Here is a 56,754-nt window from a genome sequence, read left to right as displayed (position 1 = left end):
CGCGATCGACGACGGCAATCGTCGGGCCGGAGATCGCGGGAATCGTCACGCCGGCCGGACGCTGATCGTTCGTCGCGAATACCACGGCATTGCCCGACAACGGCGCGTTGTCCAGTTGCGCCGGAAACAGCGCGCCGCGATAGCCGGCGAGCGCGCCGAACCAGGACGCGACGATCCCGCCCGCTTCGAGCGTGGTGGCACTCGGCTTCTGCGGGAACACGAACGGCAGTTCGAGGCGCCGCACGTCGCGGCGGTCGAAGAACGGTTGCGGCAGTGCGGCGAGGTCCGGCTTGCTCGCGAGCGACGCGTAGGTCAGATCCAGCGAACTCGCATTGCTGACGGTCGCCCACAGCGACGAATTCGCCGGGTCTTCGCAACTCGTCGTGTAATGGCCGATCAACTGCACGTTCAGATGGTTGAACTCGGTGATGAAGCGCGGATCGATCGACACGTCGCGCGCCACCAGCATGCCGGCCTGCTCGTGCGGCACGGGCAGCGTGGCGGCGACTTCGCCGTTCACCAGCACCTTGAGTTGCGACAGATTGCCGAGCAACGCAGGCGAGTAGCTGTAGATCAGATGCAGTACCGCACCCGTCACCACTTCGTCGCCGCGCACGGAAAACGCGACGCCGTTCTGGCCGTCGGTGCCGCGCAGTTGCAGCGGATCGAGCGCGCCGAGGTCGGCGAAGGTGAGCGTCTGACGGCGGCCGCCCGGCACCAGCGTGCCCGGTTCGGCGGTGGTCGGCGTCCGGATGCCCAGTGCTTTCACCGACGAAGCGGCGAGCGCGGGCGTCGGCGTCGCGAGCGGCGCCTGCTGGATTGCGTTCGGATCGAGCAGCACAGCGGGGCTCGGCGCGGGCACACTGCCTACGCCAGTCGCTACGCCGGTCGTCGCGCGGGTTGCGGCATCGGTTGCCGTGCTTGCCCGCGCGCCTGCCGCCGGGCTTGCGCCGCTCGCAGCCGCCACGGCTTCAGCGGCCGACGCGAGCGGCGCCGCCAATGCGGTCTGTAGCGCGAGCCAGCAGGCGAGGCCGCGCATCAGCCTGCGTGAAGCGGGACCCCGCGAGCGGCGCGCGTTCGACCCCGTCTCCGTGCGCTCGTGATTCGAGCGTTCGATATATCCCTTCGCCATCCTGTTGCCCTTAGATCAGTCTTTGGTTTTTAGCTTCTTGACGTCCACCGGACGGCTTTTCATCGAGCTGCGAAGGTCGGCATAAAGATGCTCGAACAGACCCACGATGCCGCGCGCGCCGACCGTCAACACGTGCGACAGGCCCCGCAGCGGCGTGTCCTGCTGACGCCCTTCGGCCCAGCCGGTCCACGCGTCGGCTCGCGCGAACGTGGTCTTGACGAACTCGTATTCCTGCTCGCGCGTGAGCGCCGAGAAGCGCAGGCCCACGCGGCCCGGTGCGGTGAAGCCGACGGTCGCGGGGAACGCGTATTCCTCGTCGCCGCGAAACAGCGACACGGTCACGTTCTCGTGCATCGGCACTTCGATCTTGCCGGGCAGCGCCACGCCGACGCCGCCTTCCGAGTAGTCGATGGTCTCGCACGCGAGCGTGCGGCCGGTCGAGAACTTCAGCATCACGGGCATCTGCATCGCCACGCGGTGCACCGCGCGAATCTGCCGGCGCTCGCTTGCGGCGGCCACGCTCGCACCGAGGATCAGCATGTTGTAGACGGTCCAGCCGAGGTTCAGGATCGTCGTGTTCACCACGCTGCGGATGTGCCAGTTCAGATAGATGTGCACGATCCCCACCACGAAGCCGATCAGGTTCAGCAACAGCAGGAACAGATACGGCCGCGAGATCGCCCAGTCGAAATAGTTCTTCTCGATCTGGCCGCCCTTGGCCGTCACGTTGAACTTGCCGAGCTTCGGGTTGATCAGCGCGAGCAGCGTCGGCGCGGTGATGTACGACGCCAGCACCGACTCGTACACTTCGGCCCAGAACGAATGGCGGAACGAGCGCTGCATCCGCGAGTTGGTGATGCTCGCGTGCATCATGTGCGGCAATGCGTAGATCGCGATCGTGCTGGCGGCGGCTTCGATCACGTGCGCGTTGAAGAACAGATACGACAGCGGCGCGGTAAGAAACACGAGACGCGGGATGCCGTAGAAGAAGTGCATCATCGCGTTCAGATAGCAGAGCCGCTGGCCGAGCTTCAGCCCCTTGCCGGCGAGCGGATTGTCGATCCGGAAAATCTGCGTCATCCCGCGCGCCCAGCGAATCCGCTGGCCGATGTGGCCGGACAGGCTTTCGGTCGCGAGCCCGGCGGCCTGCGGGATCGCCAGATACGCGGTGGTGTAGCCGAGCCGGTGCAGCTTCAGCGCGGTATGCGCGTCTTCGGTCACGGTCTCCACTGCAATGCCGCCGATCTCCTCGACCATGGTCCGGCGCAAGATCGCGCACGAGCCGCAGAAGAAGGTCGCGTTCCACAGATCGTTGCCGTCCTGCACGAGGCCGTAGAACAGTTCGCCTTCGTTCGGCACCTTGCGGAAGGTGCCGAGGTTGCGCTCGAACGGATCGGCGGAGAAGAAGTGGTGCGGCGTTTGCAGCATCGACAGCAGCTTGTCGCGCAGGAACCAGCCGAGGCCGATCTGCAGGAACGAGCGGGTCGGAATGTGATCGCAGTCGAAGATCGCGAGGTACTCGCCTTGCGTGATCTTCAGCGCCTCGTTGATGTTGCCGGCCTTCGCGTGGCGGTTGTGCGTGCGGATCGTCCAGTTGACGCCGACCTCTTCGCAGAACGCCTTGAACTCGGGGCGGCGGCCGTCGTCGAGCACGTGGATCGAGATTTTCTCGGCCGGATAGTCGAGCGCGAGCGCCGCGAAAATGGTCGGCTTCACCACCGAGAGCGGTTCGTTGTACGTCGGGATGAACACGTCGACGGTCGGCCATTTGTCGCGCGAGGCCGGCAGCGGCATCGGCGTGCGCTTGAGCGGCCATGCAGTCTGGAAGTAGCCGAGCATCAGCACGATGGTCGAGTAGACCTCGGCGGATACGAGCAGCAGACCCCACGCGGCGTCGAGCGGATGCTCCCAGTAAGTGGTGGCGGTGAGCCGCCAGTACATGTAGCGCCCCGAAGTGACCACCGACAGCATGATCATCACCATCGTCGGGTAACGGCCGGGCATGCGGCGGAACCACAGTGCGACGAGGAAGCAGCAGGTCGCGAACGTCAGTTGCTCGTAGAACGCGAGCGGCACCGTGAACACGAAGTACAGCATCGACAGCGCGAACAGCGTGACGAGGACCGTGACCACGCGGCTATTCCAGAAGCGCGCGTCGACGAAGCGTTCGAGCCGCGACAGCTCCGCGCCTTCGAGACCTTGCGGTTGCGTGCTCATGCGACGTTCCTCGGCGAGACGGCGATCGCATCGACCGCCGCCATCAGCCAGTTGCCGCACGTGCGCAAATCCGCGGCGGCCTGGCTGAGTGGATCGTAGTGAATCAGCGTGGTGTCGCAGGCGAGCGCTTCGCTCACGCCTTCATCGAGATGAATCACGCCCGGGAACGCGCGGTTGCCGAGCATCTGGCGCAGAACCTTCAACACGTCTTTGGTCAACTGGCGCGACTGGTCGATCTGGTTGATCACATAGCCGACCCCGCCGAACTCGGGGCGCGGCGCCGCGTACGCGTCGATCATCCGCTCCATTTGCGGAATCGCCGCGTAAGAGGCGGCGTCGGCGAGCACCACGTTCAGCGCGAAGGTGGCCGCGCACAACGCGGTGCGCACATACGCGGACGAACCCGGCGGCGTGTCGATGATGACGATGTCGGACGCGTCGAGGCGCAGCGTCTGCAGCGAGTGGGCGAGCCACATCGGTTCCTGGTCGATATAGGCCTCGAAGCGGCGGCGGTCGTCTTCGAGCACCGCGCCGTAGGGCAGCACCGTGACACCGTCGACGCCGTCGAACATCACCGATTGCCACGCGTCGCCGGACAGCGTCGCGCGCGACAAACCGTCGATGCTGTCGAGCGGCACGCCGAAGTGCAGGCGCAGCGCGTTCTGCGGGTCGAGGTCGAGCGCGATCACGCGCCGGCCGCTGGCGGCCAGCACGGAGGCGAGATTGGCGGCGAGGGTGGTTTTACCGACCCCGCCTTTGGCGGACACCACCGCGATGACTTTCATGAGCGACGAGGGCCGTTGACCAGCCACGAATTGGAGGCGGCCGGGGCGGCGGCGCGCGGAGCGCTTGCCGGCGCGGCCGCCGTTTGAGCAGGGGTTTGACCCGGGGTTTGGCCCGCTGTGCCGCGCAGACGGTCGAAGACCGAATGCAGCGGCGCGGAGTCGCCTGAGGCTTCTGCGGCTTGCGGTGCGGGAACGGGCGCGGCAGCCGGGGCGAACAGTTTGCCGAGTATCGACGTGGGTTGCGCGAGGCTCGACGGTGCGGGAGCGGTTGCCGGTGCAGCGGACGCGGGGGCATAGGCGGCCGGGCGAGCCGGTGTTTGCGCCCATGTCGGAGCCGGCGCCGAAGCGGGCGTGCTCGCGCGCGGCGGGATGGCTGGAATGCTTGCCGCGAATGCAGAGGGGCCGGCTTGCGGCGGTATGGCTGCTGGGGCTGCGGTGGCTTGTATGGCCGACGCGCGGTGTTGAAGCGGCGGAATCGTCGGTGGAGCGTCGGCCGTTGATGTGGTCGCCGCAATAGGCGTGATCGGCGGCACTGGCTTGACCGGTGGGGCATCGGCGGCACCCGCAGCACCCGCAGCACCCGCAGCACCCGCAGCACCCGCAGCACCCGCAGCACCCGCAGCGACGAACGCGCCGAAGCGCGACGCGCCGCGCGGTGCGCCCGGCGCATTCGGCTGAGCCGGCGCGACGACCGGCGGAATGTCGCGGCGCGGCGAGCGCGTGAACAACGGCGCCTTCGCGCGCGTCACCGAAGCGGCGTCTTTGGGCGTCGTGTCCTCACGCCCGGCCGCCAACGCTGCTGCCGCGTCGCTGACCTGCGTCTCGTGCGCGGGCTCGCGACGCTCGCCGATAGCGGGAATCGTGGGCTGTGTCAGATCCAGCGTGACCAGCAACGGCCAGCGAGTGCGCGCCGTGCGCGCTTCGTTCGCCCGGCCGATCTCCTGGTAGGCGCTGGCGTCCCCGCCAAAATGATCGAATAGTTTTTCGATGTCTTTCGATGAACTCATAATGCCGCCGTCTTGTACATGGCTTGCTTTGCCCCGATTCCTCTAACCGCTCGCGGCGCTGTCACACGGGTCCTGGCACTGCACGCGCACCGGTCTGGCGCGTTCCTCTACTGCCTGATACGTGTACTTGTCCGATACGTGTCAAACGCCGTGCCGGCCCAGCCGGAATTCGATCGCGGTATCCGCGCCGAACTCGCTCGTCTGCGCGACCGACAGGCCTTGCGCGCCGAGCGCGCTCAACCACGTTTGATAGACCCCTTCGAGGAACGCCGGCGTCCATCCGAGCGCGGTGTCGCCGAATGCGCGCAGCGGCGCGCAGTAATGGGCGATGCGCAGGCTGTCGGCTTCATCGGCGAGTTCGACGTAACCCCAGTCCGACTCGTGCCAGACCAGGTTCAATGCGTGTGCAAGTTCGGCCGTGGAGCCGCAGGCCGGCAGCGGATGCGCGGCTGCAAAGCGGCTGCCGACGCGATACATCAACTGGCGCAATTCGTCGTGGCCGATCTGCGCTTCGAATTCGGTTGCCAATGCAGTGAGCATGCCTCGCCATTGTGGCGAGATCTGGCGTTCAAGCAGGTAATCGAGAGTTGGGACCATGTTTTCCAGGAAATGGTCGTTGCGTCAGCCTGCTGAGGCGGGCGCAAAACGGCCGGATGCAATAACGGTGTTACGGGAGGACGCGCATTGCACGCGCCCCGAGGTTGCTTTTACCGATGCTGTCTAGTGTCTCCGTCACACTTTGGAGGAGTCTACTTAAGAGATTAAGTTTTAGCCACTTCCGATTCGTCTGGTTTATACGTGCAAACGTTTAATCTGGATGCACCGCGCGCCCGTAATTTTTTCTGATTGAAACAGAGAGCCGGCGGGCAACCGTTGATGCGTGGCGGATAAACGTTTGCGCCGGTCGGAATAAGGCCGTGTTTTGCAAAAGCTTTTAGCGTTTTCAATTCGTCGTAAATGCAACGGTTCGAATTTCGCGGAGATGCGATTCGCATTTTGCAGCGCGCAAAGCACCGGCCAATTCTTACCGATTATTCCTGCGCGAGAAGTCGGACACCCGCCGCGCCAGTCCTGGACCCCGGCGCGCGGCCTGCGCAGGCGCTATTTGCGTGCAAGGCATCAATATTTGTCTGACGGTTGCCGTTATACATGGGCCGAGTGGCCGGAACCAGCCCGTGATAACTATCCCTATGTTTTCCACTACAACGAAGCAACAGTCCGATCCTGGTTTGCGAGATCGTTTTCACCAACGCTCGCTGGAGCACCAACGTCCGCTGTCGACGGTGACGATGGCGTTTACGGTCGTCGCGTTCCTGTGCTTCGTGGGGGCGCGCAATCTCGTCGCCGGACCGGCGGCGCCACTCGCGTACCGGCTCGCCTGCGCGCTGGTGCTCGCGCTGCTGGTGCTGGCGATTCCGCACGCGAAGTCGACGTGGACGTTCGGCGCGATCGGCGTCGCGTATTCGCTGGTGATGGTGGGCGGCCTCGCGCTGAATATTCAAGGCGTCGAGCAGCCGTTGCTGTGGGCATTACCGGCCGTCGTGGTCGTGCCGATCTGCGCGGCGCCGCTATGGCTCACGCCGACGCATTATTTCGTCGGCAGCGCGCTCTTTTATGCGGCCGCGCTCGGCTTGCTGTTCGGCGCGCCGCATCCGCACGATATCGACGTGGTCGTGTGGATGTGGATCGCGGCGATCGGGATGCCGACCTCCGCGGTATTTCACTTCGGCTTCTACGGTTTCCGGCGCAACCACTTTTTGCTCGAAAGCCAACTGGCGCAACTGGCCGCGACGGATCCGCTCACGGGTCTGCAAAACCGCCGTTCGTTCGTCAAGCAGGCCGAGCGGCGCCTCGAGACCATGACGCCCGACGCCCGGGTCAGCGCGATCTTTCTCGATATCGACAACTTCAAATCGCTGAACGACCGTTTCGGCCATGCGGTCGGCGACCGCGCGTTGTACGAGATCGCCCAGGCGTTGATGGAGGAGGCCAGTGCGGAGGACAGCGTGAGCCGCATCGGCGGCGAGGAATTCGCCGTGCTGTTGCACGACGGACTGAGCGGCGCGCTCGACCTGGCCGAGCGGTTGCGCGGCGCGATTGCCGCGATCGCGCGGCCGGACGGTTTCATGACCGCGAGTTTCGGAGTGGCCGAGCATCGCGGCGGCGAGAACATCATGGTGCTGCTCGATCGCGCCGACGAAGCGCTGCTGCGCGCCAAGCACAGCGGACGCAACCGTGTGTGCGCCGAGCGTGCGCTGCCGGCCGACGCGCTGCGCCTGCTGGCGGACGGCGTGTCCGGCGAGGCATCCGCCGAAGGGCTCGCCGAAAACGCGACCACTGCGCGGCATCGCTGGGACGACTACTACCTGACCTCGCATTTTCAGCCGCTGTATAGCCTGTCGCATCAGAAGCAGGTGGGCTTCGAGGCGCTGTTGCGCGGCGAGCAGGACGACGGCTCGCTGGTGCCGCCGATGGTGCTGTTCGCGCCGAAGCCGTCGAGCGACGAAGGCGCGCTCGACCGTGTCAGTCACGCGGTGCATCTCGGCAATGCGCGCAGACTGCTGCCCGCCGACGCGTGGCTGTTCCTCAACATTCTGCCCGCCACCTTCGTGGCCGCGGGTTACGCGGATCAACTCGCCGCGATCGTCCGCAAGGTCGGGCTCGAACCCGAACGCGTGATTCTGGAGATTCTCGAGTCGCATGGCGGCAGTGTCGACGACATGTCGCAAGCGGCGGCGCTGTACCGCGAGCACGGCTTCCTGATCGCCGTCGACGATTTCGGCGCGGGTCAGTCGAATCTCGACCGCCTGCTGCGGATCCGGCCGGACATCGTGAAGCTCGACGGCGAACTGATCCGCGCGACCAGCCCGTGCTCCGAACAGCCGATCCTGCCGAAGCTCGTCTCCTTGCTGCATCAGGCGGGGATGCTGGTGGTGGTGGAGGGTGTGGAGACCACGGAGGAACTGATCCTCGCGGTGGAATCGAATGTGGATTTCGCGCAGGGTTATCTGCTCGGCCGCCCGGCCGCGGAGATCGCACCGCCGGAGTCCGTGCAGCAGCGTATCGACGACGCATTCGACGTGATCGCGCAAGGGCGCGCGCATCAGCATGCGGTGTTCGAGTCCGAAGTGGAGCCTTACCGGGTGGGCTTGCGGCTGGCGGCGGACGCCTTGCAGCGCGGCGTGCCGCCGGCTGACGCGTTCGCTTCGCTGGCCGCGTTCGGACGGTCCATCAGTTGCTTCATTCTCGACGATTCGGGGCGACAGGTCGGTCCCGAGGTGCCCGGCCCGGCGTGGACCAAAGACGGCGCTTCGCTGCAACCCGTCGCGAATCCACGCGATGCGCGCTGGGACCATCGGCCGTATTTTCGCAATGCCGTTCTGCTGCCCGGCGTGCCGGTGACCAGCAACCCTTATCTGTCGCTCGCCAGCGGGCGGCCTTGCATCGCCGTGACGCTGGCGATCCAGCTCGGCGACGGGCGCGCGGTCGTGGGAGTGGAGCTGGATTGGTCGGTGGCCGGTTTGCCGTGGCCGGCGGGGGATTGAGCTTGCTTTTTTGCTAGCCGACCGGGAATGCCGGGTGGTTTAGTAGCCGCCTTTTGCGTTTTTTGCGGCCGTTGCCGCCGCCGCTTTGTCTTTATACGACGCCGCCAGATCCGCCGCCGCCCGGCTCAATAGTCCCGTGTCGGTGCCGACCGCGACGAAGGTCGCGCCCGCCGCGAGATACCCTTCGGCGATTTCCCGATCCGGCGCGAGCACACCCGCTGCCTTGCCTGCCGCGCGAACGGTCTGGATGCCGGCGCGGATCGCGTCGCGCACGCGCGGGTCGCCCGGCTTGCCGAGCAGACCCATCGAAGCGCTCAGGTCAGCGGGCCCGAAGAACACGCCGTCTACCCCGTCGACGGCGGCAATCGACGGCAGATTCTCCATCCCCTGCGTGGTCTCCACCTGCACCAGCACACACAGTTCTTGCGCCGCTTCGCTCAGATAGTCCGGAATCCGGTTCCAGCGGGATGCGCGCGCCAACGCGCTGCCCACGCCGCGAATCCCCTGCGGCGGGTAGCGTGTCGCGGCGACGGCTTCCTCGGCCTGGGCGGCCGTATCGATCATCGGCAGCAGCAGCGTTTGCGCGCCGATATCCAGCAACTGCTTGATCAGCGCGGTGTCGCTGCGCACCGGCCGCACCACCGGATGCGATGCGTAAGCGGCCACGGCCTGCAATTGCACGAGCGTGCTGCGCACGTCGTTCGGCGCGTGTTCGTTGTCGATCAGCAGCCAGTCGAAGCCGGCGGTTGCCAGCAACTCGGTCACATAGGCGTCGGCGAGCGCCGCCCATAAGCCGAATTGCGGCTTGCCGTCGCTCAATGCGTGCTTGAAGGTGTTGCGTGGAAGTGTCGTCACGTTGCGCTCAGATGAAGTTCAAACCGATGCCGCCCAGCGGCCCGTAGTCGACATGAAACGTATCGCCCGCGCGTGCCGCAATCGGGCTCGTGAACGAGCCGCTCAGGATCACGTCGTTTGCGTTCAGCGCTTCGTCGTACGGGGCGATCTTGTTCGCGAGCCATGCGACGCCGTTCGCCGGATGATTCAGCACCGCCGCGGCGAGACCGCTTTCTTCGACCGCGCCGTTCTTGTAGAGCAACGCGCCGACCCAGCGAAGATCGACGTCCAGCGGCCGCACCGGCCGGCCGCCCAGCACGATGCCCGCGTTCGCCGCGAAGTCGGAGATCGTGTCGTACACCTTGCGCGGCGCCTTCGTCTCGCGGTCGAACTGTTCGATGCGCGCGTCGATGATCTCCACGGCGGGCGTCACGTACGCGGTGGCGTCGAGCACGTCGAATAGCGTGACGCCTGGGCCCTTCAACGGTTTGCTCAGCACGAAGGCCAGTTCCACTTCCACACGCGGCGCGATGAAGCGGTCCGCGCGGATGTCCTGACCGTTTTCGATGAACATGCTGTCGAGCAGCGGCGCGTAGTCGGGTTCGTCGATCTGCGACGAGCGCTGCATCGCGCGCGACGTCAGGCCGATCTTGCGGCCCTTGATCACATGGCCGGCAGCGAGTTTGAGCTTCACCCACTCGCGCTGGATTGCGTAGCCGTCCTGCACGGTCATCTGCGGATACTGGGCGGAGAAGTGGCGCAGTTGCGTGCGGGTTTTCTCCGCGTTGTCGAGCTGCGCCGCGAGATCGCGGAGGGTGGGTTCGTCGAGCATTCTGGATTCTCTTTGAGCGGCTTTTGAGCGGCGTTGATCGCTGAGTCCGCGTCCGCGTGCTAGGCCTTCAGCCGCGCGTGCAGGTTGTTGTGCTTCCACGTGCCGGTTTCGCTGAACTCATTGATTTCCAGCGACAACGCGAGGCCGTGCCGTTCGAATTGTTCCGCGAAGTGCTGCTTGATCACGTCGAACAACGCGTCGCCGGTGGCTTTTTTTGCGGCGTCCGAGCGGCCCGCGGCGATCTTCAGGTTGGCGTGCAGATACGCGGCGTCGGCGCGGCCGTCGGCGATGCTGTATGCGTCGCAGCGCAATGCCCGCACGCGGATGCCGCCGGGCGGGAACACCGGTCGTTCATTTTCGCGCTGGGCGGCGAGGCAGTCCGCGAGCGATTTGCACAGCCGGCCAACGCTGTTTGCGTCGGCGAGGTTGGCGCTGTAGTCGAGTGTCAGATGCGGCACGGTGGACTCCTTATTCAATGTTCAGCCGGTATGCCGGCGGGCAGCGGCGTCACCGGGAAAATCGCGTTGATCTGCCCGGTGCCCGAGCTGCCGAAATACGGCGTGACGACTTCGACCTTGCCGTCGTAACGGTCCCAGCCGAGCGCGCCGAGCAGCATTGCGGTGTCGTGCATGCCGCCTTCGCCCCAGCACTTTTCGTTGTAGAGCGGCAGCATCGCGCAGAAGGTTTTCCAGTCGCCCGCTTCCCACAAGTCGACGACCTTGCGGTCCATCTGTTCGAGAAACGGGCTCCATACCTTGTGCATGAACTGCTCGGCGGTGCCGTTGTCCGCGAAGTGGTGGCTCAACGAACCGCTCGCGAGAATCGCGACGGTGCCGTCGTAACGCTCTTCGATCGCGCGACGCACGGCAAGGCCGAAGCGCGCGCTCGTCGCGAGGTCGTGCCACATGCACCAGCCGGCCACCGAAACGGTTTTGAAGTGCTGATCGCCATTCATATAGCGCATCGGCACCAGCGTGCCGTACTCGAGTTCGAGCGTGGTCGTGCTGTGCGCGCGGCTTTTCACGCCCATTTCATTGGCGACTTCGGCGATCAGGTCGCCGAGCCCGACATTGCCGGGATACGCGTACGGCATGTTCTTGATGAAGTGCGGCAGTTCGTTGCTCGTGTAGACACCTTCGAATTTCGGCGCGCAATTGATGTGGTATTCGCTGTTCACCAGCCAGTGCACATCGAATACGACGATCGTATCCACCCCCAATTCGCGGCAACGCCGGCCGATTTCATGGTGACCGTCGATCGCGGGCTGACGGCAGCCTTTGTGCGGACCGTCGAGTTCGGACAGATATAACGACGGGACATGAGTGACTTTTGCTGCCAATGCGAGTTTGCCCATCGCGGTCTCCTGTGGTGGCGGCTTTTTACGGCTCGTGATGGCTCAAACGCCCCAGCGCGGAATGTGATGCGAGCCGAGCGACACGCAGACATTCTTCGGTTCGAGAAACACTTCGTAGCTCCACGTGCCGCCTTCACGGCCGACGCCCGATGCCTTCGTGCCGCCGAACGGCTGCCGCAGATCGCGCACGTTCTGGCTGTTGACGAAGCACATGCCCGCTTCGACGGCGGCGGCGACACGTAGCGCGCGGCCGCTGTTCTCGGTCCAGATGTAGCTCGACAGGCCATAGGAGATGTCGTTGGCGAGCCTGATCGCTTCGGCTTCGTCGTCGAATGGGATCAGGCATGCGACCGGGCCGAAGATCTCTTCCTGCGCGATGCGCATACGGTTGTCGACGTCGACGAACACGGTGGGCTGAACGAAGTTGCCTTTGCGCATCGCGTCGGGCAGATCGGGCGTATCGAGTCCGCCGCACGCGAGCGTCGCACCTTCCTTGGGGCCGAGTTCGATATAGCTGCGTACTTTCGCCAGATGCCCCTGGCTGATCATCGGCCCGACGATCGTGCTGTCGGCCAGCGGGTCGCCCACGGTCAAACGCTTCGCGCGTTCGATGAAACGCTCGGCAAAACGCGCGTAAATCGAGCGTTGCACCAGAATGCGCGAACCGGCGGTGCAGCGTTCGCCGTTGTTCGAGAAGATCATGAACACGGCGGCGTCGAGTGCGCGTTCGAAATCGGCGTCGTCGAAAATCACGAATGGCGATTTGCCGCCGAGCTCCATCGAGAACTTCTTCAAGCCGGCGGTTTGTACGATGCGGTTGCCGGTCGCGGTGGATCCGGTGAACGACACCGCGTGCACGTCGGGATGCGCGACCAGCGGCTCGCCGGTCTCCTTGCCGTAGCCGTGGACGACGTTCAGCACGCCGGCCGGAATGCCCGCTTCGAGCGCGAGATTGCCGAGCATCGATGCGGTAAGCGGCGACAGTTCGCTCATTTTCAGCACGGCTGTATTGCCGAACGCGAGGCAGGGGGCCACTTTCCACGTCGCCGTCATGAACGGCACATTCCACGGCGAGATCAGCGCGCACACGCCGACCGGATGAAACAGCGTGTAGTTCAGGTGAGTTTCCGTCGGATACGTGTGACCGTCGACGCGCGTGCACATCTCGGCGAAGTAGCTGAAGTTGTCGGCGGCGCGCGGCACGAGTTGCTTGCGCGTTTGCGAGATCGTCTGGCCGGTGTCTTTCGTCTCGGTTTCCGAAATCTCCGGCACGTTCTTCGCGATCAGTTCGCCGAGCTTGCGGATCAGTTTCGCGCGTTCGGCGGCGGGCTTGCCGGCCCATGCCGGAAATGCCGCTTTGGCGGCGCGCACGGCCGCGTCGACTTCCTGCGCACCGCCGCGCGCGACTTCGGCGAGTATTTCCTGCGTGGCCGGATTGACCGTTTCGAAGTAGTCGTTCGCGGTGCCTGATTTTCCGTCGATCAGATGTTCGATTCGCATTGCGTTGTCCTATGCCCTATGCCCGATGAACAGCACCGTTTCACTCGCGTCCGAAGTCCGCGTCCGATGCAATCGTGTTGACCAGACGGCCCAGGCCGTCGATTTCGCAGACCACTTCGTCGCCTACATCGACATTGACGGTGCCCTCCGGCGTACCGGTCAGGATCACGTCGCCGGGCGCGAGCGTCATGAAGCTGCTCAGATATTCGATCAGCGCTGGAATGTCGGTGACCAGATCGCGTGTATTGCCTTGCTGCCGCAGCGTGCCGTTCACATAGGTGCGCAATTCGAGCTGCGTGACGTCTTCAATATCGGCTGCATCGACAAACCACGGCCCGAGCACCGTGCCGCCGTCGCGATTCTTCACGCGCAGGTTGGGGCGGTAGTAGTTTTCGAGGTAGTCGCGAATCGTGTAGTCGTTGGCGATCGTGTAGCCGGCCACATGGCGCATCGCCTGATCGCGGCTGACGTTGCGCGCGCTTTGGCCGATCACGACCGCAAGCTCGCACTCGTAGTGCATGAACGTGACGTCGGCGGGGCGGCGCGTGAAACCGCGATGGCCGATCACCGTGCCCGGGCCTTTGAGAAACACCAAAGGCTCTTGCTGTTTGTTGAACTGCAACTCCTTCGCATGCTCGGCGTAATTCAGGCCGAGCGCGAAGATCGTGCCGACTTCGAGCGGGGCGAGCCATACCACTTCGTCTTCGCGACGCACGCGGCCGTCGGCGAGTCGCACCGCGCTCGCGTCCGCTGTATCAGGACAAGCTTCGTGAATCGCTCCGGCATAGGCAACGCGGCCGCGCATCATGGCTGTTCTCCGCCGTGTTCTCCGGCCCCGACGAACGAGACTTCGAGCGGCGGCATGCTGCCGATCGTCAGCGTGGCGGTGTCGCCTCGATGCGCGACCGGCGAACCGTGAGGCACGCCTAGTGTGATCACGTCGCCGGGGCTCAGTGTCATGAAATCGGTCACATCCGCGATCAATTGCGCGACGTTGCGCACCGTGGATGCAGTCGTCGCATTGAAGACTTCGTGCCCCGCGAGTGCAACGCGAATCGGCAAGTCATCGGGCGCTGCAACATGACGCGCCGCAACGAGCGCGGGCCCGATTACGCAGAAGCCGTCGCGTGCCCGGAAGCGCACCGAAGGACGATACACGCTTGCATGCGGCACGCTCAAATCGGCGACCGGCGTGTAGCCCGCGATGTAGTCGAACGCACGGGTCACGCTCACCCGTGTTGCCGTGCGGCCGATCACGATACCGAGCGACGCGCCCACTTCGACACCCAGCGCGTCGTCCGGCACGACCACGCGAGCGCGGTGCCCGGCGAGCGCGTTGCGCGGCTTCAGATACAGGATCGGCGCTTTCGGCGGTGCCTGATAGGGCGCTGCGTTCACCGCATCGCCCAGCGCCGCCAATGCGGCGCGGTCGTTGAGCAGCGTGCCGTAGACCGCGCCCGCGATCGGCGCACGGCAAGCGACGCCCCGTGCAAGCAGCGCGGCAGCGGCGGGCGCGTCTACGTCGCGAGGCAGCGCGTCGCCTTCGGGATGAAGCAGATGATCGGCAAGTGCGAACATGATCTGGCTGTTTATCGAGGAAAACACTAACATGTTAGTAGTATTGCGCTTGATATGATCCACGGTCAATAGCCTGTCGGCTGATCGCGGGTTTTCCCTTAAGCTTCGACGGCTGCTTTTCCAACTCACCTTCCGCCATGTCTGCTTCTACCCGAGTTTTGCACCGCAACCTGCCGATGCTGCTGCTGCGCGCCAGAGAGAAAATGATGGAGCGTTTCCGTCCGCTGATCACCGCGCACGGACTGACCGAGCAGCAATGGCGCGTGATTCGCGCGCTCAACGAGCATGGTCCGATGGAGCCGCGTCACATCTCCGATATCTGCACGATTTCCAGCCCGAGCATGGCCGGCGTGCTCGCGCGGATGGAGAGCATGGAACTGGTGACGAAGGAGCGTTTTGCGGAAGACCAGCGCCGCGTGCTCGTGTCATTGACCGACACGAGCGTGGAATTGGTGCGCGTGATTTCGAAGGATCTCGAAGCGCACTACCGCGAACTGGAGCGCAAGGTGGGACCGGAGATCGTCGAGCGCGTGTATCGCGCGGTCGACGATCTGCTGGCGGGGCTGGAAGAGGAAGAAGAAGCGTGACGTCGCAATGAGCGGCTGGCTGTTCACCAGCCCTGAAAACGTCGCCACTCGACGCTCTCACCGTTCGCCGACACCGCGTGATATTCGGGAAACTGCGCGCCGGTTGCGCACGCATGATTCGGCAGGATGCGCAGCTTCATGCCGATCGGAAAGCGTTGCGCGATGTCCTGAAGCGGCGCGTTTTCGTCCGCTGATGCAAGAATGCCGTGTTCCTGATTCGCGCCGCTCACGACGAAGCCGGCAAGCGGCGTGCCATTCAACAGACACGGCTGCCCATAACCGAAATCGTGCGCTTGCTTCGACGTGCCGCGATCGCGGCTCATCGCCATCCAGCCCGCGTCGAGAATCGCCCAGCCCTTGTCCGGCTGATGGCCGATCACGGTGGTGAGCACGCTGAGCGCGATATCGTCGAGCGCACAGACGCCGACGTTGTGCATGACCAGATCGAACAACACGTAGACGCCCGCGCGAACTTCCGTCACGCCGTCGAGTTGTTCGGCGGCGAGCGCCGTAGGCGTCGAACCGACGCTGACGGCCACGCACGGAATGCCGGCGTCGCGTAGCCGTTGCGCGGCGCGCACGCAGCCGGCGCGTTCCTGCTCGGCGAGCGCGGCCAGTGCTTCCGGTGTGTGCAGTTCGTAACTGGAACCCGCATGAGTCATCACGCCGCCCACCTTGACGCCGTTCTCATGCAGAATCCGGCCGACTTCGAGCAGCGTGTGCTGTTCCGGCGTGATGCCGGAGCGGTGGCCGTCGGTGTCCACCTCGATCCAGACTTCGAAGCTGGCGTCGTGCTGGTCCGCAAATGCGGCGATCGCGGAAGCGGCGGTCGGGTTGTCCACCACCAGTTTCAGGTCGCAGCCCTGGCGCAGCAGCGCGAGCGCGCGCGGCAATTTGGACGGGACGATGCTGACGGCGTACAGAATGTCCGTCACGCCGGCCGCGAAAAAAGCCTCCGCCTCTTTCAACGTCGACACCGTGATGCCGCGCGCGCCTGCCGCGAGTTGGGCGCGGACCACGTCGATACATTTGGTGGTTTTCACATGCGGGCGGAACGCGACGCCGAGCGTGTTCATATGCCCCTGCATGCACGCGATGTTTTTCTGCATCCGCGCGATATCGATGAGCGCGGCGGGAGTATCGATGTGTTCGAGTTTCATGCTTTCACCGGGAAAGAGGCAGGCTTCGCGTCGAGCCGAAACGGCTGAGCCATGGGACGAGTGCGTCGAGCGTGGGCGCTTCGACTTCGGGCGCTTGCGCGCCCTCGACGAGCGGCAGTCCGATCCGATTGTGCCAGTAAGTGCGCAAGCCGACCGCAGCGGTGCCGAACATGTCGTAGCTGGAACCGGCCACGAACGCGGCTTCGTGCGCGGAGACGCCGAGTTGGTCCAGCGCGACGCGGTAGGGCAGCGGATCCGGCTTGTACATGCCCGCTTCTTCGGCGGTGATCACCGCGTCCCACTGGAGCGGAAAAATATTCGCCGCCTGCATGCCGAGACGCGCCGAGCAATTGGTGACGATGGCGAGCTTGCAGTGCGGCGCGAGTTCGCGCAGAACTTCGCGCGCGCCGCTCCACGGCGCGAGTTGCAGCCAGTCGGCTTCGAGTGCTAGCGCGGCGGAGGGCGGCAGCCCGACCTCGGTCGCGGCGTCGCGCACCAATTGTTCATACGGAACATAACGGCCGCAGCCGTAAGTGAGCCGCAGATACGCGGCGCGCCACGCGCGGCCTGCCGGTTCGGAGCCGGCAGCGCGGTTCCATGAAGTCCACGAGTCGAGCAGTGCGGTCAGCAGATCGAAGAGGACCGCTTGGGGATACGAGGCTGGGACGCTGGTGGATGTCATGATCTAACCCACAGTGGATGGTGACGAAATTATAGAGTTTCGTTCCTGCTGCGGAGTTAAGGCTGGTTGATTCAAAGATTCAGTTTGAGTGAATTATCTTCAGCGCGGGTTTTTGTCGCGCGCCGCGCGCCGCGTGTCGTGTGTCGCGTATCCGGTTCATCCGCGCCTTATTTCCTCCATGGTGGCGAAGGTTTGAATCGGCTCTGCAAATGTTGCATGAACTGCCGTGTGCGCGCGGGCAATCCCGTGCGACGTTGCGTGAGCGCGATCACGTCGGCGTCCGGCGTTTTCCAGCCAGGCAACAGGCGCACGAGGCGGCCTTTCGCGAGGTCGTCGGCGACGTCCCACTCGGAGCGCAGGATTACGCCGCGTCCTTCGCAGGCCCACTGGCGGATCACGTCGCCGTCGTTGCAACTCAGATGCGGCGCGACCCGCACGCCACGACGCGTGCGGCCTTTGCTGAACTGCCAGAGCGTGACGTCTTCATTGTTTTCGCGCAGCACGATGCACGGTAGCCGGCCCAGATCATCCGGCGTGTCGGGCGCGCCGACGCGTTTGATCAGCGAAGGCGCCGCGCACACGAAGCGCGCATTCGGCGCGATCGTGTAGCCGATCCGGTTCGATACCGGCAGCTCGCCGATATGCACGACGATATCGAAGCGGTCCATTGTCTCGGTCAACGGCTGGTCGGAGAGTGTGAGGGCTATGTCGACGTCGGGATTCTGCTGCTGGAACTCGGCGATCGCGGGCGCGAGATGGCGCCTGCCGAATCCGAGCGGCGCGTTGATCTTCAGCGTGCCCACGAGGCCGCCGCGGCGCACCTGCAAGTCGTCGAACAGCGAATCGAATTGGTCGATGAGTTCGGCGCCGCGCTCGCAGAGCAGCGTGCCTTCTTCGGTGAACTGCAGGCGGCGCGCAGTGCGGTTGAGCAGTTGCGCGCCCAGCTTTTTCTCGAGTTGCTGAAGCCGTTGCGTGACCGCCGACGGCGACAGGCCGAGCTTGCGCGCAGCGCCGATCAGGCTGCCGCACTCGCGGATGGTGAGCAGGAAGCGGATGTCGGCCGAGTCGTTCATGTCAGCAGTTTTTTAGGTCGGGGATCCGGCAGCTTAAAGTGTTTGGGTCGACGGTTCCAGTCGCGTGTGCTGGCGTGACCCGTGCGTTTTACGCGTCCGCGCAAGTCCGCATGAACTCGCTGTAACGCGGCCGACAGCCATACACGCTACAGTGTGCGTTTGCACGGCCGTCCGTGGCTCGTTTTGCGTTGCGCTGTGCACGGTGCAGTTTTCATCTGGAGAGAGTTCGAATGTCGTTGTCGGGTTCGTCGAGCGGTCAGTCGGTCGTTCAGTCAGGGGGCGCCTTGAAACAGGGCATATTTCTGCATACCGGCTGGCGCAGCGGCGGCACGTGGGTGTGGTCGCGTCTGCGCGCGCTCGATACCGTGACAGGCTTTTATGAACCGCTCAGCAACGTACTCGCCGAACTGAGTCTCGCCGATGTTTCCGCCTGCACGCCGACCCTGACGTCGGGGCATCCGCCGCTTGCCGCGCCGTATTTCGAAGAGTACCGGCCATTGTTGCGCGAAGGCACGCGCGGCGTTGCCGGGTACAGCAGGCGTTTCGGCACGGATCGGTTCGCAAAAGAACCGGATGCGGAATTCCCCGCATTGCAGGCCTATTTGCAGAGTCTGTGCGCTCATGCCGTCGACGCAGGCCGGGTGCCGGCGTTGAAGTTCTGCCGCTCGTCGGGGCGCCTTCCGTGGTTGAAGCACGCGTTCCCGCACATCATGCACGTGGGGGTGCTGCGTAACCCGGCGTCGCAGTTTGCGTCCGGTTGGCTGCTCAAGCAGCAGTGGAGCAATCCGTTTTTTGTGGCGGCGCCGTTTCGCGTGCTGGGTTTGAATCAATCCGAGCCACTCGTCACGCAGGTGATCGAAGCGTGCGGCGTGAGTTTGCCGCCGGTGCCTTCATCCGCGTCGCCGGCTTCGGACGACGCTTATGCGATGACCTGCGAGCACTACGCGCGCACGGCGGAGGGCAATAACGCGTATCGGGCCTTCGTCGCGTTGTGGACGCTAGGCGCGTTGCGCATGGCGGGCGATGTAGATCTGTTGATCGACATGGACCGGATCGGTCAGTCCCGCGAATACGCTGCCGGACTACGCGCTCAGTTCGAAGCGCAAAGCGGTGTGTCGCCGGATTTCGGCAGCGCGCGCGATCTGGTCGAGGAAACCAGGCGCAGCGCGCCGCGCATGACGGGTATCGACGGCCGCGCGATGCGCGCCGTGCATTCGGCGGCGCTGAAATTCATCAAGGCGCAGAGCGGTGTGAGCGCGCAATGGACGGAAACGGTCCGCGAAAAGGCGGTGCTCGCCAATGAGTTGACTGAGCATTGGCGCTGAGTGCGCTTGCAGTTTCGAGCCTGCGGGGTCTTTCGCGTCGGTCATAGTCCCGGCCCGCATCTGGTGCGTGGCGGTGTGTGTCGAGCGGGTCGGCATCATGCTGGCTCTGACGTGATAGCGGCGTGCTGAGACGCACAGGTGGCGGCGCTGCCTCACGCCGCCACGTCACGGCGCGCGGCGTCACTTCTTCGTAAGTCCCCCCACCAGACCGCCGACTGCCCCAGTCACCGGCGACAGTAAGCCGCCGACCGCACTGGTGCCGCCAGCCGTTGCCGAGATCGCCGCCGTGGCGCCATTGCCGGCGGCCACGTTCGAACCGGCGCTTGTCGCGCTTTTGCCCGGCGTCGCCGGTGCGGCGATGTTGCCGAGCGTGCCGGTAACCGTCGACACCAACCCGCCGAGCGGCGAAGACAACGCGTTGCCGCCGCCCGCCGTGCCGCTGCTCAAGGTGCCGCCGAGCGTGCTGGTCACGGCGGAGGCGAGCGTCGTGACAGGGTTCGCGGCGCCGCTGCCACCGCTGCCGCCCACGAGGCCCGCGACGTTCGACAACGGCGTCGCCAGACCGCCGCCGCCGGTCAGCAGGCCGCCGGTTGACGCCACTGTTTTACCGGTATCGGCCACGACGCTGCCGAGGCCGCTCGTGACCGGATTGCTGCCGTTCGCCGCGAGCGTGCCGCCGCCTTTTTCGAGTGTCCCGCCCACCGCAGCCAGTACGCCGTTGACGGGCGCGCCGACGCCCGTGCTGGTGCCGACAGTTTGCGTAGTCTGCACCAGCACGGATTCGATCGGTTCGATCGATGTGCTGGCTTTGCGCGTGATCTGCTGCACCGGTCCGCTCGACAAAGCGGCGGTCAGCGTGCCACTGCTGTTCGTCACGACGTTGCCGAGTTGGTCGACGGCGCCGCCCACCGGGACGGTGAATACCGCCAACGGCGCAAGCGCGCCGCTGCCGAGACTGCCGATGAGCGTGCCTGTGCCACTGACCGCGCGGCCGGCGTAACCCAGCGCACCGCCGACACTCGCCGCCGTGATGCCGACGCCGTCCGGGCCGCTGCCGAGTTGGCCGAGTCCGAGCGACACGCCGCTGCCGAGCGCGGCCACCGCGGCGCCCACGTTCTGGACGATGCCGGCCGCGGCCTGCGTCGTTTGCGGGCTGACGACGGGCAGGTTTTGCGAGCCGATTACGGTGCCGATGCCGGACACGGTGTTGCCCGTATCGGTGACGACGTTGCCGGACTGCGCGACGGTTTGGCTCAACGCATTGGGCGTGGTGGTGCCGCCATCCGCGATCCCGCCCGGCGACGAGCTGTCCGGCGAAGCGCCCGATCCGCCGGTGGCGGCGGTCGCGCCCGCAGCGCCGCCGTTCGACGTCAACGTGCCGCCGTCGCTACTGTTGCTGCCCGTGCTTCCCGTGCCGGAACTGAGCGCGCCGGATCCGCCACAGGCGCCAAGAGAAAGGACCGCGGCCGTCGTGGCCGCGATCAACGTGCTACGTAATGCAACTTCTTTGGTTCCAGTCTTCATGTCGGCCCTCAACTCTCGTGTGTCGTTATAAAAGCGCTGAATTTTTCAGCACCTGAGTTCGTCAACGGCAGGCGCGAGGAGAAATGCAGGCGGGTTTTCCCGCGTATTTTCGTGTTCGGAATTTATGACCGAACACTGTGCGTTGTTGGATGAAGAGGTGGCGATCATGGTTATTTGGCGGATTTTGTTCATTCACACGTATGAATAGTTTTGCTAACTATCTCGTGCCGGATCTCGGGATTTGGACACGTGTCGACCACCGTGCCCGACCTGAAGCCAATTGGCGCGTCGCGACGCCAAACGCCCCAGTACAGTTGCCACGCAAAAAACAGTACAGTGAGGCGCGGTTTTATTCTGCTGTATCGGGAATGTGCGCGGCAGCGTCGATACAGTTGGCGAATCTCGACGGAGCCTGCCGCCGAGCGGTCGCTGCGTGAGCGCTGCGGCTGCCTTTCCCGAATACGAGGTAACCAGATGAATGCAGTGAACGAACAAGCAAAGCTGACCGTCCAGCAATTGGGCCACTACATCGGCGGCGCGGCGGTGGCGGCACAGAGCGGCCGCTTCAAGGACGTATTCAATCCGGCCACCGGCAAGGTGAGCGGCTCGGTCGCACTCGCGTCGGTGGAGGAAGTGGACGCGGCGGTACAAGCTGCGAAAGGCGCTTTCCCGGCATGGAGCGAAACTGCGCCGATCAAGCGCGCCCGCATTCTGTTCAAGTTCAAGGAACTGCTCAACAAGCATCACGACGAACTGGCGCTGCTGATCACGCGCGAACACGGCAAGGTATTCACCGACGCGCAAGGTGAAGTAGTACGCGGTATCGAAGTCGTCGAGTTCGCGTGCGGCATTCCGAATCTGCTGAAAACCGATTTCACCGACCAGATCGGCGGCGGTATCGACAACTGGAATCTGCGCCAACCGCTCGGCGTGGTCGCGGGCATCACGCCGTTCAACTTCCCGGTGATGGTGCCGATGTGGATGTTCCCGGTGGCGCTCGCGTGCGGCAACACCTTCGTGCTGAAGCCTTCGGAGCGGGATCCGTCCGCGTCGCTGCGGCTTGCCGAATTGCTGAAGGAAGCGGGCCTGCCCGACGGCGTGTTCAACGTCGTGAACGGCGACAAGGTCGCGGTGGATGCGCTGATCGAACATCCGGATGTCGCGGCGCTGTCGTTCGTCGGCTCCACGCCGATTGCCGAATACATCTACACGGAAGCCTCGAAGCGCGGCAAGCGCGTGCAGGCGTTGGGCGGCGCGAAGAATCACCTGGTGGTGATGCCGGATGCCGATCTGGACCAGGCTGTCGACGCGCTGATCGGCGCCGCTTACGGTTCGGCCGGCGAGCGCTGCATGGCGATTTCGGTGGCCGTGGCGGTGGGCAACGTGGCCGACGAACTGATCGAGCGGCTGGTGCCGCGCGTGAAGTCGCTGATCATCAAGAACGGCGAGCATCTCGATGCCGAAATGGGACCGTTGGTTACCGCGGAACATAAGGCCAAGGTGACCGGTTATATCGATGCGGGCGTTGCGGAAGGCGCGAAGCTGATCGTCGACGGCCGCGCGCATCCGGTGGCGAGCGAAGACGGATTCTTCATCGGCGGTACGCTGTTCGATCAGGTCGTCACCGATATGAAAATCTACAAGGAAGAGATTTTCGGCCCGGTGCTGGCCGTGGTGCGCGTGCCCGATTTCGCGAGCGCGGTCGCGTTGATCAACGCGCACGAGTTCGGCAACGGCGTTTCGCTGTTCACATCGGACGGCGGCGTGGCACGCGCATTCGGCCGGCAGATTCAGGTGGGGATGGTCGGCATCAACGTGCCGATTCCGGTGCCGATGGCATGGCATTCGTTCGGCGGCTGGAAGCGCTCGCTGTTCGGCGATCATCATGCTTATGGCGAAGAGGGCGTGCGGTTCTATACGCGCTACAAGAGCATCATGCAGCGCTGGCCGGATAGCATCGCGAAGGGCGCCGAGTTTACGATGCCGGTGGCGAAGTAGGCAGAACGCCGCCAGCACTGAAAAGCGCTGACACGAAAGCCGCACCTGAGTGATTCAGGTGCGGCTTTTTTGCGTTAACGGCGACGTGTGAAGTCTGTTGTCGATTCAATATCTCATCGGATTTTAGGTTTGTTATTTTTAATTTAAATTGTTTAATTATCCTGAATATAGAGTAATTAGTCGATTGACTAGTGAGGGTTAAGAAGATCATAGTCGCCTCGAATGATCGACATTGATTAGATCAATAATCCTAAATAAAACGGAGACAAAAAGCATGGTCCATGCTTTTTCGAAAGGAGTGACAACGACAGTCGTTGTTATCTCTTTGCTGACCGCCTGCGGTGGTGGCGACGGCGGTGGCACCCCGGCGGCAGTTTCCGTGCCGCAATGCTCGGGAGCGAGCTGTGGTCCACACGGTGCTCCCGCGGCGAGCCCGCTCGGCGATCAGGCTGCGCTATGTCCGGCGGACGCGGAGATCGGAAAAAGCACGTACCTTGGTGGTGCGGGAAGCGGCGAGGTTGTGAGTGTCGGCATCGACGCGACCGCGATGACGTACAAGCTGACGTGGCTCGAATCGCCGGTGCCGCTCGTCACCGGCACTGTGACGCCGACGCGCGCCGGTACGACGATCACGGGTCAGGTCGCGCATCCGCCCACGGGTACACTCCCCACCGCCGAACAGACGCGTTGTGCTTTCGTGCTGTTGCCCGGCAGCGGCTCGAATGCGACAGCTAACGCGGCCTATTCGACGTCCGCGGATTTCAACCCGGCTAATCCGCCGATGATACTTGTCGGGTTTGGCGTTGCAGGCGGCGGTATTCCGGGCGCTACGGTGCAGTATGACGGCCGTTCGGTGTTGCGGGCTGTACAACAGAATCCCGGTGTCATGCAAATTCTGAGTGTCTTGCAGAACCTGGACGATCTGAAGAGCTTGAGCAACTTGCTTCAGAGGCTGATCTCGCCGCCGCCTGGCGATTTTATCGCCTCTATAGCGCAGGGCCTAGTTCTGGGAAGCAAACAAATCAGTCTCGCCCAATTGCAGCAGGTTCAGCAAGTCTTAACCGACCTGCAGACACCGGGTGTGCAGAAGCTAGTGGCTGGCCTCGCGGCCTTGAACCTCCCGGCGACCATGACGGAAGTGCCGATTCTGAATATCCCGCTTCAAGTCGGTTCAATAACAAACCGTCATATCGACTTCTATCCGTTCCTCGGTTTTTCGAACACAACGAACGATCTATCGAAGCTGCAGGGAACGTATAGCGGCTTGATGTACCACGTCGTTCCGTCCGGTGGCTACGCCGCGAATGGTGCAAGCACAAGCGAAACGTTCGACGCGGGCGGCTATTGCGTGGGGTCCAATCCGGCCAATTCCGGATACACACCTGGTCAATCAGGATGCCTGACGACAGGTTCTGCGTGGAAACCCAACGCAAGCGGCTATTTCGATAGCGCGATGGCGCCGCAGATCGGCACGCAATTCAGTTCGGTTCTGGATCCAGCCCTCGCGAGAGGCGCGAGCGATGCTCTGGGAAAGATCGGCCCGATGCTGAGCTTGGCAAGCTTTGGCGCTGCCTTTCTGGACCCGAATGTGCCCCCGATCATATCGAAATTGTCGGCCGGGCTCAGTGCGCTTACGCCGCTCCTTCAGGCAACATCAATCCCGAAAGCGGGCACGCTCGCATCCGCCCATATGGTTTTAGGGCAACTGAATGGCGCGACGATCCCGCTCATCGTGCGAACCGGTTTCGCGAATCCCGGCACCGCCGCATTGACCTACGCCGACGCACAGGTCGACGACGAGTCGGGCATAGCGGTACTCAGCGGGACGACCCCACTGCAGCCCGGTGGCATCGACGGCAACTATGCAGGTGCCGATTCGAATTTTAAATATACGGGCGCAATCATCCAGGGCACGAAGGGAACGTTCGTCAATCCGCCTACGCAGCAACCGGAAGACAGTCTGACGCTCGATTACAGCCAGACTATTCCCGGGTTGCTGAAAACCGCGACAAATAATGCGACGGCGGCTTCCGGATACCTGATTGCAATAGGCGGACTTTACGCGACCTTGATAACTGGTCCTGTAAACAATGGCCTGTCGGCATCCTCATCTGCACTCGGATCGATGTCGAACATTAATTCAGCGCCGGCGGCGCCGTACTTCGGGATAGGCGCTTTGGTTACGGCTCAGGCTGCCGGCGGCAAATAAAACATCGACGGTTAAATCGTCGTTACACGAAAACAGTCGAGGAGGAGCGCGTGAAAAGATATTGTCTCGTGACCATGTTGAGTAGTAGTCCTTTTATTGCAGCCTGCGGCGGCGCCGACAACAACCCGACACCGCTCGTCGAGCAAGCGCTCTGTCCATCGTCGCTCAACTACAGCAAACCATACCTTGGCGGAGGGGGCAACGGGGAACTGGTGAGCCTGCAACTCGACACGGCGAAGATGACCTGGCAGATCACCTACCTCGCGTCGCCGATTCCGGTTACGACGGGAACCGTCGCACCAACGCGCGCCGGTACGAGCCAAAGCGGCACACTGACGCGTGAAACGCTGTTGCCTACCGGGAAGCTCAACAACTGCGCGTATCGGCTGAACGGTGCGAGCCTCGACCCCGCGCGGCCGGCGCGAGTCTTTATCGGCGATGGTGTTGCGGGCGGCACGATTCCCGGTGCGAGAATTCAGTACGGAGGGTTGCTCGGTCAGGGCGCGGTGCCCGACACGACGTTTCCATATTATCCGTTCATCGGATTCACGACCCTCGAAACCAACATAGCGTCGCTCGCCGGCACATACAACCAGATCGGCTACGGCCAGGTGCCGTCGCAGAGCTTTGCGCCGACAACAATCGACGCGTCCGTCACGATTGCGGCGGACGGCACGTGGTCCCGCTGCGATACAACGGGCCTCTACGCGGGCACCTGTCGTCAGCCCGGCACTAACTTCGCGCAATCCGTGAACGGCAGCGGCGCATTCGAGACCGACCACTATCAAGGGCAGGTCAAGCCGACATTCGCGACCGTTGCTCAAGCGAAGGGCTACCTCATTGTCGGCAAGGTGCGCAATCAGCTCGTACCGATCATGGTCCGGACCGGCGTCGCGAATCCAACAGTGTCCCCGGATGCGAACGGCGTGCCACCGCTGATCGCCGACGACGAATCGGGCATTTCGATTTTGGCGCCTCGAATCGCAATGACATCCTCGTCGCAAAACGGCGAATACATCGGTGTCGACAGCCGATTCGACTACCAGACTATGGCGCTCGCCGGCACGCAGGCCACGCTGCTGGATCCGTTCAATCCGTCGCAGGCGTCGCTCGCGACCGCGTTGAATCTCGACTACACGCAGACCGTACCCGGCGTCGTCCTCAGTTCGCAGGTCGGCGCGAGCAGCAATGTCGCGACCGGCAAGCTGATTTTCACGGGTGGCGTGTTCGGCTTCCTCGACAACTCCATTGCAACGTCGCCGTATTTCACGATCGGCGCATTCGTGCAATAACCAGAGCGGACATCCTCACATGAAGAATATCCTGTGCGCGGCGGCGAGCGTCGCCGTGCTGGCACCGTTCGCCGCGCACGCGCAAAGCGCCGGCAGCAACGTGGTGACGCTCGGCTGGTTGCACGTAATGCCGCTGCAAAGCAGTTCGCCGCTCACCACCGACAGCGCGCCGGTGCCGATCAACGCACCTCTGCGATTGCCCTCGACCTTTACGTCGCCGGACACCGGTCTGCACACGAGCAACGCGGATACCGTGGGGCTGACCATCAGCCACTTCTTCACCGATCACTTTGCGGCGACGTCGGTGCTTGGTGTGCCACCGACGTTCGAGATCTCGGGCCTCGGCACGATCCGGCCGCCCGGTCCCGCAGGGGCGCTCGGCTCGCAGGATATCGGCTTGCCGGCAGTGAACCCGATCGTGAAGAGCGTTCGGCAGTGGAGCCCCGCGCTGATCTTCCAGTACTACTTCGGCGATGCGACCGCCTCGATCCGGCCATTCCTCGGAATCGGCGTGTCGTACAACTGGTTCAGCGACGTGCAGTTGCAACCGAACTTCGTGCAACAGACCCAGCAGAATCTCGGCGGCGTCATGGCAGCGAGTGCTGGAAAACCGGGTCCGACGCAGGTGTCCGCGAAGGCGTCATCGTCGTGGCAACCGGTGTTCAACGCGGGCCTCACGTACAACTTCACCCGACATTGGGGGATCGTCGCGTCGGTCACGTACATCCCGCTGAAGACGACCTCTACCCTGACGATCAAGGCAGCCGACGGCACCACATTGGCGCAGTCCAGCTCGCGGCTGAAGGCCGATCCGATCATCAGCTATTTCGGCGTTACCTATCGCTTCTAATTATTAGTTAGCTATACGGATGATCATGTTAAAAAAACTGCGAATCCTTTCGTGCGTTGTGAGCATATTGCTGACTGTGTTGCTGGCGGGTTGTGGCGGGAGCGATTCCGGATCGTCCGGTGTATCCAGCGGTGGGACTACATCCACGTCCCCAGCCTCGTCGCCTGGAACGCCTTCGCCGCGAGCGGTCATCAAGGTGTTATCGAATCGGGCTGATCTGGTCAGCGGCGGCGAGGCGCTGGTGGAAGTGGATGCACCCACAGGAGTCGACCCACGTACGCTGTATATATCGCTCAACGGAGTACAGGATGTGCGGCAAGCATTCTCGACGTCCGCAGACGGGAGATTCATGGGCCTCGTCAAGGGGATGACGGTCGGAGAAAATGCATTGACGGTCGAGGGACCCACGCTCACCCCTTCGACGATGACAATCGTCAATCATCCGGCTGGAGGGCCGATATTCGCTGGTCCGCAACTTCAACCTTGGATTTGTCAACCGGGAGCGGTCGACGCGCAGTGCAATCAGCCGCCAAGCTACAGTTGGGTTTATCTTTCGTCCGATCCCACGAAATCCGGCTTTCAGCCCTATAACCTGGCGGCGCCGCCAAAGGATGTCGCCACCACGACGACCGACCAGGGAGTCACTGTGCCGTTCATCGTGCGAATCGAAACAGGCTACCAGGACAGGAATCAATATCAGATCGCTGTCTTGTTTCAGCCCAATACGCCGTGGAGTGCGGTCAATCCGCAGGCGCAGTTCAACCGGAAGTTACTCATCGTTCACGGAGCGCTCTGCGGGATGGCGTTCAAGGCCAGCAATGCGCCGTCGGTCTTGCCGGGTGATCTTTCGACAGCGATCAGTCTGGTGGGTCTTATCGGTCTCAACGTGGGGCCGGGATCGCTTCAGGATCCTGCATATCTGGCATTGAAAACCGGCTACGCGGTCCTGTCGACTGCCCAGTCCAATAGCGGGATGGACTGCAATGTCGCCAATCAGGCGGAATCCCTGATGATGGCCAAGGAGCATCTGATCGATTATTACGGGACACTTCGCTACACCGTCGGGTATGGCTGTTCCGGTGGCTCGCTTGCAGAGCAATGGGTACAGAATGCTTACCCTGAAATTTATCAGGGGCTGGTGGTGACGTGTTCGTTTCCGGACGCGTGGAGCGTGTCGACGCAGGTCGCGGAATATAGCGTACTCAACAATTATTTCTCCAATAACGCTTCAGCGCCGTCGACGTGGTCGTTCAGTCAAAAATCGGCAGTGCTGGGCGGTTCGAACTGGAATCCGGATGATGCGTCGTCGCAATACGGCGGCGATACGTCGACGTTGGTCAATGCGATGCTTTATGAAGCGGTCTATTTTCCTTCGATCATTCCTTCGAATCCAACCTGTGCGGTTTCGCCGCAGTATGCGTTGTACAGTCCGTCGAATCCGTCGGGCGTGCGGTGCTCGGTTGCCGATCTGAGCATTAATTTGCTCGGCCCTCGGCCCAAAGCGAGCTGGATGCCGTCCGAGATTGCCGTGGGCCATGGATTTGCCGGCGCTCCGTTTGATAACGTCGGCGTGCAATATGGACTATGGGCTTTGCAGAACTCGTATATTACAAGCGACCAGTTTATCGACTTGAACGAGCATGTGGGCGGCGGCGACATCGACGGGAATATTTCGCAGAACCGGATCGTCGCAGATGCAACGACATTGTCGAACGCGTATCGTAGCGGCTCGATCAACGTGGCGAACAATCTCGGACAAACGCCAATAATAAATTGCGTGGGTCCCAACGGCACCAATGGTTCTTTGCCCGCCGGGATCAACGCCGTTCTAACAGATGCCGCGCCGCTGATTCAACAGTATGCTCCGGCTATGATCCCGGCTGGCCTGCTGTCGGGCCATATCACTGACATAGTGACGGAAGCCACTTCCCTGTTGAGTAGCGGTAGTTCTCCGCTGCAAGGAAACAATTTTGCCGGCCACGACGCGTATCGGGCATTCTCGATGCGGGGCCGGTTGGATAAGGCATTGGCCAATCACAATAACTATGCGATATGGAGTGGCCCGTCCCCGCTATTTGCAGACTCGGCATGTGTCGGCACCGCGTTTCAGGTGCTGGATAAATGGCTCGGCGCGGTCGAAAGCGACCAGACCACAAGCAGTGTTACTCAGAAAATAGCGGCACATAAACCCGCGAATGCTATCGACGGATGTTGGGACGGCCAAGGCAATCTGACGTCGGGAAAAGTGTGCGGCAGCGGCACCGTTCCCATTTTCCAGACGCCGAGAATGGTGGCCGGCGACGATATATCGACCTATAACAACAAGTGTCAATTGAAGCCGCTGAGTAGAGGCGACTACAAATCCGGCCAATTCACGGACGACCAATGGGCCCGATTGCAAAACGTATTTCCATCCGGTGTCTGTGATTTCAGCAAGCCGGGCGTCGGCCAAACCAATACTGTGCCGTGGATGACCTATCAAAAAGCGGACGGCTCGGTAATCTACGGTGGAACGCCTCTGCCGCCACCGCCCACCAACTCCGGCGGTGGGTGGGCGAGCCCGGCATTCAAGCCTTTCTCAATGTGAGCAGGTGTCGCAACGCGATGAGAATAGAGGGGCAAAGGATTCTGGCAATCGAGTCATGCGGCGGTTTTTTCGCATGCCTTCACTCCTCTTCGGCTTCGCTCAACACTGCGTTGCGCACCGCAGTGGCAGGCGTTACCTGAAGCGGCGCCAGATACGCTTCGTCCATGCTGTAGCGCACCCGGCGACCTTCGATATACACGCGCAACTGCCGGTATTTCACCAGATAGAGCAGGCCGACGAGCGCCGCGGCAAAACCCGACGCGGCGCCGACACCGAGCGCCCAGCGCGGGCCGAAGCGGTCGGCGACCCAACCGACCATCGGCGCGCCGAGCGGCGTGCCGCCCAGCGCGATCGCCAACTGGATCGCAATCACGCGGCCACGCATCACGGGTTCGGTAGAGAGTTGCACGAGGCTGTTGGTCGACGTATTGAAGGTTTGCACCGACACGCCGATCACGATGAGCGTGGCCGCAAACAACACGTAGTTCGGCATCAGCGCGCCGGTCGTGCAGCCCGCGCCGAACACGGCGGCAGCGACGAGCAGAAGCGTCATGCGCGGCTTCGAGCGTCGCGCGGCGAGCAGTGCGCCGGTGACGGAGCCGATCGCCATGATCGAACTCAGCAAGCCATACTGGCTCGCGCCGGCGTGAAATGCGGTGACCGACATCGTCGAGATGAAGATCGGGAAATTGAGGCCGAACGTGCCGATCAGAAACACCATCAGCATCGCGGCCATCAGATCGGGACGTTTAGCAACGTATTTGAAGCCTTCCACGAAGCTGCCGCGTGCGCGTATTGCGAGCGGCTTCATGCGCAGCTCGCCGACGCGCAACAGGCGCAACGAACCGAGCACGGCGACGAACGAAAGCGCGTTGATCAGGAACACCCAGCCGGTGCCTACCGACGCGATCAATACGCCCGCTACCGCCGGCCCGATCATTCGCGCCGCGTTGAACGAAGTGGAATTCAATGCGACCGCATTCGACAGATCCTCCTCGCCGACCAGATCGGAAACGAAGGTTTGCCGTGCGGGCGAATCGAATGCGGTCACGCAGCCGAGCAGCAGCGCGAACACGTACACCTGCCATAACTGCACGATCCCGGTGATCGTGAAAATGCCGAGACCTAACGCGAGCGAGCCCATTGCAGCTTGCGTGGCGAACAGCAGCTTGCGGCGATCGAAGTGATCGGCCGCGTAGCCGGTGAGCGGCAGCAACACCATCTGCGGGCCGAACTGCAGCGACATCACGATACCCACGGCGGTTGCATTGTGATGCGTGAGTTCCGTGAGCACGAGCCAATCCTGCGCCGTGCGCTGCATCCATGTGCCGACATTCGAGACGATCGCGCCGCTCGCCCACACACGATAGTTGTAGTTGCGCAGCGAGCGGAACGTGCCTGTCATCGGACTCTTTCCTTAACAACGATCGGGATTGCGCCGCAGTTCGGCCGTGCGCTCATGCGTGAGTGCGCCCGAGCAGGTCGAGTACGTCTTGCGTCGTGCCGGTTTCGCCGAGGCGCGGGAAGATGCGCGTAACGCTGTTGGTGTGTGCGTCCGCATGCAGGTCGGTCATCGCGTCGACAGCGAACGTGACGTTGAAGCCCAGTTCATGCGCAAAACGCGCGGTCGATTCGACGCCGATACTCGTCGCCACGCCGGCGAGCACGATTTGCGTGACGCCCTGTTTGCGCAGATACGCGTCGAGGTCGGTGTTCGTGAACGCGCCCCAGGTGCGCTTCGTTACCAGATGATCGGACGGTTGCTGTTTCAGTTCGGGCACCAGATCGGCGAAGCCGGCCGGGAAGTCGCCAGTGGGGCGAGCCTGGTCCGCGCGGCCCGGTGCGCCGCCGGTAACGTTGACGAGCACCACCGGCAAGCCGCGGCTGCGGAATGCGTCGAGCAACGACACGGAGCGCTTCACGACGTCGCTGGTCGGATGGGCGGTGGGCAGCGCGACGATGCCTTGCTGCAAATCGATAACGACGAGCGCGGTCTTTGCGTCGAGTGTAGTCAATGCCATGGTGTACTCCTGAGAGTTGACGAGTGTTACGAATCGATCAGGCGTTTGAGCAATTCGACGCCTGTCGCGAGTTGTTGCTGCTCGGCGGGCGAGAAGCGGGTTTGGATCGTGCGGAACAGCCAGTCTTCGCGCGCCGCTCGGCTGGCCTTGATTTTCTTGCGGAATGCGGGCGTAAGCGACAGCACCGTTTGGCGGCCGTCGTGAGGATCGGGTGCGCCGCTCACGAGGCCGGCGGCTTTCAGAACCGAAAGCGTTTCACCCATCGATTGCGGACGCATGCCGTGAGCACGCGCGAGCGCGCTGACCGTTGCGGGGCCTTCGCGTTCCAGCAACATGAGTACCTGTACCTGCGACGGCGTGAAGTCGCCGACATGGGCCTGCTCACGCAGACGGCGGCGCAGCTTGCCGACCACCACGCGAAGATCTTCCGCCGTGGCGTGCAAGGATTCGATTGGCGTCGAGGGATCGTTGGCGGGCATGCCGGTTAAATAGGAAGTTTACCTTTGTAGGTTACCTTCATACTTCGGCGGAGTCAAATCCGGGCGAAATCCCGAAACCGATGCGAGGGCCTGATCGACCGTCGTATAGGATAGGACGACGTTTCCAGCCGACGATTATTTCATTGGATATAGCGGGCCGATAATCGCACCCGCTTCGATCCACACGCGCCATTGAGAAATGAAATCAAAGTGGGTGTCGATCGCGAATGCGCTCTCCAATGCATCGTTCAGCTTTGCGCCTTCCTGCAAGCTCTGGAAAGCCGCCTGCGCTGCAGCGGACTGCATGCGTATTTCAGCGCGCCATTGCGGACGGACTATCAGTGCGTGAGTCGGTGATTCGAACGAGACCGGAAAGATGCCGCCGGGCTGGTGCGCCGCCCAGATATCGGCAATCGCGTAGCGCGAAGAGACGAGTTCGCACGCGGGATGCACGGCGAGTTTCGCGTCCAGTAGATCGTCGGGATGGATCGCGGCCCATTGTCGTGGGGTGAGTACTTGCGCGTCGGCGGCGAAATACGCGGCGTGCAACGACCATTCCAGACGCGCAAGATCCGCGAAGTAACGGAACCGGGCGTCCGGTTCATAGGCACCGATGAAAGCGGGCAGCGCTTCGCCGAAGCCGTTCAGATCACCGCTTTGCGAAGGATGCGCTCGCGCATAGGCAACAGACAGCGCGTCGAAATACTCGTCGCCCACTAGCGCGAGCAGAACGGGATAAGCACTGGCGAGCGCCTTGCGACGATGCGTGCGAACGCTGCTGCAATACAAACCGATGCGCTGGTGCTGCATGTCATGCGTGCCGCCGAGGCTGGAGTAGGGTGCGTGTGCATCCAATGCTTCGGCGAACTCGCGTTGCAGCGATTCAAGCGCCTGGGGCATGCCCGTTCTCCGGTTCACTCGATACAACGAACCGCGACGCCGCGCAAAGCAGGTTCTTCTGAATATCGCGGGCGTGCTGCGCCTCATCGAGCAGTACGCTCAGCGGCGGCAGATCGGTATCCCATTCGATCAGCGACGGCACATTGCCGAAGCGCCGCAGCGCGTATTCATAGAGCGCCCAGACGTCGCTCGCCACACGCGAGCCGTGATCGTCGATTACGGCGACATCCGTTGCACGGTGACCTGCCAGATGAATCTCGCCGACCGTGCCGACAGCCAACGCGTCCATTGCAGCAATCGCGTCTTCTCCGTGATTGCATTGGTTGACGTACAGATTGTTCACGTCTAATAGCACGCTGCAGCCGGTGCGCGACACCAGTTCCGCGAGAAACGCAGTCTCCTCGTACTGGTCGTCGCGAAAACGCAGGTACGTGGACACGTTTTCGAGCAGAACTGGCCTGCTCAGTGCTTCCTGCAGTTCGTCGACGCGCGAGCAAAGCAACGCAAGCGCCGCTTCGGTGAGCGGCATCGGCAAAAGATCGTTCAGATGACCCGCTGAAGTCGCGCCCCAGCACAGGTGCTCCGAAACGACCGTGGGCTCGATCCGCGCGATCAGGCGTTGCAGTTTGGCGACGTGGGCAGCGTCGAGCGGCGTGGCCGAACCCAGACCGAGGCCGACGCCGTGCACACTCACCGGCAGATCGCGACGCACGGTGTCGAGCACATGCAGGTCGAAACCGCCGTCGCCGAAATAATTTTCGCTATGTACTTCGACCCAGTCGATCTTCGGCACCGCGGCAAGAAAGTCGGGATAGTGCGCATGGCGCAGTCCGACGCCGATGCCTGGCGGCGCACAGGCTGGTGAGCGGAGCGGGTTCATCGCGAGGCGCGAGCTTACGATTGTTGCTCGTCGGTCTTGCCGCCGAGTTTTTCGCAAGTGCCCTTCGGTACGGTCTTGAAGTCGCCTTTGTCGTTGTCGACTTTTGCTTCGCCGGCGCAATCGTGCACGCCGGTCTTGCTGGCGCAGTCGTTCTGACCGGCTTTCGCGATCCCGTAACACTGAACTTTTTCCACGGCTTGCGCTGTGTTGACGCTCGCGGCGACGAGGCCCGCGAGCGCGGCGGCGATCAGTGCGGGGCGTCCTGGTTTCGAGTTCATCGTGCTTCTCCTGATTGAGCGGCGTCGGATGGCCGCGAGTTTTGTGTGTGCAAGGCCTTCATCATATTCTCTCCGGTTGTAAGGGCAGAAACAGGCGTCAGGCGCTTCCGTGAGCGACGCGCGCGAAGATCATGCGGTCGGCGATCCATACCGCGAGCAACGTGGCGCCCATCAACGGGAATACGATGCCGAGCAGGACAAGACCGGTTTTCCAGCCGCGCATGGGCGGCGCCGCGCGTTCGCGCGACGGCGCGCCGAGCGAGCGTTGCGGCCGCCGCTTCCACCACATCACGCAACCCGTGATCGCCATGCCCGCGAGGCCGAGCGAGATCGCCGCACAGAGAATCTGATTGACGAGGCCGAAATAGCGGCCCATGTGCAGGGCCGTTCCGTACGACACGGCTTTCGACACCGCGCCGTAGTCGCCGTAGCGAATGTCTTTCAATACCGTGCCGCTGTATTGGTCGATATACATCGTGCGTTCGGCTTTGGGGTCGGCGGGAAAGTACGACACGGTGTAGACGCCGGTCGCGGAATTCGGCAATACGAGGTCGTAACCGCTCGTCACGCCGAGCGAAGCGACCAGCGCGACGATACGGCCGAGCGGCCACGCCTGCGGCCGGTCTGCTTGCGTTTGCACTTGCGTGGAGGAAGGCACAGGCACTTTGCCGACCGCCCACGGTGTGAGCGGCAAAGGCAGATCGTCCATGACCATGCCGGGCATCGAGTCCATTTTCGCTTCGTGTTCCGCATGTTCGCCATGCGTAGCTTGCGTGGTTTGCACGGTTTGTGTCTGCGTAGTCGCATCCGCACGCGTTTTTTGTGCCGCGACAGCGCCGGGCAGCACGGAGCGCAGCGGCAAACCACCCCATGATCCAGGCGGCGCGCCGAGATTCGCAGCAGTGGCGAGTGCCTTGAACTGTTGACCCCATGAGCCGGTCCATGGCAGGCCGCTCAGCACGAACGCGATCGCACCGAGCGCGAGCCAGATCCCCATCACCGCATGAAGGTTCTTCCACAACGGACGTCCTTTGAGCGTGAAGCGCGGCAGCAGCGCCGCGCGCACCGTGGTTTTTTCGCGCGGCCACCACAGTGCGATCCCGGTGCCGATCATCACCAGCGTCCAGCACGCGGCCAGTTCCATCAGCAATTCGCCGGGCTTGCCGAGCAGCAGTTTGCGATGCAGCATCCGGTCGACTTGCATGAAGCGGTGTTCGACGCTCAGTGTGCCGAGTACTTCGCCGTTGTATGGATTCAGATAAACGCTTTGCTTTTCGCCGTCGGCGAGACGGAACACGAACTCGGCGCTACGGTCCGGCGCGCTCGCTATTGCGGCCGTGGCCGCACGCGCGTCAGGCGGCATGGCCGCGCGTGCTCGCGCCAGCAGCGCGTCTTCAGACAGACGGGGCACGGCTTGTGGCGCGACGATCAGGCGATGCGGATACAGCAACGGTTCGATCTGCGGCTGGAAGCAATAGAGCGTGCCGGTAATCGCGAGCACGACGAGAAACGGCATCACAAAGAGGCCTGCATAGAAGTGCCAGCGCCAGAGCGTCCGATAGCCGGCGTTCGCCGTACCCGCCGTCGAGGTCGCGTGTTGAGCGGTGGTGGTGGACATTCAATCCTCCTGAGTAATTTGGGTCGGATGGTTGGCGTGGCGCTTCACATGCGCAGCTTGCCTTCGACGTAAAACGTGCGGCCCGGATACGGGTGATAAACGAAGTAGCGTGCGTCGAACAGATTGTCGACACCGATGCCGATTTCGCTCAGCCGGGTCGGTTTGAAAGTAAACTTCGCATCCGCCACCGTGTATGAACTGGTGCCGCCGAATACGTTCGGGTTCGTGTCGGTATTGGTCAGCGTGTTGTATTGGCGTCCCGAATAGCGCGCGGCGAGCGTGAGTGCCGAGCGCTCGTCGATATGCCACGTCGCGGCAAGATCGGCGCGCCACAAGGGAATCCGGTAAAAGTATTTGCCGACCGTCGCCGGATTCTGTGCATTGGCGATGATCTTCGACTGCGTGTACGCGAGGCTCGCCAGCAGATCCAGGCCGCGCATGAACACGTCCTGTCCCGAGTAGCTCGCCTCGGCGCCGCGTGAGCGCACCTTGCCGATGTTCTGGAAGTTCGTCACATTGGGAATCACGGTCGTATCGGTCTGGCTGAAGATCGTGTTCTTCACATCGTCCTGGAACAACGAGAAACGGAACAGGCCGTTCCAGTGCGCCCATTCGGCAGTCAACTCTTTCGAGAGATCGTCTTCGGGCTTCAGGTTCGGATTGTTGTTCACGATCGACGAGCCGTTGATCTGCCCTTGAAACAGTTCGCTGACGGTCGGGAAGCGATAGGCGCGACCGATCGAAGCGCGCAGGCTCAGATCGTCGGTCACGTCGAACGACAACGACGCTTTCGGCGAAAAGTGCTGCTGGCTCACATCGCTGTACGACAGCGTTGCACCCGCCAGCGATTGCGAGCCGCCGTACGCTTGCCAATCTTCATAGCGCACGCCGTACACCAGCTTCCAGCGCGGCAGGAAGCGCCAGGCGTCCTGCGCGTACAGCGCCTGGGTTTGCGTCTTGCCGGCGAATGCGTTGGCGAACGAGGCCGCTGGGCCGTCGCGCCAGTTCAGCGTGTTGTAGGTTTCGTTATCGAGGAAGTAGTTGTCGTAGTGATAGCCGAAGCTCAGCGCGTGATTCGCGAGCCCTGCCGCAGACGTGGCAGGCGTGTAGCTGCCGCGCAGATCGAGGGTCTTCCAGCCGGTGCCGTCGCCGAACAGCACGGTGCCGGGACCGTTGCCCGGCGCGCCGGAACTCGCGGTGCGCGCCACGCTGTTGCTGACGTCGTAGTACGAAGCGATCGCCTCGCCGTTCCACCCGGTCGCGTTGCGCGTTTTGAGCGATACGCCATAGAGCCAGTTTTCGCTGTAGCCGAAACTCGGCGCCAGAGCGGCGGCGGGAATCGTGTACTCGTAGCCGTCGATCGATACCTTGCCGCTGTATACGGGATTGCCGTTCGCGTCGCGCAGGAAACTCGACGTCTGACTGTTGTAGGTCTGATGCCAATAACCGAGCGTGAAGCCGGCCTGCAATGTCGGTGTGAAGTCGTACTGCGTCTTCAGCTTGAACTGGTCCTGCACCGTGTGTTCGATGCCTTCGCCGTTGACGCCGAGCACCACGGTTGGCGCGTTGGTCTGGTTGTTATAGAAATACCCGCCCGTGACCGGCGTGTCGCCTGCTTTCGCCGGTGTGCCGGACTTCGCCAGCGTGGCGAACTGCAATGGCTGGCCGGTGTTCTCGAGATGATTGACGCCTAGCAGATAAGAGAACTTGCCGACCTTGTCGCCGATCGACGCGCTCGCTTCGCTGCCGTTGAAGTTCTGGTTCACGCCGAACAGACTGAAGTGCTGCGTGAACGCCTTGACGTCGGCATCGGCCTCGAATTGCTTCGGCATGCGTGTGCTGATCAGTACGGTCGCACCGAGCGAATTGCCAGGATATAACGCGGAGAACGGACCATAGATCACGTCGACCTGCTGGATCTCGTCGGGAAATACCATCGACCAGCGCGGCGGAAACGAGAAGCTGCTGCCGAGCAGATTGCTGAGCAGTAAGCCGTCCGCATAAACAAGACCGCGCGCGCTTTGCGCATTACTGGTGCCGCGCACGGCGATCGTCGAATTCAGGTCGCCGATAAAACGCTTGCGCACCGCGAGGTTCGGCAGGTACTTCAGCACGTCCTCGGTATTGACCACATTCCAGTTGTCGAACTGGTCGCGCGTGACGGTTTCCACCGAAGCCGGCAGGTTTGGATCGAGCGCGCGCGGCGCCGCGGTGGCTTGCGCGGTGACGTTGAGTGCGGGAAGGGCGGCGTCGGCCGGCGCGCTTTGCGCGTAAGCCGACGCGGGCACAAAAGTAGACACAACAGTAGGAACAAGCGCGGCCGGCACCAGCGCCGGAATGAATGCGCGAACGCGCGACAAGGCGATCCCGCCGGACGTGACGCGACCGGCTTCACGCCGCACACGGCGGGGCAGCCTTCGCAGAGCGAAGTTGAACATGAGTGTTTCCTTGATGCATTGAACGGACGACCGCGCGCGCCCTCAACGGGTGCGACGAAATGCGCGATCAGGAACGACAGCGATCAGGAAACGGCAGGCGGGTCTCTGGGGCGTCCGGAAGGGAACGCGCCGAGCGGTGTGAAGCGGGTGGAAAGGGTGGGCGGCGCGACACCGGCCATGGCGAGCGTGGCCGGCGGTTCGGCAGCCGCGATGCTGGGCATCGCGACATGATGCTCGAGCAGGTGGCAATAGCCGCAGGCGCCGAACGCATCGTCATGAGTCAGATGAACCGGCGCGGGGGCCGATCCGGCATGGCTCGCCGCGGGCGTTTGCAACGCCGAACAGAGAATGGCGATGGGCTCGTGCGCGCGGTTCGACACCAGCAACTGACTCACGACCGGCGCGAACACGACGAGCCACATGGCGACGAGGCCAAGCCATGCGGTCATGCGGTTGCGGGCGCGTAGAGTCATGATGTCGAAAGAAAGGACGCGGCGATTCTAGCATCCCCGCGCCGCTTTTTTCTGCACGAAGTTAAGGATCAGCGCGCGCGCAGCCGCCGGTTGACGAAGCGCCACAGCGCGCTTACCACCAGTGAGCCGACCCCGAGTCCGACGCCGAGCAGTACGATCGAACTCATATGGTCGCGTACTAAAGGCACATTGCCGAACAGATAGCCGGCGGCCACCAGCGAGACGATCCACAACGCCGCGCCTGCACTGACGAACGACACGAAACGCGCGAACGTCATGCGCGAAACGCCTGCGACGAACGGCGCGAAGGTTCGCACCACGGCAATGAACGGCGACAGTAGAAAGGTCAGACCGCCGCGCGCCTCGTAAAACGCGTGCGCACGGCGCAGGGCGTTCTTGTCGAGCCAGCGGTAGTCGGCGGTATAGACTTTTTCGCCGATCGCGCGGCCGATCGCATAGTCGACGATGCTGCCCGCGACAGTAGCCGCGAACAACACCGGTATCACGAGCCAGACGTTGAGCGCGCCGGTTGCAGCGAGCCCGCCGCAAATGAAAATCAGCGGATCACCCGGCAAAAAGAATAGCGGCAGAAAACCGATTTCGACGAACACCACGAGAAACAACATCGCGTAGACGGCGGCGCCGTATTGCAGGATCAAGCTGCTCAGGTGCTGGTCGAAATGCAGGGCGACCTGCAGTACATGCATCAGATCCATTTCGGGTCGCAGGGGATTGGGATGTTCAGCAGTTTAGTCTCGCGGCGCGGCGAGCACTTGTTTATTTCGCTGCAGTAATGTCAATATCGGAGCTTTGTTTTCACTTTTTGCCGCAGCGCCCGCTCCTATGCAAGCCGCCCCTGTCTTCACATTCCGTTTTGCCGCGCCGCAAGATGCGCAGACGATCCGCTCGATCGAGTTCGAAGCCGGCCAGCGTTTTGCTGACGTCGGCATGACGGGCATTGCTGACGGACCGCCGATGGCGCTCGAACTCGTCGAGCGCAAGATCGCGGCGCGGGAGATTATCGTCGCTGTGGCCGACGGCCTGACATGCGTCGGCTTCGCGATGTTCGAGCCGCAACCCACGCGCTTTTATGTGCAGGAACTCGACGTGCTGACGACGCATGCAGGTCAGCGCATCGGCGCGGCGCTGATCGAGCAGGTGGCGCGGCTTGCTCGCGCGCAACAGATCACGCAGCTCACGTTGTCGACGTATCGCGCGGTGCCCTGGAATGCGCCGTATTATCGGCGGCTCGGTTTTCGCGAGATCGCTGAAGCAGAACTCGACGCGGCGCTGATCGCACGGCGCGACGCGCATATGGCTCGCGGTCTGGACGAATCGAAGCGCGTGTTCATGCGGCGCGATCTTGCCTGAGTACACGCAAGCAGCGATAAACGTCGGATGAAAAAAACAGCGGCCGTGAGCGGATTTCAGTCCGCTCACGGCCGCCGGGTTTCTCTCAGGTTGACGGTACTGCGACTTCTAACGCTTACTCCACCGTTTCCAGCGCCGGGTAATCGACGTAGCCGGTTTCGCCGCGTGCGTAGAACGTTGCCGGATTCGGTTCGTTCAACGATGCACCGGTCGCGAAGCGGCGTACCAGGTCCGGATTGGCGATGAACAGTTTGCCCCAGGCTACCGCGTCCGCTTCACCCGAATCGAGTACCTGCTGCGCTGTTTCCTTGGTGAACTTCTCGTTAGCGATATAGACGCCGCCGAATTCCTTCTTCAGTTGCGGGCCGAGCCGGTCTTCGCCGAGCGATTCGCGCGCCGCGATAAACGCGATCTTGCGCTTGCCGAGCTCACGCGCCACATAGCCGAAGGTCGCGGCCGGGCTGGAGTCGCCCATGTCGTGCGCGTCGCGGCGCGGCGCCAGATGGACGCCGACGCGGCCTGCGCCCCACACGGCGATGCACGCGTCGGTGACTTCGAGCAGCAGGCGGGCGCGATTTTCGATCGAGCCGCCGTATGCGTCGGTGCGTTGATTGGTGCTGTCCTGCAGGAACTGGTCGAGCAGATAGCCATTCGCGCCGTGCACTTCCACGCCGTCGAAACCGGCTGCTTTCGCGTTTTCGGCACCCTTGCGATACGCGTCGACCACACCGGCGATCTCATCGAGTGCCAGCGCGCGCGGCGTAGGGTACGGACGCTCCGGACGCACGAGACTCACATGGCCTTGCGCGGCGATCGCGCTCGGCGCGACCGGCAGTTCGCCGTTCAGGAACACTGGGTCGGAAATGCGGCCCACGTGCCACAGTTGCAGCACGATCTTGCCGCCGGCTTCGTGTACGGCGTTCGTGACGAGCTTCCAGCCTTCCACCTGTTCCTGCGACCAGATGCCCGGCGTCTCGGCATAGCCGATGCCTTGCGGCGTGACCGACGTGGCCTCGCTGATGATCAGGCCGGCCGTCGCGCGTTCGGCGTAGTACTTTGCCATCAATGCGTTGGGCACGCGGATTTCTTCAGCGCGTTGACGCGTCAGCGGCGCCATGATGATGCGGTTCGCAAGCGTGATATCGCCAATTTGCAGCGGGTCAAAAAGAGTCGGCATAAGTGTTCACCTTGGTTGACGGGCATGACGCCCGGGCCATAAAGACAGTGTCGGGAAAAAGCGCGGCGATGCGATAACGCTTAGAGTTCCGTATTCATGTGTTCGAGGAACGCCTGAATGACGGGCTCGTTGCGTTTGAAAAACACCCATTGCCCAACCCGCTTCGACGTGACGAGACCGGCGCGTTGTAACGCGGCCAGATGCGCCGACACGGTGGACTGCGACAGGCCGCAGCGCGCGTCGATCTTGCCCGCGCACACGCCGTGATCCAGCGGCAGTTCCTGATCGGCAAAATGCGTGCAGGGCTCCCGCAGCCAGCCGAGAATCTCGCGGCGCACGGGGTTGGCCAACGCTTTGTGGATCGCGTCGATATCGATCGTCATGGGTTCGGTTCTGGGTGGTCGACAACATCGCAAATGGTCGCGCTGGTTCGGCGCGACTAGCTGCATCGCTACAAGACGAATCATATATCGTATTTTGACGATATTCGTGAAGGCACTATCGGCAATGGGGTTGATCGGCGCTCGGCGCATGAGAACGCCTACAACTCAAATGAGTGCAGCGATACGCTCTCCGACGCTCGCCGGAGCGCTTATTGATACATTGTGGCTTTGGTTGCGACTGGGAGAAGTCAATGTCAGCTCTGGTTGTAGACAGCACAGTCGAGTTTCCGAACGCTGACAAACAGCTTTCTCCCGAGGATTTGGCAAATAGGCTCTGCCGTGGGCTTGTTACGCGCCAGCACTGGGACGGTGTCGAGGTCCAACTCTACCGCCGGCCAACAGGAGAGATCGAGGTCGAGCTACCGCCGCTGCGCGATCACATGCTCGTCGTCCATCTCGAAGGGGAGACACTAGTCGAGGAAAGAGGTCTTGACGGCGATCCGCTGCGACGCTGGACGCATCAGGGGCAAATAAGCATGACGCCCGCAGGTCAACCGGTATCGCGTCTGCTGAAAGGTCGGTCCAATGTCATTCTGATTCACATCGCGCCCGATAAGGTGAGAGCAGTCGCAAAGAGCGTATATGCAGACGATGCAAATCATGTTGCGCTCGTTCCACGCCTCGCGGTCCCTGATGAAAACGTCGAGCAGTTGGGTCGGCTGCTTCTGAGCGAGGCCGAGACCCGCGACCCAGGGGCCGCTTTCGTAGCGAATATGCTGGCTTCTTCGTTGGCCGTGCATCTTTTGCGCTATCACTCGACGCAGGCGTCCGGCGGGGCCCAGCGATTGGCTTCGCCACCCGGGGGGCGTTTTCGCCAGATCATCGAGCATATGCAAGCCCATCTCGAAGACACGCTGCCGCTCACGGTTCTTGCAGACATGAGTGGTTTAAGCCTTGCCCAGTTTGCCCGGGCATTTCGGGCCGCCACCGGCAAACCCCCGCATCGCTATTTGACGTGGTTGAGAGTGGCGAGAGCAAGCGAACTGCTCGAGCGTACTGACCGGTCTGTGATTGAGATTGGATTCCAGTGCGGCTTTGAACAGGCCAGCCACTTCGCGACCGCATTTCGACGCGCGACCGGGATGAGCCCTCGCGAGTGGCGCATTAGCCACCGTTCCTGACGTTTCTCCGTAGCGCAGTTCTCTGGGCTCGCTCTGCGCGAATATCGAAACTCCCGCGCTATTTTCGAAAGATTTCAGCTCGCTGCTAGCCGATACTTGTTTCACCAGAGCACGGCTCTATGCCATTAAATCGAAATAAAAACGGAGCGCGACATGAAAGAGAGGTTCGAGAAGATCGACACAAAAAATGAATTTGGTATGCGAATCATTTGGGACGCCGCGATCGAGATGGATGACGGCATTATTCTCCGCGCGGATGTATTCCTGCCTGAGAAGGAAGGAAAGTATCCGGTCATCATGACATTTGGCCCCTACGCCAAGGGACTCGCGTTTCAGGACGGCTATAAGGTCGGGTGGGAACGAATGGTCGCCGCTTACCCGGAAATTCTGCAGGGGTCGACGAATAAACTGCAAAACTGGGAAACGGTTGACCCTGAAAAATGGGTTCCAGACGGCTACGTCTGTGTCCGGGTCGATAGCCGCGGTAGCGGACGTAGCCCCGGAAAGATCGATTTATTGTCGCCACGAGAGATAAAGGACTTCTACGATTCCATCGAATGGGCGGGGACGCAAGCGTGGTCGAGCGGCAAGGTCGGCATCAACGGAATTTCCTACTATGCGATCAACCAGTGGCTCGTCGCTTCGTTGCAGCCGCCGCATCTCACAGCGTGCTGTGTATGGGAAGGTGCGGCCGATTGGTATCGGGACTGGGCCCGGCATGGCGGTATCCTGAGTCAATTCGACGATCCCTGGTTTGACGGCCAGATCGCGTCAGTGCAATACGGTGTCGGTGAAAGTGGCGGCAGAAGTCGGGTCACGGGCGAACTGGTTGCGGGGCCGGAGGTTTTGCCGCCGAAGGTTTTGGCGGAGAATCGCGTCGCCCCTTATCGGGAAGAACTGAAACGGCCGTTCGATGGCCCGTATTATCGCGAACGCTCGCCCGACTATTCCAGAGTCACGGTTCCACTGCTGTCCGCAGCCAATTGGGGTGGTATGGGCTGTCATCCGCGCGGCAACTTTGAGGGCTATCTCGCCGCGGCGTCAACTCAAAAATGGCTCGAAGTACACGGCGACACGCACTTCGCGCCGTTCTATCGTGACGAGGGGGTGACGCTGCAGAAGCGTTTCTTCGGGCATTTCCTGAAGGGTGAAAATACCGGGTGGGACAAGCAGCCTTCAGTACAACTCGCCGTTCGCCGGCCCGGCGAGAATTTCACCATCCGTGGCGAACAGGAGTGGCCTTTGGCTCGCACACAATGGACACGCTACTACCTGGACCCGGACGAGCGCCGCCTCGATAACCAGCCGAAGCACGCAGACGCGCTCGAATACGACGCGATGGGCGATGGAGTCACCTTTTTCCTGCCGGCATCGAAGAAGGAAGTTGAAATCACAGGACCCGTTGCTGCGCGACTGTATATTTCTTCGGATACAACGGACGCTGACCTGTTCCTTGCGCTGCAATTGTTCGACCCGGATGGGGACGAGGTTCTGTTCATCGGGACCAACGATCCGCGCGTACCGATCGGACTCGGCTGGCTGCGTGCGTCGCAGCGAAAGCTCGACCCGAAGCTGAGCCTGCCGTATCGCCCGTACCATACACACGACGAAGCATGGCCGCTGGTACCCGGTGATCCAGTTGAGCTCCTCATCGAGATTCTGCCTACCTGTATCGTGATTCCACCTGGCTACCGACTGGCGCTCAACGTCCGCGGCAAGGACTACGAGAATGGCTTTCCGGACGCTCGACAACCAGGCGAACTGTACACAATGAAAGGAGTGGGGCCTTTTACCCACGCCGACCCCGCCGACCGTCCGCTTTCGAAATTTGGAGGTAAAAATCGGCTGCATTTCGAAGCGGGTAAAGAGCCGTATCTTTTGCTGCCAATCATCCCGTGATCCCGTAGAGGCGACCTCGCGAGGCCGCCTCACACCGGGCTGAATCTGATCCGTACGCCGGCGTTCGGCGGCCGCTTTCTTTGCGATCCCTCTACCGTCTATCCCCGCAACGGCCTCAACCCCGCGCGAACATCTTCAGCGAACAAACGCGGCTGTTCCCACGCCGCAAAATGTCCGCCCTTATCGAGCCGGTTGTAATAGATGAGGTTGTGATACGCGCGCTCCGTCCAGCTACGCGGCGCCTGATAGTTCTCGCGAGGAAACACGCTCACGGCAGCGGGCACGGAGACGTCGGCGGCCGCGATGAAGTTGAAGTGAGATTCCCAATAGAAGCGCGCCGCTGAAACGCCCGTGTTGGTCAGCCAGTAGAGCGTGATGTCGTCGAGCACATCGTCACGTGTCAGCTCGCCCGCGGATTCGCCTTCGACCGCGCGGCCGAATACGGCCGAGGTCAATGCCGCGGCCGGTTGAACATAGCCGTCGCCGTGATCGAGCAGCCAGCTTGCGAGAGCAACTGGCGAGTCCGCCAGTCCGTAAAGCGTTTGCGGACGCGTGCCCATCTCCAATGCGTATGCGCGCCGTTTTTTGGCCGCGCTGGCGAGCTGCTCATACGCGTGTTTCTCGTCGTCCGAAAGGCCGGCTGGCGACGGATCGCCGGCCGCAATCGCACGGGCGATGTCGGGCGCAAGCGTAGCGGGGAAATTAACGTGAATGCCAAGCAATTCCGGCGGTGCCTGCTTGCCCATCACGTTCGCGACGACCCCGCCGAGATCGCCGCCTTGTGCCGCGAATCGCGCGTATCCGAGGCGCTTCATCAGCACGACCCACGCACGCGCGGTGCGCTCCGGGCCCCAACCGGTCGTAGTGGGTTTGCCGGAAAAGCCGTAGCCGGGTAGTGACGGAATCACCAGATGGAATGCGTCAGACGCGCTCGCACCGTAGGCTGTCGGGTTGGTCAGCGGATCGATGATCTTGAACTGCTCGATGATCGAGCCGGGCCAACCGTGCGTGACGATCAGCGGCATCGCGTTTTCATGTTTCGAGCGAACGTGGATGAAATGAATGTCCAGCCCGTCGATTTCGGTCACGAACTGCGGCAACGCATTCAGTTTTGCTTCGCACTTGCGCCAGTCGTAATCGGTTGCCCAATGGTGTGCGAGTTCCTGAATCATGGCGAGCGGCACGCCTTGCGAGCTGTCGGTGACGGTTTCGCGTTCCGGCCATCGCGTCGCGTTGATGCGCCGTTTCAGATCGATCAGTTGTGACTGTGGTACATGCACGCGAAGCGGACGGATCGCGGTGGTGTCGCCGCTTGTGGATGGAGCGACTTCGGTAATCGATTGACTGGTTTCTGCAAAAGCGAGCTGACTCAATGTGCCCGCGGCAACGCTAGCCGCCATGACATTGACGAAACGACGGCGGGACGGCGATATGGGGTGAGTATCGTGCGACACAACATCTCCGATCGATGATGAAACGAGGTGCCAATCAATGGCGGTATTCGACGCAACGCGTCGAAGTGAATGACGTGGCGCTGTTGGACGCAGAGCGAGCGCGTCCAATAGCGTGCAGATAGTCAACTGCCGCGATACAACTGCGTGAGATAGGAGAGCTGGCCGCTCTGCTGGGCTTGCAGCAGTTCCTGGCGGACTTGCGCGCGTGTTTTTTGCGTGGCGGCGGGGGCTTGTGCGTCCGATTTCTGCACCTGAACCGAACCCGGTTGAGCACCGTTGGCAGGCGCGTCGGCGGCGTGAGCGAAACCGAATGCAGTGAATGCGGCAAAGGCCAGAACGACCATCGAGGTTTTCATGTGTTTCTCCGTGAACTCGTGAATTGCAAGGAAGGCGCCGGGATATCCCGAAGCACGATCAGCAATCCATGAGGCTCAACGGTCTTGCTTGCATCTGGCATCCGGCGTTGATGCATTGGAACGCGCGGGCGTATCTGGTTTGTGTCGGCGAACCGGGGCAATTGCAATGTTCTGTGTCGTCTCGATACGCAGATACATTGCGATACAAATCACGGGGTATGAGGATGCCGATTGCCGCTGCGGTAACTATTTTTGATGGGCGCAGGCGCCCGCGCGTGGGCGGGCTATAGGCGGGAGGGCGCGCGCTGTCGGCACTGCCGCGACGTGTGATTATTTGGCGCCGGAAGGATTCGGCGGCGGTAACGCCGGATCGAGTTTGGCCGATTCCCTGACCAGTTGGTCGGTCATTGCGGCCGCCACTGTGTTGGTGCCGCGACGTTGCTGGTCGGTATGCACGAACGGCTCGGGCGGCGGCAATGCCGGATCGAGTTTCGACGATTCCTTGACGAGTTGGTCCGTTGCCGACGACGAGACCGATGCGGGATCATGACGGTGCAGGTTGTCGCGGCTGCTTGCGAACTGGGGCCGCGCCGCCGATGGAGTATCGCTGTTGGGGCTTGCCGCCGCGACCGACACGGGCTGCGGTGCAGGCTTTGGCACCGGTAGTGTTTTCTGGCGCGGAGCCTGCGCTGCGCTTTGCGTTATCGGCTGAACAGGGGGCTCGATGTGTCCCTCCACTGACCGGCTTGGCACGGCGGCGGGGTTGTTTGAGCTCGAGATGTCTTGCCGCGATGCGTTAGCGTTGTTTCCGACGCTCACCTGGGTAGCGCCAGACTGAGTATTCGCCGCTGCCGCTGCCGCCGCACCCGGTTCATTCGTCTGCGGATCGCTCTTTGGGGACAGTAAATAGGCGGTGAACGCAACCTCTGCGAGCACGAGACCTACTACCAATGCTTTTCCAGATTTCCTCATAATCAGCAACCGGGCACTCTAACGACGCGATCGGCCGATGATAACCAACTGCGTGGCGGCAGTTTGTAACGAGAGGTTGCGGAAGTAACTGAATGATTGAGGGGGACGTATCACGCTAAATGAAAAATCGAACAGAATTGTTTGGTAGTCCAAATATGATGTTTATCGTAGGCGAGACTGGCGACGAAGCGATTTTCTGTAGTTCTATCGCGAAGAGTGTCTTCTCCTTAACAGCGTGAGAGTTAGACCTTGCGCGCCACCCATGCTGCGCAGCGCTCGAGATTGTCTGGGCAGCTAAAGGGCAAACGGAGTGCTTGCTGCTCTAAGTACAAGATAAGTACAAGATAAGTACAAGAGGGCCAGCCCACCCCACACCGTCTCCCCCGTCTTATCCACAGAAATTGTTCACATCCTTGTGGACAACTCCTGGGCAATCGCGCCAACTGCTTGATCGCAGAGCGATTTGTCCGTCGGGGCAGCAAACACGCTAAAGCACGCTCAAGCAAGCCCGGCCACCCTCAAGCCTCTTATTCCACCGGCGAAGCCAGCAGCGACACCGGTACGCCATGGCAACTCACACTGGCCACGATCGCCGCCCCAAATCGCGCGCCAACGTTCGAATGCGCGTCAAGCAGCGTCTCCCGGCGGTCGATTCGCAGAATGTTCAGCGGCCACGACGGTCGGAACAGACGTTCATGCGCGAGCGCGCCGATCCACAGCGGCGTCGTGGAGATCCCGTTGTCCACTGCATAACCGCTCGGCCAGAAGCGCAGCACGTCGCGTTCATCGCGGCTGCCGCCAGGACGCATGAAAACCGCCGACGACGGCACACCGTTATTCAGCTTCGGCAGAACCGGCAGCGACACCGCGGCGACGTTCGGCGACGCAAGCGACAGCAGACTGTGCGCGGACAGGTCCGTGCCTTCCACCCAACCCTGCGCACGCAGTTGTCCTTTGATCGAATCGAGATTCGACATCCACTGCAGCGTAAGCGGCTCCTTGCGATCGCCGCCCATGTCCGAGCGATAACAGGGCAGGCTCTTCCACAGCGAGCCTGTCCATTGCGACTGCGTGACCAGCATCGGCGGCGGACGGCTCGCATGTTGCGTCGGCGCGGCGGGCGCGCGCATGTCGAGTTGCACGCCCACGGCGACCAGCATCACCACGAGGATCACGAGCGGCATGAAACTGCGCGTCGGCGGGGGTTCCGGATGCCGCAATATCGCGACGAGCGAGACGACGGCCACCCATACATAAGCCAGCGCGGCGCCGCCGATCGCGTCCGACACCCAGTATCTGCCGAAATAAAGTCCTGCCAGCGCGACCACGACCACGACGACCGTGCTCACCGCCGACACGAACACACCCTCCAGCGTGCCGACCCGCCGCGCCAGCAGAAACGCGAGAAAGCCGTACACGATCACAGTAGCGGCGACGTGATTGCTTGGAAACACATATGCGCCGGACAGCAAATCGTCGGGCGGCGCGCGGTGCATCGCGAACTGCAGCGCGAAGATCAGCAATTGCGAAAACACGACCGCCGCGAGCCAGTAGCCGATGGTGCGCCAGCGACGCTCCCACAGCATCCACACGACGACGGTGATCACCAGCGCGCCCAGCGTGGGAACGCTGCCTAGTGTCGCGAGATTGGCGAGCACTTCGTCTCCCCACGGCGTGCGTATCGATTGCAGGAACTGGTAGACGGACAGATCGACGCGCGTGAGCGGATCGCCGCTGACGACCCCCTTGAGCACGCCGAAAAACAGCGCACCGGACACCAGCACGAGTATCGACGTGACCACGACGCTGCTCGCATCCGGTTGCTCGGGGTCGAGCATTCTGCGCGCGAAACGACCGAACGGACCGGGATGGCGGCATGCCCAACCGCCCAGATGCAGACCGGCCGCGTTCGACCACGCATGGGCATGCGAAAGCAGAAAGCCCGCAGCCCGAAAACTCAGCCAGACGATGCCCACCAGCAACGCGATGACGACGACGAGCCGGAACGACACCGCGCCCGCCAGCAGCACCGATGCCCCGAACACGACGCCCGGCAGGATATGCGCGGGCGCCCACAGCAGGGCCGACAGTACGTTCATTGCATAGAAGCGCACTGGGGGCATGCCGAGCATGCCCGCGACGACCGGCACGATCGCGCGCAACGGTCCGATGAAGCGGGCGAACACGACGCTTTTCGAGCCATGTTTCTGGAAATAGCGATGCCCGGCGTCGAGCACTTGCGGATGCTTGCAGAACGGCCAGAGTTGCACGATCCGATCCTTGTAGCGTCCGCCGAGCCAGAAACTCATCCCGTCCCCGGCGATGGCGCCCGCGATTGCCCACACGAATACCCAGCCGAGGCTCAGTGAGCCGGTGCCCGCCAGCGCACCGGCCAGGAACATCGCGGTGCTGCCCGGAATGAATGTGCCGATGACGGCGATCGCTTCGAGAAACGCAGCAAGGAAAACGACCGTGAGCATCCATGCCGGATGACCGGCAAGCTGATGCAAAAGGTGAAGGTAGGCATGCTCCATCGCGTGCGATCGGCCATTCTGGTGTATCGACCGATCATAACGCGGGCGGCAGTTCCGGCTCTACAGCCGCGCACCCTCGGCGGCAGTTTGCGATTGACGACCCGACTCGCGGGTTCAGATTTCGTCGGCGAATTCGTCGAGAAAGCGCTGCAGACGGGCGTGTCGAATCCCCGCCAGACGCGCGCCGGTCGCGGTCTGGAAGCCGGACGACAGCTTCAATAACTTCGTATGAAAGTGATCGAGCGTGTAGCGCGAGTCGTCGAGCGGACGTTGCGCCGCGTGCGGATCGGCCGGGTCGTAGAGCGCGCGACCCATCCGGCCGGCCACGTAGAAGCAACGCGCGACGCCCAGCATGCCGATCGCGTCGAGCCTGTCGGCGTCCTGCAACGTTCTGGCTTCCAGTGTGTGCGGCGTGACGTTCGCGGAGAAACTGTGCGCTTCGATCGCGTGGGCCGCTACGTCGATCTTCGCGTCCGGCCAGCCGAGCGCGTTCAACACGCGTGCCGCCTTTTCCGCCGACAGGCGCGACGCTTGCGCGCGCAACGGGGAGCTTTTCTCTACGGCGACGCAGTCGTGCAGCAGCGTCGCTGCGAACAGCACCTGGGCATCGCCGCCTTCCTCCGCGTGGATCGTCGCGGCGTTCTTCCACACGCGTTGCAGATGCGAGGTGTCGTGCGAGCCGTCGCCGTTGTCGTCGTAAGCGTGGGGCAGCAGGGTGTCGGCCAGTTCGTGAAAGGGGGCGAAAGCGATGGTTGTCATGAGTAGCGCAAGTGAGAAGCACGAATGAAAAACAGCCGCCGATTATCGCCGATCGTCCATCAAACCCCGATTGTTTGCGACGAACGAAGCTTGCCGATTACCGTCTTACTCTATGAGGGGCTAGCGAAAGCGTTGATCGAATGCGGAAATTCCGCGCTGTGAAGGAGTGGCTATGAAGATCGTTGCGAGCGGTGTAGTGATATCGGCGGTGCTGGTGGGCTTGGCGGGAACGGCGTTTGCGCAGTCGACGAATTCAAGCGGCAGTGTGAATGGCGGGCAGGGCGGTGCGCAGACCAACTCGGCGGGCGTCGTCGGCGGAACGGGTACAGGTGCGGGCACTGGCACAGGGGTCACACCTAACAGCAACGGAATAGGCATGACCGGGAACGTGCATGTGGGACCGGCACTGAACACGATGCGAGCGAACGGCACGAGCCTGAATCAGAGCCCGAATCCTCGTGCGCCGAACGTGGCGGGAAGGCCCGCGCCGTCACGTTGAGTGGCGTGTCGCGCGCTAGTTAGCCAGTCAGGAAAAAATCGCCTCGATATCCGGCGACGCTTCCTTCACCACCTCGAAGTTGAGCGGCGCCTCGATATGCGGCAGATGTTCGAGCATGCAGGCGGCCGCGCGCGCCATCGTCGTACTACGCGTTGTCGCCGATGCGGTGGAGCGCGGACAATTTCTACCTTGTGAGCGGCCGGTGGCCATGCATCGTTCGTGGCATGGGCGTAAGTCTCATGCCAAGCTTTTCCGTGGCTGGAGGCGTTGGCGCTGTAGCCGGCTACTGAATCGTGTGCTGGCAACGAAAAGACGCGAGGCCGGCGAGACCTCGCGCCCTGTGCTTCGACTGTTTGAATGCCGGCGAACTCCGTGTCGAGGCTCGAACGGCTTTTCAACTGCCGAAGTACAGCGAGCAGAAGCTCATCGGGCCGACGCAACTGCTGGAATCGATCGAACCGGGTGACGGAACGCGCTGGCCGGCCGCGCTCGAACCGGACATGCCGCTTCCCACGCCAGTGTCGCTTTGTTGCTTTGCTTGAGCGGCTTGCTGCGCGAAGATCGGATTGATCTCGGGATACGACGAGTCGGTCACGAAACGCGAGCCGTTGTTTTCCGCCTGAATCAGTTCCTGACGGACTTCGGCGCGGGTCTTTCCCTGTGCGGAGGCATTGGTCATCGCGCCGGCGGAAGCGAGGAGGACCAGGGAGAGGGCGATGGCGAGTCTGGATTTCATGATGGATTCCTAAGTAATAGAAAATTTACTGCATCTGTCTGGATGGATGAGACACACACGTCAACGTGGTGTCGCCCGGAATGGTGACGTGGCCTGCTTGCCGGCAGAGCAGCGCCTGAGCGCCTGGCTTGTCGGGAACGATCACGTCGCCTGAGTTGCTGTCTACATGACGGTTAACAAAGCGAGGTCGTCGCTTATTCCCATCTTTTTTCAGTTTTTTGAGCGGGTATCGGGGAGGGCGCGCGTGCTATGGAGACTGCGCGCATTGCTGGGAGCGGCGAGACCCCGCGTGACGGGGCACGGAGGCGGACAGGCATGGCTGTCGCGCCCAACCAGGCATGGCTGGCATTGTCTGACGCAGACTACAGCTTGGCGCCAGGAGGCGGATCATCCATCGTTCACATTTAGAATGTGGCCCTAAACAGCGCATTCGGTCAACTCGACAGCACGGAGAGGGGCATGGCATACGGTGAACACAACTACGCAGTATCGGTGCAATGGACGGGCAATCGGGGCAGCGGCACGTCCGGTTACCGTGAATACGGGCGCGATCACGTGATCAGCGCGGGAACGAAGCCGGCGATAGCGGGGTCGTCGGACGCGGCATTTCTCGGCGACGCCAGCCGCTGGAATCCGGAAGACCTGCTGGTCGCTTCGGCGTCCGCGTGCCACAAGCTCTGGTATTTGCACCTGTGCGCCGACGCAGGCGTCGTGGTGCTCGAGTATCTCGACAACGCCGAGGGCACGATGCTCGACAGCAAAGAGCAGGGCCGTTTTTCGCAAATCGTGCTGCGACCGCACGTAGTGATTCTGGCCGGCGGCAATGTTGAGTTGGCCGAGCATCTGCATCACACCGCGCATGAGAAGTGCTACATCGCGAACTCGGTCAATTTCCCGATTCTTTGCGAACCGGTTATCACGACAAAAGCGTAGTGACGCGCGCAAAAAACCAGCTTGAACCAGCCCGCCGTCTCCGCTCGAAATGAGCTGTCTACGGCGGGCCAACCGGGCTTAATGCAGCAACGTCATCTGCACGACCTTTACGATGACGAGGCAAACGGCCACGATCAGATAGCCGCGCAGCACACCCATCCACACGCGTTTGGACAACGTCAACTGAGGCGCCGGCAGATCTTCCAGCGGCGGCATGCGCCACGTATCACGTGCTTCTTTCGCGATCGTGCGCTCGTGATTCGCATTGGCCGCCGGCGCGCTACGCAGCTTGCGCACGATCACCGTTGCGGCATAACCCACCACGGCCATCAGCGTCCCGCCCACGAGCACTTCGACGATCGCTTCGCCGGTAATGTCCGGGTACAGCACGGATGCGGTGAGAATGATCGAGAGCATGACGAGCACCCACACGACTGCGCCGGTAAAGAAGTTAAGCGCTTTCGAATTGATCCACGGACCGAGCACGGCGCGGTCGTTGCACAACAACAGCAGGAAAACGGTTGCGCTCGGCAGCAGGATGCCCGCGAGGGTTTGCACGGCTTCGGTCAACAGGCCGAGCGGGCTGCCGGGAATCAGCACGAGTGCTGCGGCCGCGGCGATAATGCCGAAGTAGACGAGATAGAAACCCTTTGCGTCGGTCACACCGCGATGCAGCGAGTGACGGATTTTGAAAACGTCGCCGATCGCGTAAGCCGTGGACAGCGAGACCGCCGCCGCGCCGATGATGCACGCATCGAGCAGCGCCACGGCGAACAGTACGGCGGGGGTACGTCCCGCGTATTTCTCGAGGCCGGCGATCACGCCGCCCGCATCCGTGAAATTGCCGAACTCCGGTTTGCCCGCATAGAGCGCGGCGCAGAACGAGATCATCGCGACTGCGCCGATCATCACGAACATGATACCGATCCACAGGTCCGCTTTTTCGTACTTCATGAAGCGCGGCGTAATGCGTTTGTCGACGATATAGCTTTGCTGGAAGAACAATTGCCACGGCGCGACCGTCGTGCCGACGATGCCGATCACGAGCAGCATCACGTCGCTCAGTTTCGAATTCGCGGGCCAGTTGGGGATCATGAAGTCCCGCGCCATCTGGCTGACCGGCGGATGAATCGACACCAGCACCGGCACCAGCAGCAGGCTCAGCAGACACAAGCCGACCGCGAAGCGCTCGAAGCGCCGGAAGTTGCCGGTGCTGACGGCCGCCATCGTGACGGCCGCCGCGATGCAGACGCCGGCCACTTTCGGAATGCCGAAGAAGTCGAGCACAAAGGTAATGCCGATGAACTCGGTGACGATCGTGAGCGCGTTCAGAATGAACAGATCGACGACGCTGAAGGCGCCCCAGAACTTGCCGAAGCGCTCGAAGATCAGCCGTGCATGACCGACGCCGGTGACCGCGCCGAGTCGCAACACCATCTCCTGATTGACGAACAGCACCGGCACGAGCAACAGCATCGTCCAGAGCAGGGTCGTGCCGTAGTTTTGTCCGGCCTGGGTGTAGGTGCCGAATGCGCCGGCATCGTTATCGCCGACCATCACGATGAGACCCGGACCGAGGATCGCGAGCAGTGTGCGAAAACGCGCCCACCATGTGCTGCGCGGCGCGACGTCGTGACGCTCGATCGTGCCGAGTGCACCTTTGATGTCGCCGAGGTGCGCTTCGTCGAGAACAGCGCTGCGTGGTGGTGAGACATTGATTGGAGTGGACATTTTCTACCGCCTGCGGTGTGTGGTTGGAGTGAAGCGGCACGCCTTTAGCGATGCCGGCGCGAGCGTCGGCGAGCGAGGTCCGCGCGGGCGGATCGCAAAGGTGTGCGGCAACAGGAATTGGGTTACGAGATCAGCGCTTTGAAGCGGTGCCAGCACACGGCGAGCCAGTGCGGCTTGATGCTGTGCAGTGCGAGCGCTGCGTCGCTGTGGATGTGCGTAGGTTGAATCGTCGGTACGAGGATAGCGAGGTACATGGTATTGCTCCGGTGGTCGGCTTGACGTGGATCACGGAAAGCCAGCGGACACGGAGCGCGGCCGCACTATGCGCGCGGCGGCGAGGGTCTACTCGCTTTCCTCAGCAAAAACAGAAGATGGGCATATGGGATAACTGTCACTGTCCGGCATGGCGGCTCCTTATCGGCGTTGAGTACACACGTGTTGATCCACGCGCCGCGCCGGCATTCGAACGGATCGAACCGGCGTGCGCGAACACTGCCGCGAGTGGAAGCTCGCGACACGATGCCACCCGGACACACGCGCGCATACAACGATGCGGCGGTGGCCGAATGGCGTTAATCAGGGTGCACGGAGAGAGTTGCTACGGCGCGCACCGTCTGCCTGCTGGCGAGACGGCGGCTAAAAGAAGAAAGCGCGGGCGTCGGGCCGGTCAGGCAGTGAAGCTATTCGAAGATCGACTACTGCTGGTGTCCAAGGCATTGGCCCCGTTTGTGAAGACGGGCGAATTTTAGGCACCGCCGCAAGCAGAAGTCAACATACTTCGTTAAACGAAGCAAATAATGTTTTCTCTCGTGATCGGCAGCGCACGCTGGCGTGAGCAATATGAACTTTGCCTTTCAGTTTCGTTAGAAAGGAAAGGCGTGTGAAGGATGGAGACCGGCACGCGCGAACCTGCGCGCGCGCGAGTAAGAACCTGCGCGTGCGCGATTAAATACGCCGATATACGAGCGGCGTGAAGGGCCTCACGCAAATTCGTAGTGCGATATCTTCGATGCTTTTTTTGCTTGCGATTTTCGACGCGAGCCGAATACAATCCGCCCGTCTCATCGAAAGGAGTCCCTCGTGGACACATGCTCTAGTAGTGGAAGTCCGATGCCGGCATGCGCCGGCGCAGTATCCGCGAGTTAGCAGCAGGATCTTCCTCCGCCGCTAACTCGCTCCGTTCGGGTTAGCGCGCTTCTTTTGCAGCCGGGTTGCGCCGGTTCGCCAGCAGCACGCTCCCTTTGTCTGACTTTGTCTGATCGCTATCGCAAGTTTGTTTGCGAGGCCCGATCACGTCTTCGTACATCGACCGGTTTGCCGGGTTCGATGGGGGTGAGCTTATGTCCGTGAAATTGTTGTCGTATCGTCCGTTGGCGCGCTGTGGCCGCGTCGGTTCAGTGGGTCTTTCGTTGTTGTTGTCGTGTGGGATTGTGCCGTCGGTGTTCGCGCAGGCGGCGCCAGCCGATCCGGTGCCCGCCGCGCCGGCGGGCTGGTGGGATCGTTCGACGTTGTTCGGCGATATGGGTGGGTTGCGTCCGTGGCTCGGCAACTACGGGGTGAGCGTGAGTCTGCAGGAAACCAGCGAGTATCTCGGCAACCTGTCGGGCGGAA

The 56,754-nt window shown here is 62.3% G+C and carries 50 protein-coding genes and 1 pseudogene (1 of these 51 only partly in view); 14 read left to right on the top strand and 37 right to left on the bottom strand.

The features are described 5' to 3' along the window. From bcsB to bcsD, 5 genes are all read right to left on the bottom strand, one after another. Nucleotides 1-1,132 carry the 5' portion of a cellulose biosynthesis cyclic di-GMP-binding regulatory protein BcsB gene (gene bcsB / locus PQQ51_RS29570; protein ID WP_408500740.1) on the bottom strand. It extends 1,424 nt beyond the left edge of the window, so the window shows 1,132 of its 2,556 coding nt (coding positions 1-1,132); the start codon lies at nucleotides 1,130-1,132; its stop codon lies beyond the left edge, outside the window. A gap of 15 nt (nucleotides 1,133-1,147) precedes the next feature. Then, entirely contained in the window at nucleotides 1,148-3,349 is a 2,202-nt protein-coding gene (gene bcsA / locus PQQ51_RS29565; RefSeq protein WP_408500739.1) for a UDP-forming cellulose synthase catalytic subunit, read from the bottom strand. After that, nucleotides 3,346-4,134, bottom strand: coding sequence for a cellulose biosynthesis protein BcsQ (gene bcsQ / locus PQQ51_RS29560; RefSeq protein ID WP_408500738.1), 789 nt, complete (start codon nucleotides 4,132-4,134; stop codon nucleotides 3,346-3,348). The genes bcsA and bcsQ overlap by 4 nt, the downstream gene beginning before the upstream one ends. Next, entirely contained in the window at nucleotides 4,131-5,141 is a 1,011-nt protein-coding gene (bcsP, locus tag PQQ51_RS29555; RefSeq protein ID WP_408500737.1) for a cellulose biosynthesis protein BcsP, read from the bottom strand. The genes bcsQ and bcsP overlap by 4 nt, the downstream gene beginning before the upstream one ends. Nucleotides 5,142-5,282: 141 nt before the next feature. After that, nucleotides 5,283-5,738, bottom strand: coding sequence for a cellulose biosynthesis protein BcsD (bcsD, locus tag PQQ51_RS29550; RefSeq protein ID WP_408500736.1), 456 nt, complete (start codon nucleotides 5,736-5,738; stop codon nucleotides 5,283-5,285). Nucleotides 5,739-6,331: 593 nt separating this feature from the next. Between bcsD and PQQ51_RS29545 the strand changes: the two genes are divergently transcribed. Then, nucleotides 6,332-8,686 (top strand): EAL domain-containing protein, encoded by a 2,355-nt coding sequence (locus tag PQQ51_RS29545; RefSeq protein ID WP_408500745.1) that lies wholly within the window; start codon nucleotides 6,332-6,334, stop codon nucleotides 8,684-8,686. Between the two features lie 39 nt (nucleotides 8,687-8,725). Here the strand turns inward: PQQ51_RS29545 and hpaI are convergent, their stop codons facing one another. Genes hpaI through PQQ51_RS29510 form a run of 7 tightly spaced genes read right to left on the bottom strand, consistent with a single transcriptional unit; the run spans nucleotide 8,726 to nucleotide 14,784 of the window. After that, nucleotides 8,726-9,541 carry a 4-hydroxy-2-oxoheptanedioate aldolase gene (gene hpaI / locus PQQ51_RS29540; protein ID WP_408500735.1) on the bottom strand — a complete coding sequence of 272 codons (816 nt, stop codon included), beginning with the start codon at nucleotides 9,539-9,541 and terminating at the stop codon, nucleotides 8,726-8,728. Nucleotides 9,542-9,548: 7 nt separating this feature from the next. Continuing rightward, nucleotides 9,549-10,352 carry a 2-oxo-hept-4-ene-1,7-dioate hydratase gene (hpaH, locus tag PQQ51_RS29535; protein ID WP_408500734.1) on the bottom strand — a complete coding sequence of 268 codons (804 nt, stop codon included), beginning with the start codon at nucleotides 10,350-10,352 and terminating at the stop codon, nucleotides 9,549-9,551. Nucleotides 10,353-10,411: 59 nt separating this feature from the next. Beyond that, entirely contained in the window at nucleotides 10,412-10,810 is a 399-nt protein-coding gene (locus PQQ51_RS29530) for a 5-carboxymethyl-2-hydroxymuconate Delta-isomerase (RefSeq protein ID WP_408500733.1), read from the bottom strand. Nucleotides 10,811-10,824: 14 nt separating this feature from the next. Then, on the bottom strand, nucleotides 10,825-11,706 hold the full coding sequence (gene hpaD / locus PQQ51_RS29525) for a 3,4-dihydroxyphenylacetate 2,3-dioxygenase (protein ID WP_408500732.1): 882 nt from the start codon (nucleotides 11,704-11,706) through the stop codon (nucleotides 10,825-10,827). A 42-nt stretch (nucleotides 11,707-11,748) separates the two neighbouring features. Beyond that, complete coding sequence (gene hpaE, locus PQQ51_RS29520) at nucleotides 11,749-13,206, bottom strand: 5-carboxymethyl-2-hydroxymuconate semialdehyde dehydrogenase (RefSeq protein ID WP_408500731.1); 1,458 nt, start codon at nucleotides 13,204-13,206, stop codon at nucleotides 11,749-11,751. Nucleotides 13,207-13,246: 40 nt separating this feature from the next. Next, the gene (locus PQQ51_RS29515) at nucleotides 13,247-14,014 is read right to left on the bottom strand and encodes a fumarylacetoacetate hydrolase family protein (protein ID WP_408500730.1); all 768 of its coding nucleotides are present in this window, start codon (nucleotides 14,012-14,014) and stop codon (nucleotides 13,247-13,249) included. Continuing rightward, nucleotides 14,011-14,784, bottom strand: a complete 774-nt coding sequence (locus PQQ51_RS29510; protein WP_408500729.1) for a fumarylacetoacetate hydrolase family protein — start codon at nucleotides 14,782-14,784, stop codon at nucleotides 14,011-14,013. The genes PQQ51_RS29515 and PQQ51_RS29510 overlap by 4 nt, the downstream gene beginning before the upstream one ends. Nucleotides 14,785-14,960: 176 nt before the next feature. On the opposite strand from PQQ51_RS29510, the gene hpaR reads away from it, so the two are divergent. After that, on the top strand, nucleotides 14,961-15,371 hold the full coding sequence (gene hpaR, locus PQQ51_RS29505; RefSeq protein WP_408500744.1) for a homoprotocatechuate degradation operon regulator HpaR: 411 nt from the start codon (nucleotides 14,961-14,963) through the stop codon (nucleotides 15,369-15,371). 23 nt (nucleotides 15,372-15,394) lie between these two features. Here hpaR and PQQ51_RS29500 read toward each other — a convergent pair whose 3' ends face one another. The 3 genes from PQQ51_RS29500 to PQQ51_RS29490 form a co-directional block, all read right to left on the bottom strand. Continuing rightward, on the bottom strand, nucleotides 15,395-16,531 hold the full coding sequence (locus tag PQQ51_RS29500; RefSeq protein ID WP_408500728.1) for a DSD1 family PLP-dependent enzyme: 1,137 nt from the start codon (nucleotides 16,529-16,531) through the stop codon (nucleotides 15,395-15,397). Between the two features lie 4 nt (nucleotides 16,532-16,535). Beyond that, complete coding sequence (locus tag PQQ51_RS29495; protein ID WP_408500727.1) at nucleotides 16,536-17,213, bottom strand: HAD family hydrolase; 678 nt, start codon at nucleotides 17,211-17,213, stop codon at nucleotides 16,536-16,538. Between the two features lie 167 nt (nucleotides 17,214-17,380). Beyond that, nucleotides 17,381-18,286, bottom strand: a complete 906-nt coding sequence (locus tag PQQ51_RS29490; RefSeq protein WP_408500726.1) for a LysR family transcriptional regulator — start codon at nucleotides 18,284-18,286, stop codon at nucleotides 17,381-17,383. A 230-nt stretch (nucleotides 18,287-18,516) separates the two neighbouring features. Between PQQ51_RS29490 and PQQ51_RS29485 the strand changes: the two genes are divergently transcribed. Continuing rightward, nucleotides 18,517-19,611, top strand: coding sequence for a hypothetical protein (locus tag PQQ51_RS29485; RefSeq protein WP_408500725.1), 1,095 nt, complete (start codon nucleotides 18,517-18,519; stop codon nucleotides 19,609-19,611). Between the two features lie 180 nt (nucleotides 19,612-19,791). Here the strand turns inward: PQQ51_RS29485 and PQQ51_RS29480 are convergent, their stop codons facing one another. Continuing rightward, nucleotides 19,792-21,135, bottom strand: a complete 1,344-nt coding sequence (locus tag PQQ51_RS29480; RefSeq protein ID WP_408500724.1) for a collagen-like triple helix repeat-containing protein — start codon at nucleotides 21,133-21,135, stop codon at nucleotides 19,792-19,794. Nucleotides 21,136-21,609: 474 nt separating this feature from the next. Between PQQ51_RS29480 and PQQ51_RS29475 the strand changes: the two genes are divergently transcribed. From PQQ51_RS29475 to PQQ51_RS29455, 5 genes are all read left to right on the top strand, one after another. Continuing rightward, entirely contained in the window at nucleotides 21,610-23,133 is a 1,524-nt protein-coding gene (locus tag PQQ51_RS29475) for a CoA-acylating methylmalonate-semialdehyde dehydrogenase (RefSeq protein WP_408500723.1), read from the top strand. Nucleotides 23,134-23,407: 274 nt separating this feature from the next. Then, complete coding sequence (locus PQQ51_RS29470; RefSeq protein WP_408500722.1) at nucleotides 23,408-25,342, top strand: DUF2957 domain-containing protein; 1,935 nt, start codon at nucleotides 23,408-23,410, stop codon at nucleotides 25,340-25,342. Nucleotides 25,343-25,416: 74 nt separating this feature from the next. After that, nucleotides 25,417-26,634 carry a DUF2957 domain-containing protein gene (locus tag PQQ51_RS29465; RefSeq protein ID WP_408500743.1) on the top strand — a complete coding sequence of 406 codons (1,218 nt, stop codon included), beginning with the start codon at nucleotides 25,417-25,419 and terminating at the stop codon, nucleotides 26,632-26,634. Nucleotides 26,635-26,653: 19 nt separating this feature from the next. After that, the gene (locus tag PQQ51_RS29460) at nucleotides 26,654-27,484 is read left to right on the top strand and encodes an OmpW/AlkL family protein (protein WP_408500721.1); all 831 of its coding nucleotides are present in this window, start codon (nucleotides 26,654-26,656) and stop codon (nucleotides 27,482-27,484) included. A 25-nt stretch (nucleotides 27,485-27,509) separates the two neighbouring features. Then, nucleotides 27,510-30,071 (top strand): DUF6351 family protein, encoded by a 2,562-nt coding sequence (locus PQQ51_RS29455; RefSeq protein WP_408500720.1) that lies wholly within the window; start codon nucleotides 27,510-27,512, stop codon nucleotides 30,069-30,071. A 79-nt stretch (nucleotides 30,072-30,150) separates the two neighbouring features. Here the strand turns inward: PQQ51_RS29455 and PQQ51_RS29450 are convergent, their stop codons facing one another. The 10 genes from PQQ51_RS29450 to PQQ51_RS29405 form a co-directional block, all read right to left on the bottom strand. Then, nucleotides 30,151-31,476, bottom strand: a complete 1,326-nt coding sequence (locus tag PQQ51_RS29450; RefSeq protein ID WP_408500719.1) for an MFS transporter — start codon at nucleotides 31,474-31,476, stop codon at nucleotides 30,151-30,153. 52 nt (nucleotides 31,477-31,528) lie between these two features. Then, nucleotides 31,529-32,092: an isochorismatase family protein gene (locus PQQ51_RS29445; RefSeq protein WP_408500718.1), complete on the bottom strand. Its 564-nt coding sequence runs from the start codon at nucleotides 32,090-32,092 to the stop codon at nucleotides 31,529-31,531. Nucleotides 32,093-32,118: 26 nt separating this feature from the next. Beyond that, nucleotides 32,119-32,571, bottom strand: a complete 453-nt coding sequence (locus PQQ51_RS29440; protein WP_408500717.1) for a MarR family winged helix-turn-helix transcriptional regulator — start codon at nucleotides 32,569-32,571, stop codon at nucleotides 32,119-32,121. Nucleotides 32,572-32,706: 135 nt separating this feature from the next. Continuing rightward, nucleotides 32,707-33,471, bottom strand: coding sequence for an HvfC/BufC family peptide modification chaperone (locus PQQ51_RS29435; protein WP_408500716.1), 765 nt, complete (start codon nucleotides 33,469-33,471; stop codon nucleotides 32,707-32,709). After that, nucleotides 33,455-34,351, bottom strand: coding sequence for an MNIO family bufferin maturase (gene bufB, locus PQQ51_RS29430; RefSeq protein ID WP_408500715.1), 897 nt, complete (start codon nucleotides 34,349-34,351; stop codon nucleotides 33,455-33,457). Before bufB ends, PQQ51_RS29435 begins: the two co-directional genes overlap by 17 nt. A gap of 14 nt (nucleotides 34,352-34,365) precedes the next feature. After that, nucleotides 34,366-34,629, bottom strand: coding sequence for a BufA1 family periplasmic bufferin-type metallophore (gene bufA1 / locus PQQ51_RS29425; RefSeq protein WP_408500714.1), 264 nt, complete (start codon nucleotides 34,627-34,629; stop codon nucleotides 34,366-34,368). A 97-nt stretch (nucleotides 34,630-34,726) separates the two neighbouring features. After that, on the bottom strand, nucleotides 34,727-36,247 hold the full coding sequence (locus tag PQQ51_RS29420) for a PepSY-associated TM helix domain-containing protein (protein WP_408500713.1): 1,521 nt from the start codon (nucleotides 36,245-36,247) through the stop codon (nucleotides 34,727-34,729). Nucleotides 36,248-36,291: 44 nt separating this feature from the next. Next, nucleotides 36,292-38,685, bottom strand: coding sequence for a TonB-dependent receptor (locus tag PQQ51_RS29415; protein ID WP_408500712.1), 2,394 nt, complete (start codon nucleotides 38,683-38,685; stop codon nucleotides 36,292-36,294). An 83-nt stretch (nucleotides 38,686-38,768) separates the two neighbouring features. Further along, nucleotides 38,769-39,158, bottom strand: a complete 390-nt coding sequence (locus PQQ51_RS29410) for a DUF2946 domain-containing protein (protein WP_408500711.1) — start codon at nucleotides 39,156-39,158, stop codon at nucleotides 38,769-38,771. A gap of 68 nt (nucleotides 39,159-39,226) precedes the next feature. Further along, nucleotides 39,227-39,874 (bottom strand): VTT domain-containing protein, encoded by a 648-nt coding sequence (locus tag PQQ51_RS29405; protein WP_408500710.1) that lies wholly within the window; start codon nucleotides 39,872-39,874, stop codon nucleotides 39,227-39,229. Nucleotides 39,875-40,001: 127 nt separating this feature from the next. Here PQQ51_RS29405 and PQQ51_RS29400 point away from each other — a divergent pair, with 127 nt between their 5' ends. Beyond that, nucleotides 40,002-40,529, top strand: coding sequence for a GNAT family N-acetyltransferase (locus PQQ51_RS29400; RefSeq protein WP_408500709.1), 528 nt, complete (start codon nucleotides 40,002-40,004; stop codon nucleotides 40,527-40,529). 115 nt (nucleotides 40,530-40,644) lie between these two features. On the opposite strand, the gene PQQ51_RS29395 is transcribed toward PQQ51_RS29400, so the two are convergent. Beyond that, nucleotides 40,645-41,706 carry an alkene reductase gene (locus PQQ51_RS29395; protein ID WP_408500708.1) on the bottom strand — a complete coding sequence of 354 codons (1,062 nt, stop codon included), beginning with the start codon at nucleotides 41,704-41,706 and terminating at the stop codon, nucleotides 40,645-40,647. 80 nt (nucleotides 41,707-41,786) lie between these two features. After that, nucleotides 41,787-42,089, bottom strand: a complete 303-nt coding sequence (locus tag PQQ51_RS29390) for an ArsR/SmtB family transcription factor (protein WP_408500707.1) — start codon at nucleotides 42,087-42,089, stop codon at nucleotides 41,787-41,789. 251 nt (nucleotides 42,090-42,340) lie between these two features. Here PQQ51_RS29390 and PQQ51_RS29385 point away from each other — a divergent pair, with 251 nt between their 5' ends. Further along, entirely contained in the window at nucleotides 42,341-43,270 is a 930-nt protein-coding gene (locus PQQ51_RS29385; protein ID WP_408500706.1) for a helix-turn-helix domain-containing protein, read from the top strand. 153 nt (nucleotides 43,271-43,423) lie between these two features. Beyond that, nucleotides 43,424-45,169, top strand: coding sequence for a CocE/NonD family hydrolase (locus PQQ51_RS29380; protein WP_408500705.1), 1,746 nt, complete (start codon nucleotides 43,424-43,426; stop codon nucleotides 45,167-45,169). A gap of 98 nt (nucleotides 45,170-45,267) precedes the next feature. On the opposite strand, the gene PQQ51_RS29375 is transcribed toward PQQ51_RS29380, so the two are convergent. The 5 genes from PQQ51_RS29375 to PQQ51_RS29355 form a co-directional block, all read right to left on the bottom strand. Further along, nucleotides 45,268-46,569, bottom strand: coding sequence for an epoxide hydrolase family protein (locus tag PQQ51_RS29375; protein ID WP_408500704.1), 1,302 nt, complete (start codon nucleotides 46,567-46,569; stop codon nucleotides 45,268-45,270). Between the two features lie 176 nt (nucleotides 46,570-46,745). Next, nucleotides 46,746-46,979 (bottom strand): DUF4148 domain-containing protein, encoded by a 234-nt coding sequence (locus PQQ51_RS29370; protein ID WP_408500703.1) that lies wholly within the window; start codon nucleotides 46,977-46,979, stop codon nucleotides 46,746-46,748. Nucleotides 46,980-47,309: 330 nt separating this feature from the next. Continuing rightward, nucleotides 47,310-47,930, bottom strand: coding sequence for a hypothetical protein (locus tag PQQ51_RS29365; protein ID WP_408500702.1), 621 nt, complete (start codon nucleotides 47,928-47,930; stop codon nucleotides 47,310-47,312). A gap of 548 nt (nucleotides 47,931-48,478) precedes the next feature. Continuing rightward, nucleotides 48,479-50,485, bottom strand: coding sequence for a bifunctional DedA family/phosphatase PAP2 family protein (locus PQQ51_RS29360; protein ID WP_408500701.1), 2,007 nt, complete (start codon nucleotides 50,483-50,485; stop codon nucleotides 48,479-48,481). 114 nt (nucleotides 50,486-50,599) lie between these two features. Then, nucleotides 50,600-51,244: an HD domain-containing protein gene (locus PQQ51_RS29355; RefSeq protein WP_408500700.1), complete on the bottom strand. Its 645-nt coding sequence runs from the start codon at nucleotides 51,242-51,244 to the stop codon at nucleotides 50,600-50,602. A 172-nt stretch (nucleotides 51,245-51,416) separates the two neighbouring features. On the opposite strand from PQQ51_RS29355, the gene PQQ51_RS29350 reads away from it, so the two are divergent. After that, a complete protein-coding gene (locus tag PQQ51_RS29350; RefSeq protein ID WP_408500699.1) occupies nucleotides 51,417-51,743 on the top strand; it encodes a hypothetical protein in 327 nt (108 codons plus the stop codon). Nucleotides 51,744-51,770: 27 nt separating this feature from the next. Here the strand turns inward: PQQ51_RS29350 and PQQ51_RS29345 are convergent, their stop codons facing one another. Together PQQ51_RS29345 and PQQ51_RS29340 are read right to left on the bottom strand one after the other, a co-directional pair. Next, entirely contained in the window at nucleotides 51,771-51,953 is a 183-nt protein-coding gene (locus tag PQQ51_RS29345) for a hypothetical protein (protein ID WP_408500698.1), read from the bottom strand. A gap of 184 nt (nucleotides 51,954-52,137) precedes the next feature. Next, entirely contained in the window at nucleotides 52,138-52,479 is a 342-nt protein-coding gene (locus PQQ51_RS29340; protein ID WP_408500697.1) for a DUF4148 domain-containing protein, read from the bottom strand. A gap of 459 nt (nucleotides 52,480-52,938) precedes the next feature. On the opposite strand from PQQ51_RS29340, the gene PQQ51_RS29335 reads away from it, so the two are divergent. Continuing rightward, nucleotides 52,939-53,412, top strand: a complete 474-nt coding sequence (locus tag PQQ51_RS29335; protein ID WP_408500696.1) for an OsmC family protein — start codon at nucleotides 52,939-52,941, stop codon at nucleotides 53,410-53,412. 78 nt (nucleotides 53,413-53,490) lie between these two features. Here PQQ51_RS29335 and PQQ51_RS29330 read toward each other — a convergent pair whose 3' ends face one another. Further along, on the bottom strand, nucleotides 53,491-55,143 hold the full coding sequence (locus tag PQQ51_RS29330) for an NRAMP family divalent metal transporter (protein WP_408500695.1): 1,653 nt from the start codon (nucleotides 55,141-55,143) through the stop codon (nucleotides 53,491-53,493). Between the two features lie 122 nt (nucleotides 55,144-55,265). Continuing rightward, a complete protein-coding gene (locus tag PQQ51_RS29325) occupies nucleotides 55,266-55,397 on the bottom strand; it encodes a hypothetical protein (protein WP_408500694.1) in 132 nt (43 codons plus the stop codon). 1,086 nt (nucleotides 55,398-56,483) lie between these two features. Between PQQ51_RS29325 and PQQ51_RS29320 the strand changes: the two are divergent. Continuing rightward, nucleotides 56,484-56,754 (top strand): annotated as a pseudogene (locus tag PQQ51_RS29320) (hypothetical protein); the annotation flags it as partial.

Source organism: Paraburkholderia xenovorans (genome assembly GCF_046030735.1).
GTDB lineage: Bacteria > Pseudomonadota > Gammaproteobacteria > Burkholderiales > Burkholderiaceae > Paraburkholderia > Paraburkholderia xenovorans_A.
The sequence above is the reverse complement of the archived record's forward strand: the minus strand, read 5'-3'. Positions and strand labels throughout refer to the sequence as shown.

Excerpts from the sequence above, each read along its gene's own strand:
- PQQ51_RS29445 (WP_408500718.1), bottom strand. The coding sequence starts at position 32,092 with ATGGCATTGACTACACTCGACGCAAAGACCGCGCTCGTCGTTATCGAT.
- bcsD (WP_408500736.1), bottom strand. The coding sequence starts at position 5,738 with ATGGTCCCAACTCTCGATTACCTGCTTGAACGCCAGATCTCGCCACAA.
- PQQ51_RS29385 (WP_408500706.1), top strand. The coding sequence starts at position 42,341 with ATGTCAGCTCTGGTTGTAGACAGCACAGTCGAGTTTCCGAACGCTGAC.
- PQQ51_RS29405 (WP_408500710.1), bottom strand. The coding sequence starts at position 39,874 with ATGGATCTGATGCATGTACTGCAGGTCGCCCTGCATTTCGACCAGCAC.
- PQQ51_RS29495 (WP_408500727.1), bottom strand. The coding sequence starts at position 17,213 with ATGACATCCACCAGCGTCCCAGCCTCGTATCCCCAAGCGGTCCTCTTC.
- PQQ51_RS29360 (WP_408500701.1), bottom strand. The coding sequence starts at position 50,485 with ATGGAGCATGCCTACCTTCACCTTTTGCATCAGCTTGCCGGTCATCCG.
- PQQ51_RS29330 (WP_408500695.1), bottom strand. The coding sequence starts at position 55,143 with ATGTCCACTCCAATCAATGTCTCACCACCACGCAGCGCTGTTCTCGAC.
- PQQ51_RS29480 (WP_408500724.1), bottom strand. The coding sequence starts at position 21,135 with ATGAAGACTGGAACCAAAGAAGTTGCATTACGTAGCACGTTGATCGCG.
- PQQ51_RS29410 (WP_408500711.1), bottom strand. The coding sequence starts at position 39,158 with ATGACTCTACGCGCCCGCAACCGCATGACCGCATGGCTTGGCCTCGTC.
- PQQ51_RS29440 (WP_408500717.1), bottom strand. The coding sequence starts at position 32,571 with ATGCCCGCCAACGATCCCTCGACGCCAATCGAATCCTTGCACGCCACG.
- PQQ51_RS29390 (WP_408500707.1), bottom strand. The coding sequence starts at position 42,089 with ATGACGATCGATATCGACGCGATCCACAAAGCGTTGGCCAACCCCGTG.
- PQQ51_RS29545 (WP_408500745.1), top strand. The coding sequence starts at position 6,332 with ATGTTTTCCACTACAACGAAGCAACAGTCCGATCCTGGTTTGCGAGAT.
- PQQ51_RS29455 (WP_408500720.1), top strand. The coding sequence starts at position 27,510 with ATGTTAAAAAAACTGCGAATCCTTTCGTGCGTTGTGAGCATATTGCTG.
- PQQ51_RS29435 (WP_408500716.1), bottom strand. The coding sequence starts at position 33,471 with ATGCCCCAGGCGCTTGAATCGCTGCAACGCGAGTTCGCCGAAGCATTG.
- PQQ51_RS29460 (WP_408500721.1), top strand. The coding sequence starts at position 26,654 with ATGAAGAATATCCTGTGCGCGGCGGCGAGCGTCGCCGTGCTGGCACCG.
- bufA1 (WP_408500714.1), bottom strand. The coding sequence starts at position 34,629 with ATGAACTCGAAACCAGGACGCCCCGCACTGATCGCCGCCGCGCTCGCG.
- bcsA (WP_408500739.1), bottom strand. The coding sequence starts at position 3,349 with ATGAGCACGCAACCGCAAGGTCTCGAAGGCGCGGAGCTGTCGCGGCTC.
- hpaR (WP_408500744.1), top strand. The coding sequence starts at position 14,961 with ATGCTGCTGCTGCGCGCCAGAGAGAAAATGATGGAGCGTTTCCGTCCG.
- PQQ51_RS29335 (WP_408500696.1), top strand. The coding sequence starts at position 52,939 with ATGGCATACGGTGAACACAACTACGCAGTATCGGTGCAATGGACGGGC.
- PQQ51_RS29380 (WP_408500705.1), top strand. The coding sequence starts at position 43,424 with ATGAAAGAGAGGTTCGAGAAGATCGACACAAAAAATGAATTTGGTATG.
- PQQ51_RS29340 (WP_408500697.1), bottom strand. The coding sequence starts at position 52,479 with ATGAAATCCAGACTCGCCATCGCCCTCTCCCTGGTCCTCCTCGCTTCC.
- PQQ51_RS29485 (WP_408500725.1), top strand. The coding sequence starts at position 18,517 with ATGTCGTTGTCGGGTTCGTCGAGCGGTCAGTCGGTCGTTCAGTCAGGG.
- PQQ51_RS29475 (WP_408500723.1), top strand. The coding sequence starts at position 21,610 with ATGAATGCAGTGAACGAACAAGCAAAGCTGACCGTCCAGCAATTGGGC.
- PQQ51_RS29470 (WP_408500722.1), top strand. The coding sequence starts at position 23,408 with ATGGTCCATGCTTTTTCGAAAGGAGTGACAACGACAGTCGTTGTTATC.
- hpaE (WP_408500731.1), bottom strand. The coding sequence starts at position 13,206 with ATGCGAATCGAACATCTGATCGACGGAAAATCAGGCACCGCGAACGAC.
- PQQ51_RS29355 (WP_408500700.1), bottom strand. The coding sequence starts at position 51,244 with ATGACAACCATCGCTTTCGCCCCCTTTCACGAACTGGCCGACACCCTG.
- PQQ51_RS29370 (WP_408500703.1), bottom strand. The coding sequence starts at position 46,979 with ATGAAAACCTCGATGGTCGTTCTGGCCTTTGCCGCATTCACTGCATTC.
- PQQ51_RS29415 (WP_408500712.1), bottom strand. The coding sequence starts at position 38,685 with ATGTTCAACTTCGCTCTGCGAAGGCTGCCCCGCCGTGTGCGGCGTGAA.
- PQQ51_RS29515 (WP_408500730.1), bottom strand. The coding sequence starts at position 14,014 with ATGATGCGCGGCCGCGTTGCCTATGCCGGAGCGATTCACGAAGCTTGT.
- PQQ51_RS29400 (WP_408500709.1), top strand. The coding sequence starts at position 40,002 with ATGCAAGCCGCCCCTGTCTTCACATTCCGTTTTGCCGCGCCGCAAGAT.
- PQQ51_RS29420 (WP_408500713.1), bottom strand. The coding sequence starts at position 36,247 with ATGTCCACCACCACCGCTCAACACGCGACCTCGACGGCGGGTACGGCG.
- PQQ51_RS29350 (WP_408500699.1), top strand. The coding sequence starts at position 51,417 with ATGAAGATCGTTGCGAGCGGTGTAGTGATATCGGCGGTGCTGGTGGGC.
- PQQ51_RS29345 (WP_408500698.1), bottom strand. The coding sequence starts at position 51,953 with ATGGCCACCGGCCGCTCACAAGGTAGAAATTGTCCGCGCTCCACCGCA.
- PQQ51_RS29510 (WP_408500729.1), bottom strand. The coding sequence starts at position 14,784 with ATGTTCGCACTTGCCGATCATCTGCTTCATCCCGAAGGCGACGCGCTG.
- hpaH (WP_408500734.1), bottom strand. The coding sequence starts at position 10,352 with ATGCTCGACGAACCCACCCTCCGCGATCTCGCGGCGCAGCTCGACAAC.
- bufB (WP_408500715.1), bottom strand. The coding sequence starts at position 34,351 with ATGAACCCGCTCCGCTCACCAGCCTGTGCGCCGCCAGGCATCGGCGTC.
- PQQ51_RS29395 (WP_408500708.1), bottom strand. The coding sequence starts at position 41,706 with ATGCCGACTCTTTTTGACCCGCTGCAAATTGGCGATATCACGCTTGCG.
- PQQ51_RS29500 (WP_408500728.1), bottom strand. The coding sequence starts at position 16,531 with ATGAAACTCGAACACATCGATACTCCCGCCGCGCTCATCGATATCGCG.
- PQQ51_RS29325 (WP_408500694.1), bottom strand. The coding sequence starts at position 55,397 with ATGTACCTCGCTATCCTCGTACCGACGATTCAACCTACGCACATCCAC.
- bcsP (WP_408500737.1), bottom strand. The coding sequence starts at position 5,141 with ATGAGTTCATCGAAAGACATCGAAAAACTATTCGATCATTTTGGCGGG.
- hpaD (WP_408500732.1), bottom strand. The coding sequence starts at position 11,706 with ATGGGCAAACTCGCATTGGCAGCAAAAGTCACTCATGTCCCGTCGTTA.
- PQQ51_RS29375 (WP_408500704.1), bottom strand. The coding sequence starts at position 46,569 with ATGGCGGCTAGCGTTGCCGCGGGCACATTGAGTCAGCTCGCTTTTGCA.
- PQQ51_RS29490 (WP_408500726.1), bottom strand. The coding sequence starts at position 18,286 with ATGAACGACTCGGCCGACATCCGCTTCCTGCTCACCATCCGCGAGTGC.
- PQQ51_RS29465 (WP_408500743.1), top strand. The coding sequence starts at position 25,417 with ATGTTGAGTAGTAGTCCTTTTATTGCAGCCTGCGGCGGCGCCGACAAC.
- bcsQ (WP_408500738.1), bottom strand. The coding sequence starts at position 4,134 with ATGAAAGTCATCGCGGTGGTGTCCGCCAAAGGCGGGGTCGGTAAAACC.
- PQQ51_RS29450 (WP_408500719.1), bottom strand. The coding sequence starts at position 31,476 with ATGACAGGCACGTTCCGCTCGCTGCGCAACTACAACTATCGTGTGTGG.